Origin of the sequence: Streptomyces axinellae (assembly GCF_039532135.1) — a bacterium.
Classification (GTDB): domain Bacteria; phylum Actinomycetota; class Actinomycetes; order Streptomycetales; family Streptomycetaceae; genus Streptomyces; species Streptomyces axinellae.
Map to the genome: position 1 here is coordinate 1 of NZ_BAAARJ010000003.1, position 56992 is coordinate 56992.

48 protein-coding genes and 1 pseudogene are annotated in these 56992 nt (G+C 70.9%); 30 read left to right on the forward strand and 19 right to left on the reverse strand.

All coding sequences use genetic code 11. The features are described 5' to 3' along the window. Positions 1 to 169: 169 nt before the first annotated feature. The 3 genes from ABD339_RS04510 (at position 170) to ABD339_RS04520 (ending at position 2714) form a co-directional block, all read left to right on the forward strand. On the forward strand, positions 170 to 1072 hold the full coding sequence (locus ABD339_RS04510; protein ID WP_344562382.1) for a hypothetical protein: 903 nt from the start codon (positions 170 to 172) through the stop codon (positions 1070 to 1072). 284 nt (positions 1073 to 1356) lie between these two features. Further along, positions 1357 to 2028 carry a hypothetical protein gene (locus ABD339_RS04515; protein ID WP_344562385.1) on the forward strand — a complete coding sequence of 224 codons (672 nt, stop codon included), beginning with the start codon at positions 1357 to 1359 and terminating at the stop codon, positions 2026 to 2028. Between the two features lie 221 nt (positions 2029 to 2249). Then, entirely contained in the window at positions 2250 to 2714 is a 465-nt protein-coding gene (locus ABD339_RS04520; RefSeq protein ID WP_344562387.1) for a PPOX class F420-dependent oxidoreductase, read from the forward strand. A 64-nt stretch (positions 2715 to 2778) separates the two neighbouring features. On the opposite strand, the gene ABD339_RS04525 is transcribed toward ABD339_RS04520, so the two are convergent. Then, positions 2779 to 4140, reverse strand: a complete 1362-nt coding sequence (locus ABD339_RS04525) for an NAD(P)-binding domain-containing protein (protein WP_344562389.1) — start codon at positions 4138 to 4140, stop codon at positions 2779 to 2781. A 202-nt stretch (positions 4141 to 4342) separates the two neighbouring features. Between ABD339_RS04525 and ABD339_RS04530 the strand changes: the two genes are divergently transcribed. The 6 genes from ABD339_RS04530 to ABD339_RS04555 all read left to right on the forward strand — a co-directional run bounded on the left by ABD339_RS04530 (position 4343) and on the right by ABD339_RS04555 (position 10668). Continuing rightward, positions 4343 to 5656 (forward strand): nucleotide disphospho-sugar-binding domain-containing protein, encoded by a 1314-nt coding sequence (locus ABD339_RS04530; RefSeq protein ID WP_344562391.1) that lies wholly within the window; start codon positions 4343 to 4345, stop codon positions 5654 to 5656. Continuing rightward, positions 5644 to 7521, forward strand: coding sequence for an asparagine synthase (glutamine-hydrolyzing) (asnB, locus tag ABD339_RS04535; RefSeq protein ID WP_344562393.1), 1878 nt, complete (start codon positions 5644 to 5646; stop codon positions 7519 to 7521). Before ABD339_RS04530 ends, asnB begins: the two co-directional genes overlap by 13 nt. A 188-nt stretch (positions 7522 to 7709) precedes the next feature. Next, positions 7710 to 8381, forward strand: a complete 672-nt coding sequence (locus ABD339_RS04540; protein ID WP_344562395.1) for a TenA family protein — start codon at positions 7710 to 7712, stop codon at positions 8379 to 8381. Between the two features lie 37 nt (positions 8382 to 8418). Further along, positions 8419 to 9624, forward strand: coding sequence for a cytochrome P450 (locus tag ABD339_RS04545; protein WP_344562397.1), 1206 nt, complete (start codon positions 8419 to 8421; stop codon positions 9622 to 9624). After that, positions 9621 to 9842 carry a ferredoxin gene (locus ABD339_RS04550; RefSeq protein WP_425575883.1) on the forward strand — a complete coding sequence of 74 codons (222 nt, stop codon included), beginning with the start codon at positions 9621 to 9623 and terminating at the stop codon, positions 9840 to 9842. The genes ABD339_RS04545 and ABD339_RS04550 overlap by 4 nt, the downstream gene beginning before the upstream one ends. Before the next feature lie 484 nt (positions 9843 to 10326). Then, complete coding sequence (locus ABD339_RS04555) at positions 10327 to 10668, forward strand: DUF4333 domain-containing protein (protein ID WP_344562399.1); 342 nt, start codon at positions 10327 to 10329, stop codon at positions 10666 to 10668. Between the two features lie 79 nt (positions 10669 to 10747). On the opposite strand, the gene ABD339_RS04560 is transcribed toward ABD339_RS04555, so the two are convergent. Continuing rightward, positions 10748 to 13105: an MMPL family transporter gene (locus ABD339_RS04560; protein WP_344562401.1), complete on the reverse strand. Its 2358-nt coding sequence runs from the start codon at positions 13103 to 13105 to the stop codon at positions 10748 to 10750. A gap of 127 nt (positions 13106 to 13232) precedes the next feature. Then, on the reverse strand, positions 13233 to 13829 hold the full coding sequence (locus tag ABD339_RS04565) for a TetR/AcrR family transcriptional regulator (RefSeq protein ID WP_344562406.1): 597 nt from the start codon (positions 13827 to 13829) through the stop codon (positions 13233 to 13235). A gap of 319 nt (positions 13830 to 14148) precedes the next feature. On the opposite strand from ABD339_RS04565, the gene ABD339_RS04570 reads away from it, so the two are divergent. Beyond that, on the forward strand, positions 14149 to 15516 hold the full coding sequence (locus ABD339_RS04570) for a scabin-related ADP-ribosyltransferase (protein ID WP_344562408.1): 1368 nt from the start codon (positions 14149 to 14151) through the stop codon (positions 15514 to 15516). A 430-nt stretch (positions 15517 to 15946) separates the two neighbouring features. Then, entirely contained in the window at positions 15947 to 16498 is a 552-nt protein-coding gene (locus ABD339_RS04575) for a hypothetical protein (protein ID WP_344562410.1), read from the forward strand. Positions 16499 to 16710: 212 nt separating this feature from the next. On the opposite strand, the gene ABD339_RS04580 is transcribed toward ABD339_RS04575, so the two are convergent. Next, complete coding sequence (locus ABD339_RS04580) at positions 16711 to 17154, reverse strand: ATP-binding protein (RefSeq protein ID WP_344562412.1); 444 nt, start codon at positions 17152 to 17154, stop codon at positions 16711 to 16713. Between the two features lie 244 nt (positions 17155 to 17398). Here ABD339_RS04580 and ABD339_RS04585 point away from each other — a divergent pair, with 244 nt between their 5' ends. The 3 genes from ABD339_RS04585 (at position 17399) to ABD339_RS04595 (ending at position 19544) form a co-directional block, all read left to right on the forward strand. Continuing rightward, positions 17399 to 18262 (forward strand): helix-turn-helix domain-containing protein, encoded by an 864-nt coding sequence (locus tag ABD339_RS04585; RefSeq protein WP_344562414.1) that lies wholly within the window; start codon positions 17399 to 17401, stop codon positions 18260 to 18262. Next, positions 18259 to 18492: a DUF397 domain-containing protein gene (locus tag ABD339_RS04590; protein ID WP_425575884.1), complete on the forward strand. Its 234-nt coding sequence runs from the start codon at positions 18259 to 18261 to the stop codon at positions 18490 to 18492. Before ABD339_RS04585 ends, ABD339_RS04590 begins: the two co-directional genes overlap by 4 nt. Positions 18493 to 18689: 197 nt before the next feature. Then, a complete protein-coding gene (locus ABD339_RS04595) occupies positions 18690 to 19544 on the forward strand; it encodes a hypothetical protein (RefSeq protein ID WP_344562416.1) in 855 nt (284 codons plus the stop codon). Between the two features lie 1109 nt (positions 19545 to 20653). Here ABD339_RS04595 and ABD339_RS04600 read toward each other — a convergent pair. Further along, positions 20654 to 20829: pseudogene (locus tag ABD339_RS04600) on the reverse strand (IS1380 family transposase); the annotation flags it as partial. A gap of 332 nt (positions 20830 to 21161) precedes the next feature. Here ABD339_RS04600 and ABD339_RS04605 point away from each other — a divergent pair. Beyond that, positions 21162 to 22256 carry a protein kinase family protein gene (locus tag ABD339_RS04605; protein WP_344562418.1) on the forward strand — a complete coding sequence of 365 codons (1095 nt, stop codon included), beginning with the start codon at positions 21162 to 21164 and terminating at the stop codon, positions 22254 to 22256. Between the two features lie 209 nt (positions 22257 to 22465). Here the strand turns inward: ABD339_RS04605 and ABD339_RS04610 are convergent, their stop codons facing one another. Next, the gene (locus ABD339_RS04610; RefSeq protein ID WP_344562420.1) at positions 22466 to 24115 is read right to left on the reverse strand and encodes an FAD-dependent monooxygenase; all 1650 of its coding nucleotides are present in this window, start codon (positions 24113 to 24115) and stop codon (positions 22466 to 22468) included. A 227-nt stretch (positions 24116 to 24342) separates the two neighbouring features. Further along, a complete protein-coding gene (locus tag ABD339_RS04615) occupies positions 24343 to 25356 on the reverse strand; it encodes a methyltransferase (RefSeq protein WP_344562422.1) in 1014 nt (337 codons plus the stop codon). 243 nt (positions 25357 to 25599) lie between these two features. On the opposite strand from ABD339_RS04615, the gene ABD339_RS04620 reads away from it, so the two are divergent. Together ABD339_RS04620 and ABD339_RS04625 are read left to right on the forward strand one after the other, a co-directional pair. Then, positions 25600 to 27363 (forward strand): FAD-dependent monooxygenase, encoded by a 1764-nt coding sequence (locus ABD339_RS04620; RefSeq protein WP_344562424.1) that lies wholly within the window; start codon positions 25600 to 25602, stop codon positions 27361 to 27363. After that, positions 27360 to 28466: a methyltransferase gene (locus ABD339_RS04625; protein WP_344562426.1), complete on the forward strand. Its 1107-nt coding sequence runs from the start codon at positions 27360 to 27362 to the stop codon at positions 28464 to 28466. The genes ABD339_RS04620 and ABD339_RS04625 overlap by 4 nt, the downstream gene beginning before the upstream one ends. Before the next feature lie 91 nt (positions 28467 to 28557). Here the strand turns inward: ABD339_RS04625 and ABD339_RS04630 are convergent, their stop codons facing one another. Next, positions 28558 to 29481, reverse strand: a complete 924-nt coding sequence (locus tag ABD339_RS04630; RefSeq protein ID WP_344562428.1) for an NADP-dependent oxidoreductase — start codon at positions 29479 to 29481, stop codon at positions 28558 to 28560. Between the two features lie 542 nt (positions 29482 to 30023). Here ABD339_RS04630 and ABD339_RS04635 point away from each other — a divergent pair. Beyond that, complete coding sequence (locus ABD339_RS04635; RefSeq protein ID WP_344562430.1) at positions 30024 to 31343, forward strand: cation:proton antiporter; 1320 nt, start codon at positions 30024 to 30026, stop codon at positions 31341 to 31343. A 217-nt stretch (positions 31344 to 31560) separates the two neighbouring features. Then, the gene (locus ABD339_RS04640) at positions 31561 to 32742 is read left to right on the forward strand and encodes a hypothetical protein (protein ID WP_344562432.1); all 1182 of its coding nucleotides are present in this window, start codon (positions 31561 to 31563) and stop codon (positions 32740 to 32742) included. 37 nt (positions 32743 to 32779) lie between these two features. Here the strand turns inward: ABD339_RS04640 and ABD339_RS04645 are convergent, their stop codons facing one another. The 4 genes from ABD339_RS04645 to ABD339_RS04660 are packed head-to-tail and all read right to left on the reverse strand — an operon-like array spanning position 32780 to position 37782. Beyond that, positions 32780 to 33652 carry an LLM class flavin-dependent oxidoreductase gene (locus tag ABD339_RS04645; RefSeq protein ID WP_344562434.1) on the reverse strand — a complete coding sequence of 291 codons (873 nt, stop codon included), beginning with the start codon at positions 33650 to 33652 and terminating at the stop codon, positions 32780 to 32782. A gap of 34 nt (positions 33653 to 33686) precedes the next feature. After that, positions 33687 to 34760, reverse strand: a complete 1074-nt coding sequence (locus ABD339_RS04650) for a methyltransferase (protein WP_344562435.1) — start codon at positions 34758 to 34760, stop codon at positions 33687 to 33689. Continuing rightward, a complete protein-coding gene (locus tag ABD339_RS04655; RefSeq protein WP_344562436.1) occupies positions 34757 to 36367 on the reverse strand; it encodes a peptide MFS transporter in 1611 nt (536 codons plus the stop codon). The genes ABD339_RS04650 and ABD339_RS04655 overlap by 4 nt, the downstream gene beginning before the upstream one ends. Further along, entirely contained in the window at positions 36364 to 37782 is a 1419-nt protein-coding gene (locus ABD339_RS04660) for an NAD(P)/FAD-dependent oxidoreductase (RefSeq protein WP_344562438.1), read from the reverse strand. Before ABD339_RS04660 ends, ABD339_RS04655 begins: the two co-directional genes overlap by 4 nt. Positions 37783 to 38035: 253 nt before the next feature. Between ABD339_RS04660 and ABD339_RS04665 the strand changes: the two genes are divergently transcribed. Next, complete coding sequence (locus ABD339_RS04665; RefSeq protein WP_344562440.1) at positions 38036 to 38590, forward strand: VOC family protein; 555 nt, start codon at positions 38036 to 38038, stop codon at positions 38588 to 38590. 101 nt (positions 38591 to 38691) lie between these two features. Here ABD339_RS04665 and ABD339_RS04670 read toward each other — a convergent pair whose 3' ends face one another. Further along, positions 38692 to 39903 (reverse strand): FAD-dependent monooxygenase, encoded by a 1212-nt coding sequence (locus ABD339_RS04670; RefSeq protein ID WP_344562442.1) that lies wholly within the window; start codon positions 39901 to 39903, stop codon positions 38692 to 38694. Between the two features lie 272 nt (positions 39904 to 40175). Here ABD339_RS04670 and ABD339_RS04675 point away from each other — a divergent pair, with 272 nt between their 5' ends. Continuing rightward, positions 40176 to 41801: an MFS transporter gene (locus ABD339_RS04675; protein WP_344562444.1), complete on the forward strand. Its 1626-nt coding sequence runs from the start codon at positions 40176 to 40178 to the stop codon at positions 41799 to 41801. Positions 41802 to 41938: 137 nt separating this feature from the next. Next, positions 41939 to 43279: a hypothetical protein gene (locus ABD339_RS04680; RefSeq protein ID WP_344562446.1), complete on the forward strand. Its 1341-nt coding sequence runs from the start codon at positions 41939 to 41941 to the stop codon at positions 43277 to 43279. Positions 43280 to 43483: 204 nt separating this feature from the next. On the opposite strand, the gene ABD339_RS04685 is transcribed toward ABD339_RS04680, so the two are convergent. Beyond that, positions 43484 to 44671 carry a cytochrome P450 gene (locus ABD339_RS04685; protein ID WP_344562450.1) on the reverse strand — a complete coding sequence of 396 codons (1188 nt, stop codon included), beginning with the start codon at positions 44669 to 44671 and terminating at the stop codon, positions 43484 to 43486. A gap of 258 nt (positions 44672 to 44929) precedes the next feature. Here ABD339_RS04685 and ABD339_RS04690 point away from each other — a divergent pair, with 258 nt between their 5' ends. From ABD339_RS04690 to ABD339_RS04700, 3 genes are all read left to right on the forward strand, one after another. Beyond that, entirely contained in the window at positions 44930 to 46570 is a 1641-nt protein-coding gene (locus ABD339_RS04690; protein WP_344562451.1) for a multicopper oxidase family protein, read from the forward strand. A 94-nt stretch (positions 46571 to 46664) separates the two neighbouring features. Then, the gene (locus ABD339_RS04695) at positions 46665 to 47366 is read left to right on the forward strand and encodes an SDR family NAD(P)-dependent oxidoreductase (protein WP_344562453.1); all 702 of its coding nucleotides are present in this window, start codon (positions 46665 to 46667) and stop codon (positions 47364 to 47366) included. Between the two features lie 151 nt (positions 47367 to 47517). Then, positions 47518 to 48513: a hypothetical protein gene (locus ABD339_RS04700; RefSeq protein ID WP_344562455.1), complete on the forward strand. Its 996-nt coding sequence runs from the start codon at positions 47518 to 47520 to the stop codon at positions 48511 to 48513. Between the two features lie 33 nt (positions 48514 to 48546). Here ABD339_RS04700 and ABD339_RS04705 read toward each other — a convergent pair whose 3' ends face one another. From ABD339_RS04705 to ABD339_RS04715, 3 genes are read right to left on the reverse strand one after another with little or no spacing between them, the layout of a single operon-like run. Then, complete coding sequence (locus tag ABD339_RS04705; protein ID WP_344562457.1) at positions 48547 to 49245, reverse strand: DAK2 domain-containing protein; 699 nt, start codon at positions 49243 to 49245, stop codon at positions 48547 to 48549. Next, entirely contained in the window at positions 49242 to 50267 is a 1026-nt protein-coding gene (locus ABD339_RS04710; protein WP_344562459.1) for a dihydroxyacetone kinase subunit DhaK, read from the reverse strand. Before ABD339_RS04710 ends, ABD339_RS04705 begins: the two co-directional genes overlap by 4 nt. Then, positions 50264 to 51664: an MFS transporter gene (locus ABD339_RS04715; protein WP_344562461.1), complete on the reverse strand. Its 1401-nt coding sequence runs from the start codon at positions 51662 to 51664 to the stop codon at positions 50264 to 50266. Before ABD339_RS04715 ends, ABD339_RS04710 begins: the two co-directional genes overlap by 4 nt. A gap of 216 nt (positions 51665 to 51880) precedes the next feature. Here ABD339_RS04715 and ABD339_RS04720 point away from each other — a divergent pair, with 216 nt between their 5' ends. The 3 genes from ABD339_RS04720 (at position 51881) to ABD339_RS04730 (ending at position 55119) form a co-directional block, all read left to right on the forward strand. Continuing rightward, complete coding sequence (locus ABD339_RS04720; protein ID WP_344562463.1) at positions 51881 to 52774, forward strand: dihydrodipicolinate synthase family protein; 894 nt, start codon at positions 51881 to 51883, stop codon at positions 52772 to 52774. A 154-nt stretch (positions 52775 to 52928) separates the two neighbouring features. After that, positions 52929 to 53627, forward strand: coding sequence for a GntR family transcriptional regulator (locus ABD339_RS04725; protein ID WP_344562465.1), 699 nt, complete (start codon positions 52929 to 52931; stop codon positions 53625 to 53627). A gap of 52 nt (positions 53628 to 53679) precedes the next feature. After that, positions 53680 to 55119 (forward strand): aldehyde dehydrogenase (NADP(+)), encoded by a 1440-nt coding sequence (locus ABD339_RS04730; protein WP_344562467.1) that lies wholly within the window; start codon positions 53680 to 53682, stop codon positions 55117 to 55119. A 104-nt stretch (positions 55120 to 55223) separates the two neighbouring features. Here ABD339_RS04730 and ABD339_RS04735 read toward each other — a convergent pair whose 3' ends face one another. Further along, positions 55224 to 55412: a DUF397 domain-containing protein gene (locus ABD339_RS04735; RefSeq protein ID WP_344562468.1), complete on the reverse strand. Its 189-nt coding sequence runs from the start codon at positions 55410 to 55412 to the stop codon at positions 55224 to 55226. After that, positions 55412 to 56242, reverse strand: a complete 831-nt coding sequence (locus ABD339_RS04740) for a helix-turn-helix domain-containing protein (RefSeq protein ID WP_344562470.1) — start codon at positions 56240 to 56242, stop codon at positions 55412 to 55414. The genes ABD339_RS04735 and ABD339_RS04740 overlap by 1 nt, the downstream gene beginning before the upstream one ends. Before the next feature lie 105 nt (positions 56243 to 56347). On the opposite strand from ABD339_RS04740, the gene ABD339_RS04745 reads away from it, so the two are divergent. Both ABD339_RS04745 and ABD339_RS04750 read left to right on the forward strand, forming a co-directional pair. Next, positions 56348 to 56563, forward strand: a complete 216-nt coding sequence (locus ABD339_RS04745) for a hypothetical protein (RefSeq protein ID WP_344562472.1) — start codon at positions 56348 to 56350, stop codon at positions 56561 to 56563. Further along, the gene (locus ABD339_RS04750) at positions 56560 to 56850 is read left to right on the forward strand and encodes a hypothetical protein (protein WP_344562474.1); all 291 of its coding nucleotides are present in this window, start codon (positions 56560 to 56562) and stop codon (positions 56848 to 56850) included. The genes ABD339_RS04745 and ABD339_RS04750 overlap by 4 nt, the downstream gene beginning before the upstream one ends. Positions 56851 to 56992: the final 142 nt, after the last annotated feature.

Sequence of the window (56992 nt, forward strand, 5' to 3'; positions counted from 1 at the left end):
TCTCCCACGGCACCCCACGGGCCCGGTGACACCACCCCCCAGGTCATCGACTTCGACAGGGGGCAAAAGTCATGCCGGGCCCGGAGGCCAGCGGCCCCATTGCGGAACCGCGAAAAACATAACGGGGCGGGGTTATCGTGGCTATGACCGCGTGCGTGGGGGTGGGCGTATGGGCGGCTCCGAGTCGGATCCCGTGGAGCGGGGGTTTCCGCATCTGGCGACGGTGCGGGAGGCGATCACGGCGCTGTACCGCCGGATGTCGCCGGTCACTCTCCGTACCTTCGACACCAGCGTCGCGCCCGGCGATGTGGCGTTCGCCGACGCCGACGAGCTGCATCTGGGCGTGCAGCGCGTGGCCGGGGTGATGGTGCGGCACCTGCGGCTGCCCGAGGCGCGGGTGATCGTCTCCTTCCGGGAGATGACACACGCCGCCCATGTCGAACTGGCGGCGGGGCCCGAGTACTTCGTGGAGCTGAACTCCCGCTTCAAGACCCACCGCCGCGACATCGGTGCCGCGCTGGCGCACGAGGTGACGCACGTCTTTCTGCACCGCCACGGCCTGGCCTTCCCGGGGACGCGGGACAACGAGATCCTCACCGACACGGCCACCGCCTATCTGGGCGCCGGATGGCTGCTGCTGGACGCCTTCCGGCAGGACTCGCTCTCCTCGCAGAAGCTGGGCTATCTCACCCCGGAGGAGTTCGGGTACGTGCTGGCCAAACGGGCCCGCGTCTTCGGTGAGGACCCGGCGATCTGGTTCACGAGCCCGCAGGCGTACGAGGCGTATGTGCGGGGCAGCGAGCTGGCGGACCGGGACGAGGAGTGCCCGCCGCTGGCCCCCGCGCCCTGGACGGGCCGCCGCCGCTACGCCAAGGACCGGCGCTACGCCCGGGATCACCTCTCCCCCGGCTCCCCGGCGCTGGGCAACGATCTCTATACCTTCGAGCACCACTCCCCGCCGCGGGTCTGCTTCGCCTGCCCGACCTGCCGCCAGCGCATCCGCGTCCCGGTACGCGGCCGGGTCCGCGCACGCTGCGGGCTGTGCGGGACGGTGCTGGACTGCGATACGTGAGGGTTCCCCGTCGCTGTTCGCCCAGAGGCAGAACCGGCTGGACCGCGGTTCCGGGTCGCCTCGGTGAGTGCGGGGACGAGGGCGGACCGGACCTGGTGACGCGGCCAACTGCCCTGCCTCTGAGGCCGGTTGAGCCGCGCGCGTTGAACCGTTCACGGTTCGGGACCGTTGCTGCCGTTGGGTCATCTCGTTCCGCATAACCCTCTCCTCTACCGACAGCGGAGGGGCGGGACGGACAGAACTTCCGTATCGACGCCAGCACACCGTGGAATGGAGTGGCATCAATGCCGGACAACCAGGGAATGACGCCAGAATATTATGAGCGGCTATGGCAATGGGACGGTTCAGATACACCCAGCCGGCCTCCTCTTGACCTGCGAACACATCTCCTGCTCACCAACACCTCACGGGCTCAGCAAGCTGAGCTCGCACACCAGCAGCACCAAAGTAGTCAAAACTTTCTCAACCTCGTGCAAGGAAAGGAAAATGCAGCTCGCCAGGAAGCATCGACGGCGAGTGCCGCCTACGACCAGATGCTGGAGAGCGACAGCCCGGAAGACGGCGACAAGGAGCAGGAACAGCAGATCAGTGCCCTCGCCCGCTCGGAACGGGCAGAGGAGGTCGCTGACGCGTGGCAACACGTACGCCAGATGTATGTGGAAGCCAATTTGCGGACACCGGACGAGATTACGCATCACCCGCAGGTCCGCGACGCCTACACGGTGGCCTTTCGGGCGCAGCAGGTATACGACCAGGATTACGGGCCCGAGCAGCCTGTCGCGCAGGCCGCTCAGCAGTCGAACCGGTTCCTCTCCAGCCAATCGGGGAACCGCCACCAGAGGGTCGGTCCGCCCCCAGGGTTCAGCGGCAGCCCCTCACAGCCGCCTCGGACACCGAGGCAAGGAACGGGACACAGCCAAGGGCAAGGCGGCAATCGCGGAAGGACGAGCCGCTGAGCAGTTCTCACCCTGACTCGGGGCGGGTGAACTGCGGGGAAGTCCGCCCGGCGGTTCCGGCCCCGGCGGCGTGCCATAACGTCCAAGCCTCCGGCCACGACGCAGTTGATCTCGCTCGGCGCTCATCGACACCGCACACCGAAACCACGGACGGGCGACTCCCGTTCTCGCTCGCGGAACCACAGTGCTCCTTCCCGCGTGGGATGGCGTACGTTCGCTCTATGAGTCCTTCGATCGCCACCAACACGCGCGTCGGCCTCGACGAGCTGCTGGAATTCGTACGTCCCCGGCACCGCGCCATCCTGCTGACCCGGCGTGAGGACGGGGCCCCGCAGGCTTCGCCGCTGACCTGCGGTGTGGACGGCGCGGGCAACATCGTCGTCTCGACGTATCCCGAACGCGCCAAGACGCACAACGCCCGCCGCACCCCGCAGGTCAGCGTGCTCGTGCTGTCGGACGAGTGGAACGGGCCGTGGGTGCAGATCGACGGTGAGGCGGAGGTACTGGACGTGCCCGAGTCGGTGGAGCCGCTGGTGGAGTACTTCCGCTCGATCTCCGGCGAGCACCCCGACTGGGACGAGTACCGCCAGGCCATGGTCAAGCAGGGCAAGTCACTGATCCGGGTGACCCCGCGCCGGTGGGGCCCGATCGCCACCGGCGGTTTCCCGGCGCGGCTCGCGCCGTAGCCCGCACACCGCCGCCGGCGCCGTAGTCCGCGCCGCCGCTCCCGCCCGTGGTACGCGCCCGTGGTCAGGACGCGGCGGCGCTTCTCGCGGCCGGGTTTGTCGTGTGCTCGATGATGACCGAGGCGTCCTTGCCGCCGTCGCCCGCCTCGTTGACGCGCGCGAAGCGCTCGCGGACGGAGTCGAGGACGGGCAGTGGCACGCCCGCCGTCGCCGCGTCGCGCAGAGCGAGGCGCAGGTCCTTCTCCATGAGCGTGGAGCGGAAGAACGCGGGCTCGTAGGCGCCCTTGCGCATCAGCTCCGCGCGGAAGCGCATCACGATCGAGCTGAAGCCGCTCTCCGCGATGGAGGTCAGCAGCTTGTCGCGGTCGAGGCCGGCGGCGACACCGTAGGCCACGGCCTCCGCGAGGGAGGCGACCTGGGCGCCCAGCAGCAGGTTGAAGATGAGCTTGAGGGTGGCGGCCGTACCCGGCGCGCCGAGGTGGACGACCTGGGTGCCGAGGGTGTCGAGGACGCCGGCCACGCGGGCGATGTCGTCCTCCTCGCCGCTGGTGTAGACGCGGAGCTTGCCCTCCCGGGCCTGGAAGGGGTTGCCGACGACGCACGCCTCGACCCGCCGCAGGCCGGTGCGGGCGAGGCGCTCGGCGCACTCGCGGGCGTAGGCGGGCGAGACGGTGGAGGTGTCGATGACGACCGAGCCGGGTGCCAGGACGTCGGCCACCTGTCCGAACAGCACGTCTTCGACGGCCGCCTCGTCGGCGAGGCTCAGCAAGGCGACAGAGGCGCCCTTGGCGGCCTCCGCCGCGCTCGCCGCCACGGTCGCGCCCGCCTCGGCCAGGGGTTCCGCCTTGGCGGGGGTGCGGTTGTGGACGGTGAGGGTGTGGCCCGCGTCCAGGAGCCGGTGCGCCATGCCGCCGCCCATGTTGCCCAGGCCGACGAAGGCGAGGGGGGTGTCAGGGGCGGCGTACGCCTCATGCGCGTCGTGGTGGTCGTGGTCGTGGTCGTGGTCGTGGTCGTCGGCGGTGCGGGTGCCGTCCGGGTCCGGTACTGACGCCGGGCCGGGGTCCGTGGCGGAGGGCGGGGTGGGAGCTGAGGTGGGCGGCAGTTCGAAGACCGTCTGGGCGAGGATCATCTCCCCGCCTGTGCGGTAGGGGGCGAGCCTGCGCCGGTTGTCCCCGTGCGCCGCGCTCTGTTCGAAAGCGCGGAACGAGGGCTGATCGGCCCAGTCGGTGATGACGTAGTAGACGCCGTCCTCGGCGTCCTCGCCGTTCTCGTCGACCGAACGCACCAGTGTCTGGCCCCGGTTGGCGGGCTCGTGCGCGATGCCGGTGGCCACCTCGCGCCAGGTGCGCTCGAACTCCCGCCGCCTGTCGGGGTCGATCTCCATCCGCAGCATGACGCGGAAGGGGGGCCCGGAGGGAGCTTCCATGGTGTGCGCCTCCAATGTGTGGGACTGCGCTCCACGCTCGCCGCGCCCGCTCGACATCCGATCGAGCCCCGCTGTGGGGCGCGGGCTCCAGCGCTCTCCGACTCTTCCCCTAGCCCGCTGGGTCACCGTCTGGGCCGCAGGGATGCCCCGCCCGCTCCGGATCGCGGGCGGGGTCCGGGCTGACGAAGGGGCTGGGGCCGCGATGCGCGTACTGTTCACCACCTGGGCCTGGCCCTCTCATCTGTACGCGCTCGTGCCGCTGGCCTGGGCCTGCCGCAGCGCGGGGCACGAGGTGCTGGTCGTCAGCCAGCCGGAGCTGCTGCCGCTGATCGGGCGGACGGGGCTGCCGGGGGCCGCCGTCGGCGAGGACGTGGACGGCGTGGGCATGGTGCGCGGCTACGTGCTGCCGAGTGCCGACGATCCGACGGGCGCGCAGCGTGCGGCGCGCGGCGGCAAGGGGCCGCGTGCGCTGCGGATGTTCACGGCGCACGCCGATTCCATGGTGGAGGGCGTCACGGAGACGGCCCGTCGCTGGGGCGCGGATCTGGTGGTGTACGAGCCGACGGCGCTGGCGGGTCCGCTCGCGGCTGCCGCCGCCGGGGTGCCCGCCGTACGGCTGCTGTACGGCGCCGACTTGATGGCGCGGGCACGCGGTCTGCTGCCGGAGGCGCTGGCGCCGCTGGCCGAGCGGGTGGGGGTGGATCCGGGGGGCTACGACCCGTTCGGCGCGGTCACCGTCGATCCGTGTCCGGCCGGTTTCCAGGTGCCCCTTGAGCATCCGGTGCTGCCGATGCGCTACGTCCCGTTCAACGGGCCCGGCGGGCCGCCCGAGCCGCCGCTGCCGCCGCCCGGGGCCGGGCGCCGCCGGATCGTCGTCACCTGGGGGCACACGATGGCGCGGCTGGATCCGGCGCTGTTCCTGGCCGGGCACGCCGCGCGGGCGCTGGCCACGCTGCCGGGCACCGAGACGGTGCTGGCGGTCACCTCGGCGCAGCGTCCCCTGCTGGGGGCGCTGCCCGAGGGGGTGCGGGTGGTCGAGGACGCGCCGCTGCACTCGCTGCTGGAGGGTGCGGGGCTCGTGGTGGCGCACGGCGGCGCGGGCACCGTGTTGACCTCGCTGCGCGCGGGAGTGCCACTGCTGCTGGTGCCGCAACTCCCGGACCACGCGGGCCATTCGGCGCGCGTGGTGGCGACCGGCGCGGGTGACGTGCTGACGCGGGACGAGGTGCTGACGCCGGACGAGGTGCTGACGCCGGACGAGGTGCCGATGCCGGACGAGGTGCCGATGCCGGACGAGGTGCCGGTACCGGGCGGGGCGGGCCGGGCTCCGGGCGCGGCGCGTACCGGGGCGGGGGCGGCGCGGCTGCGGGAGGAGGCGGCCCGGCTGCTGGACGGGGCCGGGGGCGCGGACGCGCGCGAGGCGGCGCGCACGCTGCGGGACGGGATGCTGGAGCGGCCCGCCCCGGCCTCGGTCGTGGGAGAGCTGGAGGGGCGGGTGGTCGCATGTGCGGCATAGCGGGCTGGGTCGATTACGCCCGGGATCTGAGCGAGGACGCGGCGACCGTACGCACCATGCTGGGCACGATCGCCAACCGGGGGCCGGACGCCGAGGCGGTGTGGAGCGACGGCGACATCGCGCTGGGCCACCGCAGGCTGGCGGTCATCGACATCGCCGACAGCACCCAGCCGATGGCGGCCGTCGAGGAGGGCCGCACCCTGGCGGTGCTCGCCCACAGCGGCGAGATCTACAACTACCGCGAGCTGCGCGCCGAACTGGCCTCCCGGGGCCACCGGTTCCGCACCGCGGGGGACACCGAGGTGGTGCTGCGCGCCTATCTGGAGTGGGGCGAGCGGTGTGCCGAGCACCTGGACGGGATGTTCGCGTTCGCCGTGTGGGATCCGCGCCGCCGCGAACTGCTGCTGGCCAGGGACCGGCTGGGCATCAAGCCGATGTACTACGCGCGGACACCGCACGGTCTGCTCTTCGGCTCCGAGCCCAAGGCGCTGCTGGCGCACCCGTCGATGGAGTGCGTGGTGGACGCGGAGGGCCTGGCGGAGCTGCTGGCCTACATCGCCACTCCTGGGCACGCCGTCTACCGGGGCATGCGGGAGCTGCCCGCCGGGCATGTGGCCGTGCTGCGCCCGGCGCCGGGCGGCAGCGGGGGCGGTGGCGCCGCGCTGCGCGAGTCGCGGTACTGGACGCTGCCCCAGCACGAGCACCCCGACGATCTGGAGACCACCGTCGCGACGGTGCGCGGGCTGCTCCAGGAGTCGGTGGCCGGGCATCTGCTGGCCGATGTGCCGCTGTGCACGCTGCTGTCGGGCGGGGTGGACTCCAGCGCGATCGCCGCGCTGGCGGCGCGCTCGCTGGGTGACGGGCACAGGCCGCGCACGTTCGCCGTGGACTTCGAGGGGCACACCGAGCGCTTCCGCAAGGACTTCTGGCACGAGGACCCGGATGCGCCCTACGCCGTGGAGGTCGCCCGGCATGTGGGCACCGACCACGAACCGGTGGTGCTGCGTACATCCGACCTGGCCGACCCGGTGGTGGACGCGGCGGCGCTGCGCTCCCAGGATCTGCCCCGTCCGATCCCCGACATGGACCGCTCGCTGTATCTGCTGCTGCGGGCGGTGCGGCAGCGCTCGACGGTGGCGCTGATGGGCGAGGTCGCCGACGAACTCTTCGGCGGCTACCAGTCCTTCCGCGATCCGACGCTGGTGGACACCGCCAACTTCCCCTGGGTGACGATGGGTCTGCGCGTCGCGCCGCACGGAATGAGCACGGGTCTGCTGGACCCGGGACTGCTGCGGAAGATCGATGTGCCCGGATACTCGGCGCAGCGCTGGTCGGAGACCGTCGGCGAGGTCGCGGACGTGCCGGGCGAGGCGGGGACTGAGCGGGTCATGCGGCGGGTGGGGTACGCGCATCTGACGCGCTGGCTGCCGCTGCTGCTCTCGCGCGATGACCGCCTCAGCATGGCGGTGGGGCTGGAGCTGCGGGTGCCCTACTGCGATCACCGGCTGGTGGAGTACGTGCACAACATCCCGTGGGCGATGAAGACGGCGGACGGCCGGGAGAAGAGCGTGCTGCGCTCGGCCGTGGCCGACCTGCTGCCCGCCTCGGTCACCCAGCGCCGCAAGAGCCCGTTCCCCATCACGCAGGACCCGCGCTACGGGCAGGTGCTGCGCGAGCGGTTCGACGCCGTCGTCGGGGACCCGGCCGCCCCGGTGCGCGCGCTGCTGGACGGGCCGGCCTGCGCCGAACTGGCGGACGAGGACCGGCCGGTCGCGGTGGACGGATGGGGCGAGCGGCGCAACGTCGAGATGGTCCTCCAGCTCGACGCGTGGCTGCGGCACTACCGGGTGCGGCTGGATCTGTGAGGCGACGACGACCCGGCAGCGGCGGCCGGGCGACGACGGAACGGAAGCGGCGGCCGGGCGACGACGGAACGGAAGCGACGGCCCGGCAGCGGACCGGCGGGACGACCCGGCAGCGGAACGGCGGGACGACCCGGCAGCGGCGGCCCGGTGACGAATGCGGAACCCGGACGACGAGAGAGGCGTGAGGGATGCTGAGCGAGCAGCTGCGGGAGCTGGCCGAGCCGGTGCTGGAGAAGGTCAAGGCCCATCCGTTCTGGGCCGGGCTGCGGGACGGCACGCTGCCCGCCGAGTCGCTGGTCCACTTCGTGGAGCAGGACACCGGCCACCTGTTGCCGGCCTACGCGCGGGCGCTGGCCCGCACCGCGGCGGGCGCCTCCAGCGACCGGCACACGGCGCTGCTGGGGCGGTCCGTCACCGGCACCCTGGAGGCCCGCGACCGGCTGCGGGAGAAGTACGCGGAACTGGCCGACGACCTCGGCGTACCCCGACTGGCCACCGAATCACCGGAGTCGGGCCCGGACACCCATGCGCACTGCGCGTTCTTCAACGCCTCCAGCGCGGCGTCCTACGGCGCGGGCGTCGGCGCGCTGCTGCCGATGGTGTGGTTCAACTTCCAGGTCTCGGGCGACCTGCTGGAGCGGCACACCCCGGGCTCCCGGTACGCGTCGTGGATCGCCGCCTACCACCCGGGGGAGGGCTACGGCTACGCCGTCCGCGCCTTTCTCGGCCTGGCCGACGAGTTGGGCGAGACCGCCTCCCCGGCCGAGCGCGACGCCCTGGTCGCGCACTTCCGCACCGGCGTCCGCCACGAGTGGGCCTTCGCCGAGGCGGCCTGGGCCCGGCCCCAGTGGCCGGTATGACCCGTCCGCCTGTGACATCAGATCGCGACCCGAAGGGATGACCGTGAGCACTCAGACCCCGCCCAGGTACCCGTTCGCCTGGACCCCGCCCATGCAGGTGCCCGAAGCGCTGCGGCATGTGCACGGCAGCTCCGCGATGGAGGTGACACTGCCGAGCGGGGACACGGCGACACTGGTGACCCGTTACAAGGACGTGCGCGCCCTGTTCGCGGACAAGCGCCTGTCGCGCAACATCGCGCGGCCGGACTGCGCCCGCATCTCCAAGGACAACGACCTGTTCATGGACCCGGAGATCGACCCGGACCCGCCCAAGCACACGCAGGTGCGCTCGCTGGTCACCAAGGCGTTCACCGCCCGCCGTATCGAGGCACTGCGCCCCTACGTCCAGCAGGTCGCCGACGAGTTGCTGGACGAGATGGCGGCCGGACCGCGGCCGGTGGAGCTGAACGAGGCGCTGGCATTCCCGCTGCCCATCAAGGTCATCTGCAAGCTGCTGGGTGTGCCGGCCGAGGACCAGGACCAGTTCCGCGAGTACGTGGACGGCTTCTTGTCGGTCACCAAGATGCCGCCCGAGGAGGTGGGCAAGTGCCGGCAGAACCTGTGGAAGTACCTGGGCGACCTGATCGACGCCAAGCGGGAGAAGCCCGGCGATGACCTGGTGAGCGAGCTGATCCGGGTCACCGACGAAGAGGACAACCGGCTCAACGACCACGAGCTGCACTTCTGGTGCCAGGGCCTGCTGATCGCGGGGTATGTGACGACGGCCAGCCAGATCGGTACGGGCACGGCGGTGCTGCTGTACCACCCGGAGCTGGTCAAGCAGATCCAGGCCGACTGGACGCTGGTGCCCTCCACCGTCGAGGAGCTGCTGCGCACCCAGATCATGGGCTCCTCGGTGGGCACCATGCGCTACGCGGTGGAGGACATCCCTCTCTCGGACGGCACCGTCATCAAGACGGGCACGAGCGTGCTGCTGTCGGAGGAGGGCGCCAACATGGACCCGGAGGTCTTCGACAAGCCCTTCGAGCTGGACATCAGGCGGCAGGAGAACCACCACATGACGTTCGGCGCCGGCATCCACTACTGCGTGGGCGCGGCGCTGGCCCGGATGGAACTCCAGGTCGCCACCGAGTCCCTGCTGCGCCGCTTCCCCGACATCCGACTCGCCGCACCCGCCGAGGAACTGCCGCGCGCGCTGGGCGGGTTCATGGAGGGCTTCACGGGGATTCCGGTGGAGTGGTGAGCGCGTCCGCGAACGGGAGCGGGCTGCGGGTGACCGCGAACGCGGAGACCTGTGCGGTCAGCAGCCTGTGTGTGTACCGGCTGCCGGGGGTCTTCGACCAGGACGAGGACGGGCTGGTCGTCGTCCTGGACGAGACACCGGCCGCCGAGTTGCACGAGGAGGTGCGGCGCGCCGCGCGCGGCTGCCCCACGAAGTCCATCCGCGTGACCGAAAAGTGATCCGAGGCCCCCTCCGCGCGCCTCCCCGCGCCGGGTCGCAGAGCCAGAAAACCGTCACCCCCTGAAGGGGTTACGTTCTCAGCCACCCGCCCCGCGCCGGGTCGCAGTGCCCGGGCCGTGCCTTCGAAGCGGCGTCCTCCGTCCGGGGGCGGGACTTCGCAGGCACGGCCCGCGTACATGGGCGGAGCCCGTCGCGGACCCCCGCCGACGACGGCCCGCCGCCCGCCGCTTGCCGCCCGCCGCTTGCCCGCGCACGCGCACGCGCACGCGCACGCGGGCCAGGATCCTTCCGGTAACAGCCATGTGACAGCTCCTCTCCCCCACGAACTTCCTGCTCCTCCGCCACGTCCAACCGCCCGTCACCTTCTTCTCCCCGCGTTCCGCTTCCGCCGCGGCACGGTGTCGCACGAAGGGGGCCGGAGTGGGACACCGAGGCAACGGGAGCCGGGCAGCCGGCCCGAAAACGGAATTCGTGAGGAGCACCATGAAGCGCATCGTCATCGCCCTGTCCGTGGCCGCCGTCTTGGCAGCGGGCGCCGTAACGGCATGGATCGTGATGAGCGAGAGCCAGGTCGCGACCGCGAGCGGAGCCGGACACGTGGTATCGCGAGCCGATCTGGAGCAGCATGCGAGGGACGACTTCGGCGAGGACTCCGAGGACGCTCCCGACTCGGTGAGCTGCCCGGAGGAACTGCGCGCCAAGAAGGACGCGACCGTGCGGTGCACCGCCGTCTTCGACGGCCGCAGCAAGACCATGGACATCTCCGCCGACGCGGTCGAGGGCGACGAGGTGTCGCTGGGCTTCGCGGTGTTCGAGAAGCGCTGACCCCACCGCCTTCCCGGCGCACGGAGGGACCCCGGCATGTGTGCCGGGGTCCCTCCGGTGTGCTGTGGCGGTGGCCGGTTCACCTCCGGGTGCTGGTGTACTCCACCTCGGTTTCCGTTCCGCCGGACTGGCCGGGCAGTGCGCCCACCGGATCCGCGGGGCCGGCCGGGTCCGCCGCCCGCGCCGTCTCACGCTGGAGCTTCTCGCCCTCGATGTCCACGTTCGGCAGCACCTTGGCCAGCCGGCGCGGCAGCCACCAGGCGCGCTTGCCCAGCAGGCTGAGCACGGCGGGCACGAGGGCCATGCGCACCACGAAGGCGTCGAAGAAGACGGCGACGGCCAGACCGAAGCCGATCATCTTGACCATGGCCTCGCTGGAGCCGATGAAGCCGGAGAAGACCGCGATCATGATGACGGCCGCCGCCGTGACGACGCGTGCCCCGTGCCGGAATCCGGTGACGATGGCCTCGCCCGGCGACTCCCCGTGCACATACGCCTCGCGCATGCGGGTCACGAGGAAGACCTCGTAGTCCATGGCCAGGCCGAAGACGACGCCCACCATGAAGATCGGCATCATCGACATCACGGGCCCGGTCTGCTCGACGCCGAACAGGCCGCCGAACCAGCCCCATTGGAAGACCGCGACCACCGCGCCGAGCGCCGCCACGACCGAGAGCAGGAAGCCGAGCGCGGCCTTCAGCGGCACCAGCACCGAGCGGAAGACGACCATCAGCAGCAGGAACGCCAGCCCGACCACCAGTGCCAGGTAGGGCAGCAGTGCGTCGTTGAGCTTCTGGGAGACGTCGATGTTCATCGCCGTCGAGCCGGTGACCAGGACCTCGGCCCCGGTGTCGGCCCGCAGGTCGGCGCCGGTGTCCCGGATGGAGTGCACCAGCTTCTCCGTCTGCTCCGAGGAGGGCTTGGAGTCCGGGACGACGGTCACCATGGCGGTGTCGCCCGGCTTGTTGAACTTCGGCGGGGTGCTGGTGGCGATGCCGTCCAGCTTGGAGATCTGCCCCACGGTGCGGTTGACGGCGGCCTGCGGGTCGTCGCTGCCCTGCGCGTCGATGGCGACCATCAAGGGGCCGTTGAAGCCGGGCCCGAAGCCGTCCGACAGCAGGTCGTACGCCTTGCGCTGGGTGGTGCTCGTGGGCTGCGATCCGTCGTCGGGCAGGCCCAGTTCGAGGGAGGTGGCGGGTACGGCGATGACGCCGAGACCGATCACGCCCGCCAGCAGCACCGCGACCGGGCGGCGCTGGACGAAGCGCGCCCACCGGGCCCCGGCGTTCTCCTTGCCCCCACCGGTCTTGCCACCGCCGGTCTTACCACCGCCGGTCTTACCACCGCCGGTCTTACCGCCACCGGTCTTGCCTGCGCCTCCTGTGCCCTGCTTCTCCGGGTCGGCCCCGGCCGCCTTGCGGACCTTGCGGCCCAGCACCCGCCTGCCCGCGAAGCCCATCAGCGCGGGGACGAGGGTGAGCGCGACGAGCACGGCGATCGCGACGGTACCGGCCGCGGCGATGCCCATCTTGGTGAGCATCGGAATGTTGACGACGGCGAGTCCGACCAGCGCGATGACGACGGTCAGCCCGGCGAAGACCACGGCGGACCCCGCCGTGCCGACGGCCCGCCCCGCGGCGTCCTCCCGCTCTCTGCCCTCGGCGAGTTCGGCGCGGTAGCGGGAGAGGACGAACAGGGCGTAGTCGATGCCGACCGCGAGGCCGATCATCATCGCCAGGATGGAGGTGGTGCTGCCCAGGTCCATCACGCTGGCCAGCGCGGTGATGCTGGAGACGCCGATCCCCACCCCGATCAGCGCGGTGATCAGCGGCAGTCCGGCGGCGATGAGCGAGCCGAAGGTGATGACCAGCACGACGGCGGCGACGGCCACGCCGATGATCTCGCCGGAGCCGGTCTCGGGGACGGCCTGGAGCGCGTCCCCGCCGATCTCCACCTCCATCCCGCTGTCGCGGGCCTTCTCGCCGGTCTTCTCCAGTGCCGAGCGGTCCTCGTCGCTCAGCTCCATGGAGGTGACGTCGTAGGAGACCGAGACGTAGGCGGTCGAGCCGTCCTTGCTGATGGCCTTGGCGGCGAACGGGTCGGCGACGCTCGCGACCTTCCCCGATCCGGACTTCAGATCGGCGACGACACGGTGGATGTCGGCCTTGTTGTCGGGGTCGGTGATCTTCTCACCGCCGGGCGCCTTGAAGACGACCCGCGCGGTGGCGCCGTCGGCCTTGGCGCCGGGGAAGCGGTCCTCCAGCAGGTCGAAAGCCTTCTGCGCCTCCGTACCGGGGATCGAGAACGAGGTGGCAGTGGCGGCCGGCGCGCTGGCGGCACCGGCCCCGGCTGTGCCGAGCAGCACCACCCACAGCAGGGCGACGAGGCCGCGCCGCCGGAAGGCGAACCGGCCCAGCCTGTACAGATACGTGGCCACGAGGTCGGACTCCAGTCGTGGTGAGGGTCGGGGTCACGGGGCGTCGGCGCACGCCAGTGGGCACACGGGTCCCGTGAAAGGTGGTGGAAGCAGCGGCTGATAGCCGGCAGGTGGGAGCGCGCCGCTGTCAGGCGCGGAGCGCGGGCAGCATGACCGCGTCGAGGAAGGTCATCAGGAACTCCTGGGTGATCGGCCCCTGTTCGATCAGCTCGCCGCTGATCAGCGCACCGAGGAACATGTGCGGCACGAGGTCGAGGGCCGGGTTGTCCGCCCTGATCTCGCCCCGGTCCACGGCCCGGTCCAGCAGACCGCGCAGTTCCGCCATGCTCGGCTCGATCAGCACCTCGCGGAGTGCGGTGAGGAGGTCGGGGTTGTCGTGCGCCGCCCGGCCCACCCCGCGCATCAGCGCGGCGTCCTGCTCGATGCGGCAGTCGTCGAACCCTTTCACGACGACCTCCATCAGGTCCCCGCGCAGGGATCCGGTGTCCACGCTGAACGGCGCCGGACCGGGTTTGCCGTGCTTGAGAGCCCTTGCGACCAGCTCGGGCTTGCTGCCCCACTGCCGGTAGAGAGTGGCTTTGCTGGAGTGCGTACCGGCGGCGACGGCGTCCATGGTCAGCGCGTCGTACCCCACCTCGCGCAGCAGCCGCAGCACGGTCTCGTACAGCTCTGCTTCGCGCTCCGGGGTGATTCTGCTACGCCGCGTCGTTGCCACGCATCGCATTCTCGCACCTCCAGCGGTACGAAACGGTTTCGTACCGCTAATGAGCGTACCACTAGCGAAACGGTTTCGTTTCGCTAGTGGAGGGGGCGGGCCCGGCGGACCCTGCCGTGCGCGGCACCCCGCGGCCCAGGGTCGGCACGTGCGCGGCAGCCGCATGGACCCATCTCGCCCCGAAATCCGTTGCCTTGCCAACAGAACGCGCCAGTGAACCATTGGCGCACTCGCTACGTGGCAGGTATCAGGAGCACCGGGGGGACTTCGGCCGGAAGAGGCGGGACCCTGCTACGGCGTGCTCGACCGCGAGGGGGAAGAACAGCACATGGACAGGCAGCGAGACGAATTCTCCGACGTCGAGGGTTACGTTTCCGACAACTACAGCGACATCTCTTTCAAGAGAGCGGCCCCCCAAGAGGTCTTCGAGGAGGCGGTCAGCGAGTTTCCCAGGCAGGTCACGTACACCCCGCAGGAGACCCAGGGATTCGGCAATTCCCAGCGCGGGCCCAGGCCGGGACAACTCATCGTGGCCAACACCGGACCGGCCGCCGGCAGGCCCCCCGTCCACAGGGAGGACGTTGAACCGCTGTACCGCCGGGACGCGCGTCCGCCCGAGACCATCTTCATCCAGGGGTTCCAGCCCAAGAGCAATCTGGCCCCACCCAGTCTTCAGCGTCACCAAAAGCAGCTCGTCGATTCGGCACTGGTCAGCTTCAGCCGCGACCCCGAGGCGGCGACAGGCGAGGTCTACCGTGAACGGGGCACTGGCAACTCCTACCGGTACACAGCGCCGTACTCACCCGGCGGCGTGGACGTCACCATGTCCCTCGGCACGGCGAGCTACGCCTATCAGCAGGAAGTCGTCAAGTGGAAGGGGATGGTGCCCCAGGAGGTCACCAGAGCCGATGCGTTCGACGTGAACGACGAGCTGATCGCCGCGCTGGACAACCCCTATGCCTCGGCCGAGGCGACGGCAGCCCAGGCGCAGTTGGACCAGCAGACGGCGCAGGACCGCGTCGAGAACGCGACAGCCGGCGCCGAGGTCGGCCAAGCCTCCGAATACGACAAGTTCTGCCACCGGTACGCCGAGTGGTATCTGACGTCCGGCGCCCACTCCCAGCACGGTCACATCGACGGACACGTCCGGACGTACGCGGAGTGGTGGGCGAACAACTGCCACCAGCCGGAGGTACAGGAGCACGCGGCGAAGTGGAACGAAGTGCTCGATCCGCAGCGGTCCCCCATGGAGCACCCGACGCCCCCACCGGCGACGCAGGCGCTCTACGACCGACACGTCGCCATGATCAACGCACAGCAGGCAGCCTACGAACAGCAGCTGGCCTACGCCCAGCAACAGAGCTACCAGGTTGATCCGTCCGTCGCCTACGGTGCACAGACATACTCTCCCCACGCGGCCTACGGGATGCCGTCCTCATATCAGGGGCAGTCGGCCGTATATCAGGGGCAGTCGGCCGTGTGGGACCAGTCGGCCCTCGCCAATGCGGCTCGTACGTACTATCCGTCGCAGGAGTCCGCCGCGCGGCCGGGCGCGGGCCGCACGTTCGACAACGTTCAGTACTCCCAGTTGGGCCCGGTGCGGCAAAGCCAGTACGGGCAGCCATACGGCCAAGGCCAGTACGGGCAACAGCCGGGCCAGTCCGGGGCCCCGGGACGCAGGGCCGCGCGGAGGTGAGGCCGCGGCCTGCAGACCGCGGCTGCGTCTCGGAGCGGCATGACGGCGGCCATCCGATCGGCATCTCGTCTCGCGGATGGCCTCCACTCGCCGAAGGCAGCACACGGCGCCGCCGGCCCGCACCCCCACCTTGACCTCGGCCCACACCGCTTGCCCCACCGGGGCGTCCTCGATGCCCCAGCGGCCGGCGCACAGCGCACAGCGCATCGATGATGCGCCCCGACCCCGGTTGCGCTCAGCGAAATCGCGGCGACGACGCTCAGCGAAATCGCGGCGACAAAGCCGCGCCCCGCACCTCTACTGATCGCCCGGCTTCGCCGAACACGGCGCCGGCCCAGCGGCGCCCCGGCGGGCCCCGACGGGCCCCGGCGGCGAACTCGCCACGGCAGCACCGATATCCGGTGATGTTCGCCCTTGGGCACACAGCATCATGAACCCCGCAGATCTGAACGCGCTGTCGTTGAAGGGAGCGGAGTACAGCGAAAACCGGGATGAGCGGATCAAGCTACATCTCGACAAGATTCGCCACATGAGCTCAAAGTATTCACTGAAGGATTATGCAAAAGAAAAGGGCTTGAATCCCAGGAAAGTAGAAAGCTGGGCGAAGGACGATGCCTACGGAGAGTTGCGCGAGGCGGTGAGTGCCCACAGGAATGGGGATCGTCTCCGGAGGCACCCGCACAAGTCTGCGGCCGACCCATACGCCGAGTCCCGGCATGCGGCTGAGGTCCGTGCGGCTTCGGACACGACTGCCCGCGCGCTGGGGCGCCGGGGGCCCCAGTCGACGATCGACAGGTGGATGAACATGGCGAACGCGGCCAGGGCCGGAAATGCAGGGTACCCACTCGGGGGCGCACCCGGCGGAACGCTGCCCCCGAACCGCGAACGCTCCGCATCTCCCCAGCCCGTCAGCACAACGCCCAGCCCCTACCGGCAGCGGGTAGAGAAGGACAACCAGAGCAGGACCCCCAAGCGGAGCTGAGCGGGCTCCGTCCCCCCGGCGCCGGGGCACCTTCGACTACGCGCCCGGCTCGGGGCGGGGCCCAGTGGCCCCGGCGCACATCCGGCTTGACGCCGACGACCGCGCGGACACCGCCCACCGGCCCACCGGCCCACCGCTGACAGGGCAGGGCACGGCAAGGAACACAGGTACGCGCACGCGCAGGTAGCGGCACAGCCCGGCACGCCCCGCGCTCACCCCGCCTTGACCTCGGCCCAGACCGACTTGCCCAGCGGGGCGTCCTCGATGCCCCAGTGGCCCGCGCACAGCGCGTCGACGATGATCAGGCCGCGACCCCGGTCGCGCTCGGCGGACTCGGGCCGGCTCCGGGGCCGACGCCGTACCGGGTCCTGGACCTCGATGCGGGTCCTGGCGGCATCGGCGTCGATGACGACCCGTACGGAATCCCCCGGTTCGGTGCCGTAGCGGATCGCGTTGGTGACCAGCTCGCAGGTGACCAGCGCCACCGCGTCGAGGTGGTCCCCGCTCGCGTCCGGGACGTGGAACGTCACGTACTCGCGCGCGAACTCACGTGCTACGCGGGCCGCTTGCGGTGCGCCGAACAGCACCAGGATGGGTGGCGGTCCAGCGGGGGGTGAGCAGCAGACGGGCGGCAGGTTCCCTGGTCGTTCGATCATGCTTGTCCCCTTACGATCAAGTGCCATACCACACAGAGCAGTTCGCAACTTGAGTGACGGCGCAATCGCGTATAGTCACCACAGCGTGCTCCTGTTCAACGCTTGATCGCAACTGCCGTTACGGATGCATAGAAAATTGCGCGCCTCTACAAGAGAAATGGTCACTATGGGCAATTGCCGGGTGACAGGCGATGACAGGGCACGGCAGACTGTCGAGCAGTACGTCGAACAGGGAGGGGACCCAGTGAGCGCGCCCACTGTGCGCCGGAGGCGACTCGGAGCGAAGCTGCGCGGCTTGCGCGCCGAACTCACCCTTGAGGAGGTCGCGGAGCACTCGAAGGGCGCTTTCGTCCCCTCGAAGCTCTCCCGGATAGAGACGGCGAAGAGCGCGGCCAAGGAGAAGGACGTCGAGCAACTGCTCGACATCTACGCCGCGTTGGGCCGGACCGTGAGCGAAGAACTGCGCGCCGCGCTGGTCACGCTCACCAAGGAGGGCGGCCAACGCGGCTGGTGGCACTCCTACCGGGGCGTTCTCACGCCGGTGTACGCGGACCTGATCAGCCTGGAGTCGGAGGCCGAGTCCGTCTCGACGTGGGAGCTCGGAGCCATCCCCGGCCTGCTCCACACCGCCGAATACGCCCGCGAGATCATCCGGACGACGGCGATGTCCGAGGCGGTCGAGGCACGGGTGGACGCGCTGGTCGAAGTCCGGCTCGCGCGGCAGGCCGTACTGACACACGAGAACCCGCTCACGTTGTGGGCCATCGTCGCCGAACAGGCTCTCCGTTCGACGGCCGAGGACGAGAGCCTGATGCACGAGCAACTCGGCCGACTGCTCTCCATGGGCAAGCGGCCGAACGTCAATATCCAAGTGCTGCCGTCGGACGCGCACTTGCACGTCGGGCAACTGGGCTCGTTCACCGTACTCGGGTTCGGTCCGCACCCTGATCTCGACGTCGTTCACACGGAAACCCTGACCTCCGCGCTGTACGTCGAGGAACGCGACAAGGTGGCGGTTCACCGGGACGCGTGGCAGCGGCTCACCTCCGCCGCGCTCTCGGTCGAAGCGTCCGCGGAATTGATTTCGAAGATAAGGAAGAACGCATGAGCATGAGCACGAGCCACGTTGGCGACGCGTCCGCCCTGCCCGTGACCTGGTGGAAGTCCTCACGCTCCAATACGGGGGCACAGTGCGTCGAATGCGGCATCGTCTCGCCCGGGACCATCGCCGTACGCGACAGCAAGAACCCCCACGGCCCCGCACTCCTGCTCACCCGCCAGCAGATGAGCGCGCTCGTCACCGCCGCCGCCTCCGGCCGGTTCGGCGGTCTGGGGTAGCGGCTGCCGGCAGGCTCGGAGCAGAACGCGACGGCGGCCCGCCCCCGATGACACCGGGGGCGGGCCGCTGTTGCGCGTGCGAGCCATGGCGCACCTCCCCCACCGGAGCGCTCAGGATGAACCGTCCTCGTCCCGCATACGTGATGGGGTGAAACAGGCCAGTCTCCCAAGTTGGCACAAGGAGAGGGATATTCGACGTGCCCGAGCAGATGAAGTACACCGACGACGAGGTCGAGGGTCACCTCCGCCGCTTCTTGGCTACCCGCGACAGGAAGTCGACGACTATTGGATACGCGATAGAAAATGACATCAACCTCCGCACCCTCCGAGCATGGTTGACCGGGGATACCCACCCAAAGGTATACGAGAAGTTCTCGCCGGAGGAGCGTGAGAACTTTTCCGTGCGAGGGATCTGCACGGATCAGGAGGGCGCCGAACTACTGAGACAGTTCGCCGACGGCAATTACAGGACGATAGGCGAGTTCACGGATAAATGGGACCTCAGCGAGAGCACCTTCAAGGCTTGGGTATCCGGAAAGATGCGCCCACAACTGCGCGCGCTGTTGTCCAAGGAACATGTGGCGAAGCTGGACAGGCTGCGTCCCCTCTGGGCCACACCGCAGAGCGTCAGGTCAACTCTCGACCACGCACTGAACCCCAAAGGCAACAAATACTCGTGGATGAACCCCGGTTCGGCCGGCGTCGGCTCCAGTGCCTCCACCGTCCGCGCGCCGCAGAAGCAGGCCCCGGCATCACGTTCCGCTCAGCCTCCGGTACCGAGCGAACCCGAAGAGCAGGTCTCCGCCGTGCGCCAGGAGCCGGCTTCGAGTGACGCCCCGAAACAGCCTCAGCCTCAAGGACAGCTGCCGCAACTGACCCAGGAGGTCGCACGCGCCGCCAGGACCAAGCTCCCTGCGGGCCCCAGGTCCGGCGCGGCCACCTCCACCACCCACGCCGCCGCCTCCTCCAACACCACCTCCTACCAGGGCCGTAAGCGGGCCGGGAGCCCCAGCAGCAGCGGGCGGAAGGGCCAGCAGCCCAAGACGCCCTGACTCGCCGGGACCGCCGGAACCGCCGAGCGCCGCGAAGCAGCGGGAGGGCCCTTCCGGCGAAGCTCTCCCGCTGTTCCCGTCGCGGCGTGCCCCCGACCCAATTCGCCGTATACACAGTCCGAATGGCGGCACGCCACTTGGCAGAGGGAGCGATTGACCGAGAAGAGTTGGTGCGGCGCGACTTGGTGAGTCCCCTCGCGCGGAGCGCCGGGCTTGCTGCCACGCGGGCCCATATGGCGGCGCAGGCGCAGGGGCCCGGTCAGTATTCGGGGCAGGGGTCGGATCGGCAGCGGGCCACGCCGTATGGGCGGGTAGCAGGCTGGCTGGGGTGGAGCCTGCATGTCCGGAACCTCGGGCGAACGAGCAGGACGGGTCCGAGACCGGCCGCTGGATCGCGCACAAGTGGCCACGCGTCAAAGACGGCGGTGAACAGGCACGCCTGGATCGCGTTCCTCGACGACTCGGGGGTGCCGCCGCTCCCCCAGGGTCCGCCGCACCTACGCGTCCCGCGGACGTATCTCTTCTGCGTCACCTGCTGAACTGGTGACGCGCTTCGATGGCCGCGGCCCTGGGGCACCACACCACCGACCCTGATCGCGGCCCGCTTGTGTTCCCTCCCTCAAGCCCGGCAGCTACGAGACCACTGCGTTGATCCAAGTGCTGGAACAGATCAAGGGGTTATACGCCGGGACCAAGTGGTCCTCGCCCGGGGGGCTGACCGCTCACTGGAGCCGGGTGATGCGTGCCTGGGACGCCAACAGGACTGGCGGGTACTCGAACGAGTACCCGCTTACGCGCCCGAACTCAACACCGTGAAACTCCTGTAGTCGGCGATCAAGAAACGCGAACTCGCCAACCTCGCCGGCGACCATCTGACGGGGTGATGCGGGTTGTCGGGGTGGTCGAAGTGGCCGGTCAGCTGGGGATCGGGAAGCTGCGGAGCCTGCCGGTCGCGTGGGTGATGACGTCGCTCCAGGGCCAACGGGCGGTGAAACGGAACCGGTGGCGGCGGCCGTCGGCGGCGGCCGGTGGCGGCGCCCGGTGGTGGCGGCCGGTGGCGGCGCCCAGTGGTGGCGGCGCCCGGTGGTGGCGGCCGGTGTCGGGCCGCCTCGCATACGGCCCTCGCAGCGGGCTCGTCCGTGGTGGCGGAGTTCGGGGTCGGCAAGCCGGCCGCCCTTGGTGTTGGTGGCGCAGCAGGGCAGCCGCAGTCCGTCGAGGCCGTGAAGCGCGGTGGGGCGCCGGGGTGCGGGCGTTGCTTGCGAACGATCAGCCGCACCCCCTTGGGTCAGGACCTCCAGGACCTCGCCTTCCACTGTCCCGACCCGAAGGCGCGATACCGCCACATCGACCCGCTGTTCTCCACCGGCTCTCGCACGGCCATAGACTGCGATCCCATGGCTCGCGAAGGCTGGACCCCGCAGGTCAGTGACCTGGCGGTACCCAGCCCCTATCAGCGCGAGAACGTGCTCCGCTTTGCAGCTCGCAGGGGTGAGAAAAATTCCTCAATACATCGCTTACGATGTGGCGCCGAACAATTGGGGTCCCGTAGCAAATATTAGGAGATCGGCGGAGGGGGGAGCGGGAGTATTTTTCCTGGCCGATCACGCCGAAAATGTTGTGGCCGTCAAGGCGATGCAATTTTCGGCAGCCGAGGTCGCGTATGCGGACAAATTCATCAAGCATGTTGGCGGGATCAAGGTACCTGAAAGCAGGGTGTACGAAAGTAGCTCCGCCGAGGGGCGCGCCTTGTCTGAAATCCTGTCGACTGCCAAGGTCGATAGTGAACGCAGGGCTGGTGAGCTCAAGTCCCAAACAGAGAAGGCCGCGCACTATGTTGTCATGGAAGTAGTGCAGGCCATGCCGCTGAGCAAGTCGGTCCGAGATCTTGATTACCTGACTGCTCTTGCCCGGGATGAAACTTCCATGCAGGAAGTTGGTCGACTGATTGCCATGGATTCATTCCTCGGAAGCGCTGACCGCCTCGTCTTCCGTGATTATTCGGAACATCCTGCCGATCGCCTCGACCCGATCAATCTAGATAACATAATGCATTCCCCCGAGCGTGGGATAGTCGCAATCGACAATGAGTTCCTTCCTGTAGATGAGAGCGCATCAATTTCGGACTCGCCCAATGTGCAGTACCTGTCCGCCCTGGGGAACAAGGATGAGGTAGACCTCCTCGCCTATTCTTTCCTGTCCCGCCTGGAAAGGCAATACCGGCGAGCTAACGGAATATCCCCTGAACAGAGGATTGAAACCCTTGCCTCCTCTCTCGGCGAGGCGCATAACAATGTAGTCGATGGCATCTATGCGGGTTTGTCCAAGATAGCCGCAGACGCCGTTGGCGTGGAATCCAACTTGGCACAGGCGCAGCTGTCACAATTCCCGAGATCGGCAGCGGGCAACTGGTCCCTCGGCGATGTGGCCCGATATGCGAACTTGCGATTTTCTGGAATCGATGTCAGCCGAGAGCCTTCTCTTTCCCATGAAGCTGCCCTCGTGCGCCTTGCCGCGACACCCGGTCAGCAAGTGTCGGCCGCGAGAGTCCACGCCGACGACACGAATCAGCAGGTGGCCGCAGCCGCCGCGCACCTGATTCCTTCCGGCGCCCCGTACAGCATGCGGCAGGGGCCCCAAGCCGCGCCTTCCGCGAAACCATCCGGGCCGTACCGTACTCACGCCGCACCGAGAGGGCGCGGTCGTCACGCGTGAGGGGGCACGTACGGGAATCGTGAAGAGCCCTGCTGGGTCACCGGCCCCGTAGCGAGCTGTTTCCTCCTTCTTTCCGGCGAAATGCGCGTCTTGCGTCCGCCCCCCTGTGGGCCTCTTCGCGACCGTGGAACCAGCGGCGCAACCCGTACAGGGAGGGGCCGCATCGCAGCCCCTCCCCATACCTCCACCGTGTGCCGCGGCGCGGCGGCTCAACTCTCCGTATACACCGCCCGAATGGCGGCCGTAAGCGCCGCCTCCGGGTCGCTCGCCGCCCCCTCCGCACGCCAGGCCACAAAGCCGTCCGGGCGGACGAGGACGGCGCCGTCGGCGGTGATGCCGTGCTTCTTGGCGACGCCGTTGCCGGGTGCGGTCAGTTGCGCGTCCGGGCCGCCGACCCGGTGTGCGTCCAGCGTGATCCCCGTGGCGGCCGAGATCCGGGCCGCCGCGTCCACCCATGCCTGACCGCCTTCGGCCGTCAGGACGACCGGGGCGCCGCCGTAAAGGTCGAGCGAGGAGATCCGCTCCCCCGCCCGGTCCAGCTCCGCATGGGGCGCGCGGGTGCCCGGTTCGCCGCTGAGGTACTGGGGCGGGACGGGCGGGCCGTCGCCGTAGCGGTAGCCGAAGACGGTGGTGCTGTACGCCTCGGCCGGGTCGGGGGCGGCCCCGCCCTCGTCGGCCTCGCCGTCCCCGCCCTCCCCGTCGGGCCCTGTGCGCTCCTGCATCATGCCGAGGGCCTGCTGGAGGGTCATCCAGGCGACCGGGTGGCGCTCGGTCTGGTAGGTGTCCAGCAGGCCGGGCCCGGACTCGCCGTTGAGGACGGCGGCCAGCTTCCAGGCGAGGTTGTTCGCGTCCTGGATGCCGAGGCTGGCGCCGAACCCGCCGGTGGGCGGCACCAGATGGGCCGCGTCGCCGACCAGGAAGGCGCGGCCCCTGCGGTAGTCGCGGGCGACCTGTGCGCCGATGACGAAGCTCAGCCACTTCGCGCCGCCGGCCGGGAGCTGCGGGATGATCCGTACGTCCAGGTCCGGCTGGCCGATGGCGGCCCGGACGAGGGCGACGGCCCGCTCCTCGGTGATCGTCTCCAGGGTCTCGCCCTCGGGCATGGCGGTGGCGAAGATCCAGCGCTTCTTGCCGTCGTGCGCGAACAAGATGGTGGAGGGCGCGGGCTTGTCGAAGTAGCAGACGCCGACGTCCCGGCCTCTGGCCGCCTCGCTCAGGTCGGCCTCGAAGAGCACCGAGAGGGTGGTGGCGAACTCGCCCGGGCCGTCCGTCTCGATGCCGAGCTGAGTGCGGAGGGGGCTGCGGCTGCCGTCGGCGGCGACGAGATACGCGGCGCGTACGGTGCGCTCCTCGCCGGTGGCGGTGTCGCGGAGTACGGCGGTGACTCCCCCGCCGTCCCCGCCCTGGGGCTGGTCGGACTGCTCGAAGGAGACCAGTTCGGTGGCGAAGGCGAGTTCGGCGCCGAGTTCGGTGGCGCGCTCGCGCAGCAGGTGTTCGAGGCGGTCCTGATCGACCGGGGCCCACTCGCAGGGGCTGACGTCGCCGCTGGGGTCGGGCTGGTCGGTGGGGCCGGAGAACATCTCGGGGCCCGCGAGGGTCTCGGCGCGGATCATCAGCAGCTTGCTGAAGTCGGTGGCCAGGCTGGCCTCGGCCCAGATGCGGTCCTCCATGCCGACTTGCCGGTACAGCTCCACCGTGCGGGGGTTGACGCCGCGCGAGCGCGGGTGGCTGAGGGTGTCGGGGTGGCGTTCGACGACGAGCGAGCGGATGCCGTGCCGGCCGAGGAAGACGGCCGTGGACAGCCCCGCGACCGCGCCGCCGACGATGAGGACCTGCGGGTCGGTTGAGGTCTTGCTCATGGGTGGGGAACTCCTCTGGGTGGGCGGGTGGCGGCTCAGGGGGTGTCCGGCACATGAGCGTGGAAGAAGGAGCGGTGTCCGGTGCGTGCGCTCGCAAGGCGCCGGAGCGCCCTTGTGGCGGAGCCACTCGGGCGTTTCGGCAACACCGCTGGGGGCACCTCCCTGCTCGGAGAGCTTGGGGGAGCGTGCCGGACACCGCGACGCCGCGGGCATGTGTCGGACACCCCCTAAGGGGCCTTGCGGCAGATCACGAGCGTGTCGTAGTCGCTCAGCGGCAGCGTCTCGGTGCTGGCGAACCCGGCCCGCCCGGCGTGCGCGACGACCTCGGAGACGGGGTACTCGGAGCCGCCGTCGGTGACCAGCAGCATGTCCAGGCTGATGACGAGGTTCTCCACGTGCGCGGGCTCGTCCTCCAGCATCCGGTCGTAGATGAGCAGCGCGCCGCCGGGGTTGACGGCGTCGAACGCCTTGGCGACCAGCTCGCCGCGCTGCCGCTCGTCCCAGTCGTGCAGCACGTGGCCGAGGGTGACGACATCGGCGCTGGGCAGCGGGTCGGTGAAGAAGCTGCCGCCGTGGAAGGTGAGCTTGCCGGTCAGTCCGTAGGAGGCGACGTGCTCCTCGAACAGCGGCTCCATCGGCGGCAGGTCGAAAACATGGCCCGCCAGGTGCGGTTGGGCCTTGACGATGATGGAGCACAGGTTGCCGCGCGCGCCGCCGATGTCGAGGACGGAGCCGTAGCCGCTCCAGTCGAACTTCTCCACCAGCTCGGGGCCGACCACATGGGTCAGCGCGTCCATCATGCCGACGAACTGGCGCAGGATGTGCGGGTTCCTGGTGACCTCTTCGAAGTCGCTGCCGGACTGCTGCTGCCCGGTGCGCAGCGCCTCCGACAGCCTGCCCCAGGCCGGGTAGAGGTTGCGGTTGGAGCGCTCCAGGAAGCCGCCGACATAAGTCTTGCGTCCGCGCACCAGGTAGGTGCCGGCGCCCTCGGCGTTGCCGTACTTGCCCTCCTCGCGGGTGAGCAGGCCGAGCGCGGTCAGCAGGTTGAGCCAGTCGCTCAGGCCGCGGCCGTGCAGCCCCAGTTCGGTGCGGATCTCCTCCTGGGTGGCGGGGCCCTTCTCGCTCAAGGTGGTGAACAGGCCCAGTTCGACTGCGGTCAGCAGCGCCTTCGCGTCGCAGAACGCGTTGCTCAGCCGGATGATTCCGGCCGGGGTGCTGACATCCAGGCTGGTGTGCGTCATGCGCAGGACTCCATCCTTCCGAAACGGCCGTGGCCAGGCGCCAGTGCCGCTGGCGGGAGGGTCACACCGGCAAGTTGAGCGGTCCTCGAACGGTGCTGGGGAGCACGCCAGGGACCGGCGGCCGGACCGTTGTGACCAGCGCGTTCGACCGAGCCGCCGGACAGCCTCTAGTCGCGGTGGCTACTTCTCTGGGGTGCCGTGGAGGATCCCGGTCACAGCTCAGCCCGTTCAGAGGGGACATGCATGTATGACGTGAAGATCCCGGTCCTGATCGTCGGCGGTGGTCCCGTCGGACTGTCCACCGCGCTCTTCAGCGGCCGGCGGGGAGTCCGCACGATGCTGCTGGAGAAGCGGGACAGCACCTCCATGCTCCCCCGCGCCCCCGGCCTCCAGGCCCGCACGATGGAGCTGTTCCGCGCCGCCGGCCTGGGCAAGGAGATCCGCGCGCTGGAGAAGGGGAACTCGCACGCCTACTTCGAGGGCGGGATCATCAAGGTCGATACCTTCTCCGACATCGACAACGCCGAACTCCTGGAGTCCCCCTCGCTGGACGGCCCGACCGTCAGCCCCGAGCGGGTCATGGGCTGCGGCCAGGACCGCTACGAGAAGGTGCTGGTCGCCAAAGCCCAGGAGTACGGCGCCGAGGTGCGGTTCAACACCCGGCTGGTCTCCTTCGCCGCCGACGAGGAGGGCGTGACAGCCATCGCCGAGGAGGCCGCCACGGGCAAGCGCCTGACCATCCGCGCCGACTACCTCGTCGGCGCCGACGGCGCGGGCAGCCGCATCCGCCAGTCCCTCGGGGTCGAACGGGTGGGCCGGGGCACCGTCTTCAACGCGCTGAGCATCTACTTCCGGGCGCCCGAGCTGGAGACGCTGCTCAAGGACCGCAAGTTCATCCTGTGCTACGCCTCGGCCGGGGGGTCGCTGATGGGCCTGTCCCGGCTACACGGCTGCGACCCGTGGCTGGCGGCGCCCATCTACTACCCGGAGAAGGGCGAGAAGCCCGAGGACTTCACCGACGAGCGGTGCGTGGAGATCGTGCGCCGGGCGGCCGGCAAGGACATCGACGTCGAGATCATGGACAAGGTGCCGTGGCAGGGCGCGCAGCTGGTCTCCGAGACCTTCCGCGCGGGCCGGGTCTTCCTCGCGGGCGACGCCGCGCACGTCCACCCGCCGGCCGGCGGATTCGGCGCCAACACCGGCATCCACGACGCGCACAACCTGTCGTGGAAGCTGGCGGCCGTCCTGCACGGCTGGGGCAGCGACGCGCTGCTGGACACCTACGACGCGGAGCGCCGGCCGCTGGGCACCGCCATGTCCGAGCAGGCGCTGGTGCGCAACCGGATCCGGCACGGGTACGCCACCGCGCGGGACCGCGCGGACTTCGTCGATGACGTGATCATCACGCTCGGCTACCGCTACCGCTCCGCGTCCATCGTCGGCGCCGAGGCGGGGGGCCGGGTCCTCAGCCCCGACCTGGAGCTGACCGGCGAGCCGGGCACCCGCGCCCCGCACGTGTGGCTGAAGCGGGACGGCGGGGCCGCCGGCGCCGGTGGCTCCGGAGGCACCAGCGGCTCCGAGGAGACGATCTCGGCGATCGACCTGTTCTGGGACGACTTCGTCCTGCTGCACGGTCCCGAGGGCGGAGCCTGGGCGAAGGCGGCCGTCACGGCGGCGGAGAAGCTGGGCGTGCCACTGGTCACCCACGCGGTGGGCCCGCACGAGGAGTTGCGGCCCGCCGAGCGCGACTGGGCCGAGGTGTACGGGGTCGGCGCGGCGGGCGCGGTCCTGGTGCGGCCCGACGCGTTCGTCGCCTGGCGCTCGGCGGACGGCGCGGCCGATCCCGACGCGGTGCTGGCGGACGTACTCGCCCGCGCGGCGGCGCTCTCGCCTGCGGCGGGCTCTCCCCATGGTGTTGCCTCTCCCGGGGCTGCCGCATCCCCTGGGGTTGCCGCCGCTCCCGACGCTGCCGCCGCTCCGGTTGCCGCTCCTGGGGTCGTCTCGTGACCGTCGGCGAGGAGGTGACGGCCGAGGAGGTGACGGCCGAGGACGTGACGGTCAAGGACGTGACGGTCAAGGATGTGTCGGTCAAGGAGGTGACGGCCGAGGCCGGGCGGATACTGGGCCAGGCGATGGCCTTCCAGCCGGCGAAGCTGGTGCTGGCCGGGGTCGAGACCGGCCTGTTCGGCACGCTGGCCGAGGGGCCGCTGCCCGAGGAAGCGCTGAGGGAGCGGCTGGGTCTTCAGCCGCGCGGCTGCGACCACTTCCTCGCGGCGCTGGCCGAACTCGGCTTCCTGGAGCGCACTTCGGACGGCTCGTGGGCCAACACACGGATCTCCGCCCAGCTGCTGGTGCCCGGCGACCCGGCCTCGCTCAGCGGCTTCCTCGGGCTGGCCGGTCAGGTGATGTACCCGGCGTGGGACAAGTTGGCGGAGGGCCTGCGCACGGGCGCCCCGCAGGCCGCCACGTACACCGGCGAGGACATGTTCGGCGAGCTGTACGACAGTGACGAGAAGAAGGGCGGGCTGGTCGACATGGCCGAGGACGCCAGCCGGCCGCTCATCCCCGTACTGACCAGGGTCTTCGACTGGGCGTCGTACCGCTCCGTACTGGAACTCGGCGGCTGCCGGGGCAACGTACTGGCCGGAGTCGTGCGCGCCCATCCGCACCTGGCGGCACGGGTCTTCGACCTGCCGCAGCTCAGGGGCGACTTCGACGCGCACATGGCGTCCCTGGGCATGACCGGCGAACTCGGCTTCCACGGCGGCGACTTCTTCACCGGCCCGCTGCCGGAGGCCGATGTGCTGATGCTGGGGCACGCGCTTGTGGACTGGAACGACGACCAGCGCGCGCAACTCGTCGAAAACGCCTACGCCGCGGTGCGCCCCGGCGGGGCGTTCCTCGTCTGGGACCCGGTGATCGTCCCGGACGAGGAGAGCTACCTGCGCAACCTGCTGCGCAGCCTCAACCTTCAGCTGATGACGCCGCACGGGAAGGGCTACACGCTGGAGCAGTGCGCCGGGTGGATGCGCGGCGCGGGGTTCGCCCGGGTGGAGCACCGCTCGCTGGGTCACGATGTGACGCTGGTGATCGGGCACAAGGCCCCGTAGCGGGCCGCCGGCCTCGGCCAAAGGTGCCCCCGGGGAGGCCGGTCGTCAGCCTCTCCTGGGGCATCTCCACGGCTGCGGCCTCACAGCAGGGTCACTCCACGGTGAGGACCAGCTTGCCGTCCAGGCCGCCGGCCTCGCCTCTGCGGTGGGCCTCCGCCGCCTCCGTGAGCGGGTACGGCGCGTGCAGCGGGACGCTGAGGGTGCCGCGCCGGTAGAGCGTCAGGGCGAGGTCGAGCGCCGGGCCGGTGCGGTCGGCGCCGGGGCCGCCGCCGGAGAAGAGCGCGCCGTACTCCTGCGCGGCCCCGGGGTCGGCCAGGGTGAGGACCCGCCCGCCGTCCCCGGCCAGCTCCACCGACTCCCGCAGCACGTCGGCGCCCGAGGCGTCGAGGACGGCATCGACCCCGTGCGGCGCCACCTCCCGTACGCGCCCGGCCCAGCCCTCTCCGTAGGTGACGGGTTCCGCGCCCAGGCCGGTGAGCCGGTCGCGTGCGCCCTCGCCCGCCGTGCCGATGACCCGTGCGCCGCGCTCCAGCGCGAACTGGACGGCGAGGTTCCCGACGACGCCCCCGGCGCCGTGGACGAGCACGGTCTCCCCGGGTTCGACGCGCAGTTCCTCCAGGGCCCGGTAGGCGGCCTCGGCGGCCACCGGGAGGGCCGCGGCGCGGCGCGCGTCCAGGTCCTCGGGCCGGTGCGCCAGGGCCTCGGCGTCGGCGAGCACATGGGTGGCGTAGGCGTGCGGTGCGCGGCCGAAGACCTCGTCGCCCACCTGGAAGCCCGAGACGCCGTCGCCGGTCTCCTCGACGGTGCCGGCCACTTCCAGCCCGGGGATCCAGGGGAGTTCCACGGGCATGAACGCCGCCATGGCACCGCTGCGCAGCTTCCAGTCCAGCGGGTTGACCCCCGCTTGGCGAACGGCCACTCGTACCTGGGTGGGGTCGGGCTCGGGGATGTCGATACTGGTGGGCTTGAGTACGTCGGGGCCGCCGTACGCGGCGAAGGCGATCGCCTCGGGCATGGGGAACACCTGCTTTCGTTGCGAGGGTGCCGGTGCTTTCGTTGCGGGTGCCGGTGCTTTCGTTGCGAGGGTGCCGGTGGCCGGCCGGAGCCGTGTCCGCCGCGTTCCCCCGCACCTGCCCGCCCATGCACGGGGTGCGCGGGGGCCCGCGCTCGCGCGCCGGGGGCCGCCGGGCGGGCCAGGAACCGTCGGGCGGGCGGGCAGACGGGCGGACGGGCGGACGGGCCGGTGGGCCGGGAACCCTCGAACGGGTGGGTGGGCGGGCGGGCCGGTGGGCCGCACGCATCGTCGTCGTGCAAGCGCTCGGCGTGACGCCACCGGCTTCGCCGCCCCGGCGGACGAAGCCCGGGAGCAGCGGCTCCCGGAGGGAAAGAGGGCCGGGGGCGCCCCGGAAGGACGAGAGCCGGGGCGCCCGCCGGGACCGGGGTGCAGTCCCGTTCGCCCACGCTCTCGTCGAGGCTTCGAGTGCGCCCCCCTACCCTGCCGCCGACGCTGCCGGACTCCGCGCGGCGGCCCGTGACAGCCAGCGCAGGGGGCGCTTCATGACACCGGAACAGCTTCAGTCCCTCTTCATCGGCCTCGCCGCCATCCTCGCGCTCAGCCGACTGCTCGGCGCCGCGGCACGGAGGCTGGGGCAGCCACCGGTCGTGGGCGAGATCCTCGCGGGGATCCTCGTCGGCCCCACCCTCTTCCACGGCGCGCCGGCCCAGTACCTCTTCCCGGCCGACATCCGGCCGATGCTCTCGGCCCTGGCCAACCTCGGTCTCGTCCTGTTCATGTTCGTCATCGGCTACGAACTGGACCTGTCGCGGCTGCGCGGCAAGGAACGGGTGGCCGCCAGCGTCTCGCTGTGCTCCGTGCTCGCGCCCTTCGCACTGGGCGTGCTGCTCGCGCTGCACCTGGCCGACCGCCACGCCCCGGCGGGGCACACCGGTTTCGCCTTGTTCATCGGCGCCGCCATGTCGGTCACCGCCTTCCCCGTGCTGGCGCGCATCCTGGCCGACAGTGGGCTGGGCCGCACCAGGGTCGGCGGGATCGCGCTGGCGAGCGCCGCCATCGACGACATCGTGGCCTGGTCCCTGCTCGCCGTTGTCGTCACCGTTTCAGGGGGTGACGGTCAGTGGAGGATACTCTTCGCGCCGGTCTACCTGGCCGTGATGCTGCTGCTCGTACGGCCCGGACTGCGCAAGCTGTTCGCCGCGCGGCCCGGCAGGCGCGCCGGGTGGGACGGCTGGGCCCAGGAGCATGTGACGGCCGATCAGCTCATCGTCGTCCTCGGCGGACTGCTGCTGTCGTGCCTGGCGACCGAGTGGATGGGCGCGCACTTCGTGTTCGGCGCGTTCCTGTACGGCGCGATGATGCCGCGCGACACCACGCGCCGCCTCCAGCACCAGGTCACCGACCGGTTCGAGTACCTGACCAGGCTGTTGCTGCTGCCCGCCTTCTTCGTGGTCGCCGGCCTCCAGGTGGACCTGTCCCACACCGGCCTGCGCGACCTGGGGGAACTGGGCCTGATCCTGCTGACGGCCATCACCGGCAAGTTCGCCGGCGCCTACGCGGGCGCCCGGCTCAACAAGGTGCCCCGGGCACAGAGCGGAGTGCTGGCCGCCTTGATGAACACCCGGGGCCTGACCGAACTGGTCATCCTCACCGTCGGCCTCCAACTCGGCGTCATCGGCCCTGACTTGTACGCCCTGATGGTCGTCATGGCACTGGTCACCACGGCCATGGCGGGACCGCTGCTCCACCTTTTGGGCCGCCGCCGGGGCGGCCCGGAGGCGCTGGGCGACTTCACCTTCCTCCCGAAGCGCTCCGAGACCCCGGAGCCCGAGCCCCTCCGGACCCCCGCCCGCGAGGGGTAGCCGGTGAGCGGCCCGCCGGGGACGGTGAACCTTCGTTGTACGGGACACGTAGGGAAGGAAGAGATACGCGCCCGGCGAGGTTGTCAACGGACACGTAGCAAACGAGAGTTCAGCGCGACAGGAGGATGCCATGCCGCCCCATACCCATACTCAGTCGTCGGTGTTGCGGGATTACTACATAAATGGCGGCACGCCCGGATACCTGCCCCATTTTCACATGGATTACAAAGCGGGCGAAGAGGTGGGACGGAGTCTCTACGAGGCGGCGCGCAAGGGTGAGCCCATCGACCCTGAGGTGATGGGCGTATTGACTAACGAGGGAGGGCTCGGAAATTGCCTGGCCTTCACAGATTCCGGCTTCACCCTCAAGGAGAATACCCCGGGCCTGGCTCGCCTGGAGGACTATGTTTTCGCCCGGGAGCTGATACGGCATCACGAAAGAGAGGGCGCCTACGGCTATCGCCCCCCGAACAACAGCGAAGTCGGCCAGCTCCTCCACCAGGCGACGCGCGGCGGTTCCCTCGGACCGCAGACCGCGGCGGCAGCTACGAGAGGAGGACTCGGCGAGTACGTTCGGCGGTCAAACGGCCGGATCACCCTTGCCGCGAACACTCCCGGTCAGGAGGAATATGCGGATTACCTGCGCGCACAAGACTTCCGGGACTACTACGCCAGCGGCTATCCACGCGGCTACCTGCCCCACCCCCGGACCTCGATAGGGAAATATATAGCCGAAGGCGGGCCCCTCGGGGCGAAGATGGTCGAGGTACTCAAGGAGTACGAATTCGGCAAGTACCTTATACCCAGCATGCAAGGCCAGACGCACCTCAGCAAGGAGGCCCCAAAATATACCGATTACCGGGCCGCCGTGTTCGCAGATGAGGTGAAGGCTTTCTTCCGGTCCGAACGCCGCAACGCCGAACTCCGCCGCACCGAATACCGCGTCCGACTGCCCGGCGGGGATGCCGATCCCGGAAAGACCCTGCACGAGATGGCCGTTGCAGAAGCACCCCTCCTGAAACCGGTCGTAGAAGCCCTGAGAGAGAGCGGATTCGACGACCACCTGCACAGTGATGGTCACGGGATATACCTCAGCAAAAACGCTCCGGGCGTAGCGGAAGAGCAAAGACGGCGCGAGTTGGTCGTCCAGCACCGTCGGGAATCGCAGGGTCTCGTGGAGCAGTCGCAATCTCTCAGGGGCTCAGACGTCCGCACCATGCAGCCCCCGGCCTGGGGGCAGAGGGCCGTCGGCGCCGTGCAGCCCCCGCCGACATGGGGACAGGGGGCCGGCCCCTACGTCCCCACAAGCGCCACGCGGGCGCTCATGCAATATCAGAGCAATCAGGGCCGGGGGCAGGGACAGCCCCCGAATCAGAGGCAGCAGCGCGGTCGCCGGTAAGGCGCCACACCGTTCCCTGAGCCCCGGTCGGCGGTCGTCAGGCCCCGTCCAGGGCTGCCTCGGCGAGCAGGTCGAGTTGGCCCGGCTCGGCGGTGCAGGGGAAGACGAGGAGTTCGTCGCAGCCCGCCGCCGCGTACGCGGCGGCGGTCTCGCGCAGCGACTCGGCGTCGGTGATGACGGCCTTGGCGGCCATCTCCGCCTTGGGGCCGATGAAGGCGTAGTAGGCGCGCAGGTAATTCTCGGCCGTGCGCGCCGCGTCGGGGCCCAGGCAGGCGTAGACGAGGGCGACCAGGCGCGGGCGCTCGGTGCGGCCCTCCGCGCGCCACGCGGCACGGGCCCGGGTGGCGAGGTCGGCGTAGCCGGTGGCTGAACTGCCGCCCGCTATCCAGCCGTTGGCGTGCCGGGCGGCGCGCCGCATCGCCGCCGGGGTGTGGCCGCCGACGATCAGTTCGGGGCCTGCGCCGCCCGGCCGGGGGCCGATCCCGGAGATGCCGGAGCGGGTCTCCTTGCCGTCCCAGATGTCGCGCAGCTCGGTCAGGAGTGCGTCCAGGCGGCGGCCCCGGTCGGTGTAGGTGGCGCCCGTCGCCTGGAAGTCGTCCTCCCGGCCGCCCGCCGCCGCGCCGACCACCAGCCGGCCGCCGGAGATCTCGTGGAGCGTGGCGAGCTGTTTGGCCAGCAGCGGGGTGCCGGGGCGGTAGGCGGCCAGCAGGACGGTCGTCGCCAGCCTGATGCGTTCGGTGACGGCGGCGGCGGCGGCGAGCGCGGTGAGGGGTTCGTAGCTGTCGTAGACGAGGCGGTCGAGTACGCCCAGCGTCGAGAAACCGTGCTCCTCGGCGCGGGCCGCCCACTGGACGAGCCGGTGTCCGTCGATGTCGGGCACGGTGGTGGGCAGGCCCACTCCGATCTCCACGGTGATCTCCTTACGGCGTCGGGATGTCGGGACGTCAGGCCGCCCGCTTGCGGGCGATCAGCAGGGTGTTGCCCAGCGGCAGTGGGCGGCGGGCGATGTCGGTGAAGCCGGACCGCTCCATCCAGCCCGCGCAGTGGTCCGGGTGGTATCCGGCGCCGGCGGGCGTCATGACGAGCATGTGGAGGCTGGCGATCAGCGAGGCCAGTTCGGGCTTGTCGCCGTTCATCGGGTCGTAGACGAGCAGCGTGCCGCCCTCGTGGACGGCCGTGTACGCCTTCTCGATCAGTGCCCTGCGCTCGTCGCGGGAGAAGTCGGCAAGTACATGGCCGATGACCACCACGTCGGCCGGGGGCAGCGGATCGGTGAAGAAGTCGCCGCCGGTGAAGGTGATGCGCTCGGCGACGCCCAGCCCCGCGGTGTGCTCGGCGCAGGGTTCGGCGTTCTGCGGGCGGTCGAAGACGGTGCCGGTCAGCCCGGGGCGCGCCCGCACGAGGTGGCCCGCCAGGTTGCCCCGGGCGCCGCCCACATCGGTGAGGGTGGTGTACGCGGACCAGTCGAGCGCGTCCAGCAGGTGCGGGATGAGGGGCCCGCTGAGCGAGTCCTGCATGGTCAGGAACATGCGGCGCGCGTGCGGGTCGCCGAGCATCGCCTCGAAGTCGCCCTCGGCCTGCGGCGCCCCGGTGCGCAGCGCCTCGGTCAGCCGTCCCCAGGCCGGGTAGAGCACGAAGTTCGCGCCCTCCAGGAATCCGCCCTGGTAGCCGGGCCCGCGTACCAGGTGGCGCTGGGCCCTCTCGCTGTTGCGGTAGCGCCCGTAGTGCCGCTCCAGGAGTCCGGCGGCGGTGAGCGCGTCGAAGAAGTCGGCGGCGGCGCGCGGGTGGAGACCGAGGGCGGCGCGCAGTTCCTCGGCCTCGGCCGAGCCGTCGGCGGTCCCGTCCAGCGCGGTGAACACGCCCAGTTCGAGGGCGCTGAGCAGCAGCTTGGCCGAGGCGAAGCCCAGGCCGAACGCGGCGATACCGAAAGGGTCGTTGGGGTCAGTGGCGTCGCTGGGCCGGCTGGGGTCGTGGAGAGCCGCCGAGCCCTGCGGCGCGGGGGTGGTCGCCGATGTCATGTGTGTCCGCCCTCCTTGACGGTGGTGGGCGCCGAGCCGGACCCTGTGGCCGCCTGGGCCGCCGCTTCCGCCGCCGTCTCGGGTGCCAGTCCGCGCGCGACCGTGTGCCGCCGCAGGGCCAGCGTTCCGCCGACGGCCAGCGCCAGCACGGCGAGCAGCAGGTAGTAGAGGGCTTCGGGGATGACGTCGATCAGCCGGACCAGGCCGCTGCCCGCGCCGCCGCCCAGCGCGGCGAACAGCCACAGCAGGCCGAGCATGTGCGCGATGAAGCGGCGCGGCAGCACATCGGCGACGGCCGCGATGCCGACGGCGGCGACGATGAGTTCGCCGCAGGCGTGCATCAGGTAGACGACCAGCAGCCACAGCGGGGAGACCTTCTCCTCGCCGGAAGCCAGTCCGGCGGCGCCCGCCATGATCAGGAAGCTGACGCCGGTCAGCAGCAGTCCGGCGGAGAACTTCGCGGGCACCCCGGCCCGGCCGCCGCCGTGCTTGAGCAGGAACCAGGCGAAGGCCGGGGCCAGGACGAGGATGAACAGCGGGGTCGCCGACTGGAGCCAGCTGACCGGGACTTCGAAGCCGAGGACGTCGCGGTCGGTGGAGTGCTTGGCGAACAGCGTCAGCGAGGAGCCGTCCTGGGCGATCAGCGACCAGAACAGTGTCGAGCCCAGGAAGATCCACAGGAAGGAGCGGAGCCGTCGGCGGTCGCTCCCGGACAGTTCGCGGCTGCGGTAGAGCACGGTGTAGGCGATGACCGGGGCGATGATCGTGATCATGCCGACGAGGGCGATGCCGCTGCCCGCGGTCAGCCCGCCGCCTGCGGCCATGCCGGCCAGCAGGAGGACGAGGACCGCGAGTGCCGCGCCGCTGAGCCGCTTGGCGCGGCGCGCCTCCGGCCCGTCCAGCGGGCGGCCCGGTGTGGCGCCGATGCCCTGGAACTGGTGCTGGGACAGGGCGACTTGGACGGTGCCGATGAGCATCGCCGTGCCGGAGACGGCGAAGCCGAGCCGCCAGTCCACGCGCTCGCCGAGGAACCCGGCGATCAGCGGCGAGGTCAGTGCGCTGACCTGGATGCCGATGTAGATCAGCGAGATGCCGGCCTCCCGGCGCCCGCTGCCGGTGAACATCAAGTTCAGCATCGCCTGGTGGTTGGGCTTGTAGAGGCCCATGCCGACGGCCAGCAGGATCAGCGCGACGGGGGTGAGCCACAGCAGTGGCGTGGCCAGCGCGAAGTGTCCGGCGGTGGTGACGGCGGCGCCCAGGACCAGCGTGCGGCGGGGCCCGAGCACCCGGTCGGCCACCCAGCCGCCGGGCAGGCACAGCATGAAGGCGAGCCCGATCCAGGCGCCGAACAGCGCGGCGGCGTCCGCCTTGGCCAGCCCGAGTCCGCCCTCGTCACGCGGGGCGACGGCGAACAGGACGAGGATGGCCTGCATCCCGAAGAACCCGAAGCGCTCCCACAGGTCGCTCATGAACAGGGTGCGGAACCAGTTCGGCCACGGCCGCAGCGACCCGGAACCGGGTCCGGGGCCCGAGCCGGCACCGGGGCCGGTACCGGAATTGGACCCCGGCGAGGCGGGCGGCGGGGACGGGGAGTGGGCGGCGGTCATGCGGGGGAGCCCCCCTCGGCGGCTCCCCCGTCGGCGCGGGCCAGGTGCAGGCCAGGACGGAAGGCCAGGTAGAGGCCGCCGACGGCGTTCCGCTCGCTCATGGGGGCCTGCTTCTGCTCGTGGACCTTGTTGAGGTTGGCGAGCGGGTTGGGGTCGCCGCTCTCGGCGCCGTTGAGGTGCGCGTGCACGCTGGCGTACACGTCCTGCGCGTCCTCCATGTCGGCGAGGCCGGTGATGATGCGGTCGAAGGCGTCTTGCAGGTTGAGGCTGTCGCGCTGGGACTGGGTGAGCTTCTGCGCGTTGTAGAAGTGGTGTTCCTTGCCCCGGTAGCTCTCGTAGAAGACCGAGACCAGCACCAGCAGCCGCTCGTAGGCGTGCCGGTAGACGGTGTTGAAGAACTCCCACGCCTCCCTCTCCTCCACCTCGCCGCGGATGACGCTGGTGAGGGTGGCGCTGGCGAGCATGGCGCTGTAGGTGGCCAGGTGCACTCCGGTGGACAGCAGCGGGTCCAGGAAGCATGCCGCGTCGCCGCACATCAGGTAGCCGGGCCTGCCGAAGTTCTCGGCGGTGTAGGAGTAGTCCTGCTCCACCTTCACGCCGCCGGCCCGCTCGGCGCCGCCCAGCAGCTTCTGCACGGCGGGGCACTCCTCCAGCGCCTGGTCGTAGACCTCCTGGACGCCGCCGAGGCGGTTGCGCTTCTCGTTGAAGATGTCCCGTCCGGTCACCAGGCCGATGCTGGTGGTGCCGTCGTGCAGCGGGATGACCCAGAACCAGCCGTCGGGTGCCGAGCACACGGCGATGGCGCCCTCGGGCCCCCGGTCCAGCGGCTTGACGCCCTTCCAGTACGTCCAGGCGCCGACGTTGCGGAAGATCTCGTGGTACTGGCGGTTCTTGGCGTGCTTGACGGCCATGACGCCACCGCGTCCGGACGCGTCGATGAGGTAGTCGAAGCTGATGCGTCCGCTGTCCGAGGGGTCCTTGGTGCCGGCCCAGCGCGCGGCGACGGGGCGCTCGCCCTCGAACTCCAGCTCCTTGACGGTGACGTTCTCCACGACCTCGACGCCCAGTTCCGCCGCGTGCCGCAGCAGCAGTTCGTCGAACTCGGAGCGGATGACCTGCCAGGCGTTGGTGCCGTCGTCGCCGAGGCTGTCGAACTTCACCTCCCACTCCTCCGGCCCCCAGAAGAAGTAGGCGCCGCCCTTGGGCTGGAAGCCGTGGGCCTGCACCTTGTCCCAGACGCCGAGCAGTTCCAGGATCGGCCGGCACGAGGGGAGGATCGACTCACCGATGTGGTAGCGGGGGAACTGGTCGCGCTCCAGCAGCGTGACCTCGAAGCCCTCCTTGGCCAGCAGTCCCGCCGCCGTCGATCCGGCGGGCCCTCCCCCGATGACGAGGATCTGGGTGGAACCACGCATGAACTTCTCCAATCCTCCGGGGTCCTGGACAGGTCCCGGGACGGGTCGGCCTGGGGATCGGACCCACCCGGGCACGGTGCCTCCGGGTGCCGGAGGAGTGGTGGAGGGAACCTCGACGCCGCCGCCGGGCCGGTGGGCCCGCGCCGGGCCGGTGCCCCGCTTCGAGCGGTCCTCCAGCGCGGTGCCGTCCCCTGCCGCACACGGGCCCTGCCGCACACCAGGGCACAGTGCATCCGACGAAGGAGAGGTCCCCATGCGTTCACGAGCCGTCCGGATCTGGGCCGCCAGCACGGCGGGCGCGGCAGCGCTGAGCGTGGGCCTGGTGGCGGGGGTGCCCACCGGGGCGGGAGCGGCCCCGGCCGCTTCGGGCACGGCCGCGTCGTCGGGTACGGCGCGCCCCGCCGCCGAGGTGGTGCGGTACGGCCAGCCGAGCCTGTACGCCGAGAACATCGACACGATGCTGGACTTCTACCGCGACGCCTTCGGCTTCCGGGTGGACTTCCGCTACCCGGGCACGGGCGCCGCCGTCTTCGGCACCGTCAGCCTGGGCGACAGCTACTTCCTCACGTTCGCGACGTACGAGGTCATCAAGGACTCCACGCCGCTTCGGCACATCGGGCCCGCCAAGCGGAAGCAGGGCGAGATCGTGGTCATCGGCGCGGATGTGGACGCGCTCTACGCGAAGGCGCTCAAGGCGGGGGCCAAGTCCCTGATGGCGCCCAGGGACCAGGCGTGGGGCGAGCGGTCGGCGTATGTCGCCGACCCCGAGGGCAACCTCGTACAGCTCTCGACACACCACGGGGACTGACGGCGCGTCCGGACGTCGGCGAGGGGGGTGCGCCGGGGGGCGGGGGGCGGGGGCCCCCGGCCCCCGGCGCACTCTGACGTCCCATCAATTCGCTTATGCATTCAGTATGTTGGCGCGGGAATCGGAATGACCTTCTCGTCCCAGTCCACGCGGTAGGAGTAGACGGGCCCGGTCGCCCTGACGCCGAGCTTGAGGAAGAAGGGCAGCACCAGGTCGCGGACGGCGCGCTGGAGGCCGTTGGCCGCCGCCTTCTGGTTGCCGGTCTTGCGGCCCTCCTTGATGATCTTCTCGACCCGTTCCTTGCGCAGCCCCTGGAACGCGGCGAACGCCGTCTCCACGTCGGGCAGATCGCGCAGGCACTTGGCGAGCACGATCGAGTCCTCCATCGCCATCGAGGCACCCTGCCCCACGTGCGGGGAGGTGGCGTGCGCCGCGTCGCCCACCAGGCAGACCCGCCCCCGGTGCCAGGCGGGCAGGGACGGCATGTCGTAGATGGGGTAGCCGATGATGCCCGCCGCAGTGTCCTCGATGAGCTGGGGCACCGGATAGTGGTCCGCGCGGTGCCTGGCGAGCAGCCGGCCGCGCCACTCCTCGTGCCCGACGGCCTCGACCTCGCCGCGGGCCGGCTCGCGCTCCTGGTGGTAGTTCTCGAACCAGAAGACCTCCCCGCCGGGCGTGGTCTGGTGGCCGAAGAAGCCCTCCAGGCAGAACGACATCCGCATGGTGCCGTCCGCCGCGGCCCCGTGGGCGGAGCGCGTGTATCCGGCGGTGCCGATCACGCCCGTGTAGGCGGGCTTCGGTGCGTCGGGCAGCACGCTGTAGCGGGTCTTGGAGTGGATGCCGTCGCAGCCGACGAGGAAGTCGCCCTCGGCGGTACTGCCGTCGCGGAACCGCACGACGACGCCGCCGCCGGGCGGCTCGGTGACGCTCTCGAAGAACGTGCCGAACTCGACGGCGATACCGCGCTCCACCGCGGCCTCGCGCAGCGCCTTGTTGAGCAGGCCGCGCCGCAGGAGCACGGTCTCGGCGGGGTTGCTGCCCAGCTGCTTGCCCTTGTGGTTGAGGAAGGCGGTGTCGCGGGTCGGGGTGCCGCTCTTCTCCACCGCGTCGGCGACGCCGAGGGTCTTGAGGACGGCCAGCCCGTTGGGTGCCAGGTTCAAGAACGAGCCCACGCAGTCGCGCGGCTCGGCGCTGCCCTCGTGGATGACGGCCTCGATGCCGATCCGCTGGAGGAACATGGCCAGGACGGGCCCGGCGATGCCGCAGCCGATCAGCAGCGCTCTGCGCGGTCGGGCGGCCGGAGTGCTGCTCATGGATCAACCTCGTTCTCTGCGGAATGCGGTGTGCGGGACGCGGTGTGCGGGACGCGGTGTGCGGATCGGGGCTCGGCGGGGTGCCGGCGCGGGCGTGTGTGCGGGCGGGCGGGGCGTGCGGACGGACGGAACGGGCGGAGGCCCGCGTACCAGCCTGACCAGGGCCCCTGGAGAACGCCTTGAGCGAGTCTCCGGACCGGGTTGGCACGGTGCACGCCCGAGGCCGGGCGGCATCCGTGAACGCCGCGGGCCGTACCGGCGAAGGAGCCGCGATGGAACAGCACAGGACTCACCCGGGGCCCGGCACGGCGGAAGCGGCGACCGCCGGGGCGGCGGGATCGGCGGAAGCGGCGGGAACGGCGGGAACGGCGGGAACGGCGCACGAGGCGGCCCCGCACCCCCGCCGGTGGGCGGCACTCGGCGTCATGTTGACGGCGCTGTTCATGAACCTGCTCGACGTCACCGTCGTCACCGTCGCGCTCCCCGCGATGCGCTCGGGCCTCGGCGCCGGTTACGCGGCCTCGCAGTGGTTCCTGACGGCCTACACGCTGGCCTTCGGCGCCGGGGTCGTCACGGGCGGCCGGCTGGGCGACAGGTTCGGCCGCAGACGGCTCTTCCTGCTGGGCGTGGCGGCCTTCACGCTCGCCTCGGCCGCCTGTGCGCTCGCCCCCGACGCGGCGCTGATGATCGCCGCGCGCGCGGCGCAGGGCGGGGCGGCGGCGCTGATGGTGCCCCAGGTGATGGCCACTGTCTACGCCGTCTTCCCGCTGCGCGAACGCGGCGCGGCCAGCGGCGCGTTCGGCGCGGTCACCGGCTTCGCCGGGGTGGCGGGGCCCGTGCTGGGCGGGGTGTGCGTCACCTACGACCTGGCCGGGCTGGGCTGGCGGGCCATCTTCTGGGTCAACGTGCCGCTCGGCCTGGCCACGCTGGCCGCCGCCGCGCTGGTGGTGCCCGACACCCGTGCGAAGGACCCGCTGCGGATGGACGTGACAGGGGTCGTGCTGCTGACCGGCGGGCTGTTGTGCGCGCTCTACCCGCTGGTGCAGGGGCGGGATGCGGGCTGGCCCGGCTGGATGAAGGGCGCGCTGGTGGCCGCCCCCGTTGTGCTGGCGCTGTACGCGCTGCACGCACGCGCCAAGGACCGCCGGGACCGCTCGGCCCTGGTGCCGCTGCGGCTGTTCGCGCTGCCGGGCTTCGGCGCGGGTGCGGCCGTCCTGTTCACCGTGCACCTCGTGATGATCGGCTTCTTCGTCGCCGTCTCCCTCGCCCTCCAACTGGGCCTCGGCTACAGCGCGTTGCGCACCGGCCTGGTGTTCCTGCCGTGGGCCCTGGGCGGAGCGCTGGCCGCCCAGCTGATGCGGTACGCCGTGCCCCGGCTGGGCCGCCAGGTGGTGTCGCTGGGCGCGCTGGTGGCGGCGCTGGGACTGCTGTGGTTCGCCACGGCGCTGGGTGCGGGCGGCGGCTGGCCGGCGATGTCGCCCGGCCTGTTCCTGGGCGGGGTGGGGACGGTGTGCGTGATCGGCCCGTCCTTCATGTTCGCCGGTACGGGGGTGGCCCCGCGCGACGCGGGCGCGGCCTCGGGTTCGTGCAACGCCGCCGTCCAGCTGGGCGGCGCCCTGGGCACCGCGCTGCTGGCCGTCCTGCTGTTCGCGCCGCTGGCGAGCAGGGCGGAGAAGACGGCAGGTGCGGGCGGCACGGGCGCCGGGGCGGGCCCCGGCTCCGGCTCCCGGGGCGCGGCCCGGCTGGAGGAGCTGGTGGGCCGCGTCCCGCGCGGCACCCGCGTCGAGCTGTTCACCGACGCCTTCTGGTCCTACACGGTGGTGGCCGTCGCCGGGCTGCTGCTGGTGGCGGCGCTGGCCCAGGCACTGCCCAAGGACGCACGGCCGTACGCGCGTTGAGCACGCGCCGCGGTTCACACTCCTCGGTCATGCGACCACGCCCCACGCCTTCGGCTTGCCTCTGCGCGGAGCGTTGAACTGGTTGCGGTCCACCTCGCGTTGTGTCCGTTCGAGCCCTGCTTCGAGAGGAAATGCCAGTGCGGACCCACGAGGAAATGGACGCCATGCAGTGGCGCCTGGACGCCGACCGGGCTGCCCTTGCGCAATCCCGTGACTACATCGCGCAATGGCAGCGGAACTTCGGTTACAGCGAGGCCCAGATCACCACGTTCACCGACGCGGCCGACAGACTCATCGCGTTGAACGACTACCGGGGCAGGGGGATCGGCTGGACCGATCGGGACCCGGAGGGCAACGAGCGGTTCAAGCAACTGCGGCGGTCCGAGCAGGAGGACCGTGCGGCGGTGAGCTCGACGCTCTCGGGAGTCGCGGCGTACGCGGAGAACTCCGGACGCCCGGACGCGCAGGAGATCGCCCTCTACCTGCGCGGTGAGCACGAGCGCTTCGAGTCGGTTCCCGGCCAGCAGCAGGAGCTGTACGAGGCCCGCCGGGAACATGCCGAAGTGATCACTCGCAGCACCAAAGAGGCGATCCCCTACTCCGCCAACCAGATCATCGACTTCGCCGACAGCGGTGGCCAGAGCTTCGAGCTTTACCGGGACTACGTGATAGACGAAGACCTGATGGGCCCCGCCCCCGACACAGAGACGTGGATCGGCCAGACCGCCGTATTGGGCGGGCACTTCGGGACCGGCACGTCCCACGAGCACAGTGCCTATGCCTTCACGGAGGCGCACAAGCAATTGCCTGGCACCCAAGTGACCATGGCGATCGTCCCGCCGGAGCACGGAATGGTAGTCCTCGGGCCACCGAACTGCCCCGAGTCGGCGCACATCGACACTTGGCCGTTGGACCCTCGTGTCACGTCCCCGGAAACGTACGGAATCGACAACATCCAAGAGGGCTCCGTCGTCCATCAGGCCATGGCCGATGGACGAGACTTCCGTGAAGAGGCGCAGCCGTACCTCTATCCCCTCCCACTCCGCCCAAAGCCCGTGCCGCGCCTCACATTCGAGGAAGCCGTCGCTCGCGTGCGGGAACAAGGCGACATCGCCGAGGAGATGCACCACATCACCCGCACGACCAGCCAACGCGACAGCGATAGCGACCGCAGCAACAGTGACGAGGAGTACGGCCATACGCTGAGCCGACAGGCGTTCACGGTGACTGTCGCCAACAACTTCCAGATCCAGCCCCCGTCCCGCTCACAGTCACCGGACGCGGCTCAGGCGCGGCTCGCCTCGGCCGCCAACGAGTTGAGCCAGATCGCGGGGCAAGGGCGGGGCGCCCCTTACGGCCAGGGGCCAGCGGCCGGGCAGCAGCAATGGGTCACACAGCAAGGGCGCGGCCTGCCTCCCGGCACAGGAGGTGTCGGGACTCCCCGACCGAGGAGCCCTTCCCCTCGCGGGGGCCGCTGAGGCCGGTGAGTCCGGCCCTGGCGAGACGCGTTCCGCCCGCTCTCCGCCTCTCCGGTAGCGTCCCGGCTTTCTCTCCGTACCGGAGCGGACCGCGAGCGGCGCAGGCCGCCCGTGCACGGCCGCACAGGGCACGGGCGCCCCGGACACGGTTGGCCCTCAGGCGCGGTGCGCTCTCAGTGCCGGGCGGCCTAGCCCCGCCCCCCCTCAGACCCGCCGCGGCCTCACCCGCAGCCGCTGGGCGCCGGACAGGCCCCAGCCGTAGGGTTCGAACTCGCGCTGGAGGACGTCGATCCCGCTGAACTGGTCCATCAGCATGTTGAGCGCGATCCGGCCCTCCAGCCGGGCCAGCGGTGCGCCCAGGCAGAAGTGCACGCCCCGGCCGAGGCCGAGGTGCGGGTTGGGGTCGCGGCGGTGGTCGAAGCGTTCGGCGTGGGGGAACTCGCGCTCGTCGTGGTTGGCCGACAGCAGCCATGCCTCGATCATCTGGTCGGGCGGAATCGTGACGCCGCTGACCTCGGTGGGCCGTTTGGCGACGCGTTTGGTGTGCATGAACGGGGCGCGCAGCCGCAGCACTTCCTCGACGGCGCCGGGGAGGAGCGAGCGGTCGGCGCGCAGTTCCTCGTAGAGGCCGGGGCGCTCCTGGAAGCACAGCAGCGCGTTGGCCAGCAGGACGACGGTGGTCACGTGCCCGGTCATCAGCAGCAGTCCGGCGAAGGTGCCGGTCTCCTCGTCGTCCATGCGCACGCCCTCGACCTCGGCCTGCACCAGCTTGCTGATCAGGTCGTCGCGCGGCTCGGCGCGGCGGCTGCGGCAGTGCTGGGCCAGGTACTCGGTGGTGGCGGTGACGGCGCCCTCGACGGCGGCGATCAGTTCGGGGCTGTTGGGGTCGGCGCCGTCGCTGAAGCGGATGGTCTCCGACCACTCGCGGAAGAGCGGCTGGTCGGCGGCCGGTACGCCGAGGAGTTCGGCGATGACGGTGACCGGCAGCGGGTAGGCGAAGTCGCGGATCAGGTCGAACTCGTCCTTGTCCTGCACGCCCTTGAGCAGTTCGGCGCAGATCGCGGTGATGCGGGGGGCGAGTGTGTCGATGGCGCGGCGCGTGAAGACGGAGGAGACGAGCATGCGCATCTTGCGGTGGTCGGGCGGGTCCATCAGCGTGAGGTCGCCGCGGGATACCCGGCTCTGGTCGGGGACGGCCCTGGTCTGGTCGGCGGAGAACTCCTCGTACTCGGTGATGACCCGCTGGACGTCCGCGTAGCGGAAGACGTGCCATACCCCGTGGTCGTCCTGCCAGACGGGGTGATGGTCGCGCATGGTCTTCAGCCAGGAGAAGAGCCGCGGGCCGCCGTCCTCAAGCGTCGGCCGCGGCGGGGGGTTCTCATGTGCGGTCACGTTCACTCCTCTTCCACTCCTCCGGTCGGGCCTCGGTCACGCCCACGCTGCCGGGGGGTTCTCGCGGCATGCTGGAGCGCGGCCGGACGGCGAGGGAGTGCGGGGCCGGGAGGGGAAGCACGAGGGCCCGGCGAGTGGGTCCGGGCGCGGGGCCGGGGTGAAGCGTTCATGGTGGGCTCCAGTGGCGCTCCACCGTGGCTCAGGGGGCAGTCGAGCCGGCCGTCACACACTGGCGCCATGACCGGCCACCATGGTCCGATGACAAGCAGACCGGACAACGAACAAGTGCCGGGCGTGCCCCCGCACGGCACCGGCGAACCGACGGGCGGGCGCCCGTTACGTACCGGACGGTCCCGGACCAGACGGCGGGTACTGAAGACGGCCGGCGGGCTGCTCGGCGCCGGGGTGCTGGTGGGCGGCGCGTACGCCGTCAACTTCGCCGTGGTCTACAACGGGCGCAAGCAGAGCAACGTGGGCAAGCTGAAGTTCGCCAACGCGGTGCACATCCCGCGCCTGCTGGAGGGCAGGACGGACGGCGCCGGACGGCTCTTCGAGCTGAAGGCCCGCGCGGGCACCACCGAACTGCTGCCCGGCAAACAGACCCCCACCTGGGGCGTCAACGGCAGCTTCCTCGGGCCCACGCTGCGCGCCCGCCGGGGTGAGAAGGTGCGCATCGCCTACGACAACCGGCTGCCCGAGGCCACCACGCTGCACTGGCACGGCATGCACCTGCCCGCCACCATGGACGGCGGCCCGCACCAGATGGTGCAGCCGGGCGCGGTCTGGAAGCCGTACTGGACCATCGAACAGCCCGCCTCGACGCTCTGGTACCACCCGCACCCGCACGAGGAGACCGCCGATCACGTCACGCGCGGTATCGCGGGGATGTTCATCCTCGATGACGAGAAGGAGATCGAGGAGCGCACCGGGCTCCCCCGCGACTACGGCGTGGACGACATTCCGCTGATCGTCCAGGACCGCACGTTCAACGACGACGGCACCATGGAAATGCGCGGCGCCTCCACGCTGGAGAGCTTCGCCGGGGTCGGCGGGCTCGGGGTGCTGGGCGACACCATCTTGGTCAACGGCACCTACGACCCGCACCTGAAGGTCACCTCGACGCTGGTGCGGCTGCGGCTGATGAACGCCTCGAACGCCCGCGTCTACAACTTCGGCTTCACCGACGACCGCGAGTTCCACCTGGTCGCCCAGGAGAACGGGCTGCTGGAACGCCCCGTGCCGCTGCGCCGCCTCCAGTTGGCCGCCGCCGAGCGGGCCGAGATCGTGGTGCGCTTCGAGCCGGGCCACAAGACGGTGCTGCGCAGCTTCGAGCCGGACCTGGGCATCGGGTTCCCCACCGCGCGCATGGACGGCGGCCAGGACACCTTCGACATCATCGAACTGCGTGCCGCCCAGCGGCTGTCGAAGTCCGAGCCGCTGCCCGGCCGACTGCGCGACGCCCCGCCCGCGATCGAGGTGCCCGGCGACGCGAAGGTGCGCAAGTTCCGCATGAGCGGGACGCAGATCAACGGCAAGGACATGGAGATGACCCGGGTGGACGTGGTCGCCGCGGCCAGGGCCGTGGAGCTGTGGGACGTGACCGCCTCCGGCGACGGCATGCACACCCTGCACGTCCACGGGCTCGCCTTCAACGTCGTGCGGTACAAGGGCAAGCGCCCGCCCGCACACCTGCGCGGCGCCAAGGACACGGTGCACGTGCCGGCGGGCGAGACGGTGCGGCTGGCGGTGGCCATGCCCCGGTACGTCAACGCGGACTTCCCGTACATGTTCCACTGCCACGTCCTCAAGCACGAGGACAGGGGAATGATGGGCCAGTTCACGGTGGTCCGGCCGGGCACCGAGGCCGACGCCCCGCGCACGGTCTCCGCCCACCACTGAGCGCTCCGCGGGAAGAGCCGATCCACCCGGCACCCCGGCACCCCGGCACCCCGGCACCACCGATGGCACCCCGTCCCGCCGCCCGGAGGCACGTATGAGCAGCACCGTCCAGCCGCCCCGGCGGCGCACCGCGCTGGTGACCGGCGCCAACCGGGGCATCGGGCACGCGGTGACCGCCGCGCTGCACGCGGCGGGCCACCGGGTGGTGTGCGCGGCCCGCGACGAGGAGGCGGCGCGCAAGGCCGCCGCCGGGCTGGGCGAGGGGGCCGCGCATGCCGTGCTGGACGTCACCGACGCGGAGTCGGTGCGCCTGGCCGCCGAGCGGACCGGTCCCGTGGACATCCTCGTCAACAACGCGGGCGTCCAGCTCGACTGGGGCGAGCGGCCCTCCCGGGTGGATCTCGCCCTGGTGGAGCGCACGCTGGCGGTCAACCTGCTGGGCGCCTGGCGCGTCTCGCAGGCGTTCGTACCCGGCATGGTGGAGCGCGGCTGGGGCCGGGTGGTCAACCTCTCCAGCGGCACGGGCTCCTTCACCATCGGCATCGCCGACATGTGCCCCGCCTACTCGGTCTCCAAGTCGTCGCTGAACGCGCTGACGGTGATGCTCGCCAAGGAGACCGAGGGCACGGGGGTGCTGGTCAACGCGATCAATCCGGGCCTGGTGCGTACCCGGATGCGCCCGGCGGCCGAGCAGAGCCCGCAGGAGGCGGCCGAGGACATCGTGCGCGCCGCGACGCTGCCGGACGGCGGCCCGTCCGGGGTCTTCTTCCGGCGCGGAAGGGTCATCGGATGGTGAACGCCGCTGCGGCGCCGCGTACGTGGCGCGACGTGCCGACGGCGTGAGGTGGCGGGGCGCCGAGGCGGCTCGACGCGGCCTTGAGTGTGACACGGGTGACGGATGGTTCCCTGACGGCCCGAACGTCAACGCTCACTGGATGGTGTGACGTATGCAGAAGTGGAACAGGCGCCGGTTCCTCACAACCGGCGCCGCCACCGGCGCGGCCCTGCTGACCGGAGCGGCGGGCACCGCATCGGCCGCCACTCCCCCCACCGTACGGCCGGCCGGTGAGGGCGGGTCCCCCGAGGACGGGTCGTCGGAGGATGAACCCCTGGAGATCGTGACCGGCGAGGACGGCTTCACCCACCCGGCCGTCGCGCCCCCCGGGCCCGTCACCTTCGAGACCGTCTCGACCAGCATGACCACCGGTTTCGTCGGCCTGGCCCGGCTGCGCGACGGATACGACGAGGCCGCGTTCAAACAGCTGCTGCGTACGCTCTTCTCCTCGCAGGTCCCGGCCGAGACCATCGCCGCCACCCACGAACTGATGGCCGCCTCCCGGCTGTTCGGCGGCGCGGCCGTACACCCGGGCATCACCTCGCACTTCACCGCCGAGTTGGAGCCCGGCCGCTACCTGCTGCTGGAATACCGCGACTTCCAAAGCGACCTGGGCCGCAACCCGCCGCCCGGCCAGGAGTACGTCCGCACCCTGACCGTGCGGGAGGACGCGGCGCCGCTGGTCGCCACGGCGGACGCGGGCGCGGGTGCCGACGCGTCCGGCCGGCCGCACTGTACGGCGACGCTGCGGGCGCTGCACACCCGCCCCGGCCCGCGCTTCGTGCTGCGCGGCCGGGTACGCGCCGGGCGCCCGCTGCGGTACGTCAACTCCGTGCCGGACCAGCCGGACGAGGCCATCATCTACCGGGTGGCGGACGACGGGGTCACCCGCGAGGACATCCAGGCGTTCTTCGACGGCGCCACCCGCACCCCGCCCTTCGCCATCAAGGCCCCGCTGGGCACCCCGCCGCTCTCGCCCGGCGAGGGCGTCACCCTGACGATGCCGACCGAGCCGGGCCGCTATGTCGCCGTCTCCTGGGTGGGCAGCGTGGAGGACGCCAAACCCATGGCCCAGCACGGCCAGCACCTCTTGTTCCGGGTCCACTGACACCAGCCGGACAGGCGCGGGCCCCCGGGCCGGTCAGCCGGGGGCGGGCGGGTCCTGCGGGGGACGTGCGGCGGCCAGGTGGCCGGTCAGCTCGCCGGCGGGCAGGCCCGCCGCCTGCGCGCGGGACCAGAACAGCAGGGCGACGCCCAGGGCCCCCGGGTCGGGTGCGCCCACGGCGCGTTCTCCGACGTAGGAGGCGCGGCCCCGGCGGGCGCGCAACGCGGCGGTGGCCTGTGCGCCCGCCAGTGCGGCCAGGGCGACCTCCCGTGCGTCGGCGCCCGCCTCCAGTGCCTCCCGGGCCGGGGACAGAGCGTCCACCATGGTGCGGTCCCCGGGCTCCGCCTCGCCCACGCGCTGGATCGCGGCCAGGCCCTCGCGGATGCCGGACCGCCAGGCAGCGTCGTCGTCCGCGTCGCCGCCGCCTTCCGCCTCGCCGCCGCCTTCCGCGTGGTCGTCACCGTTCGCGAGGGCGCGGGCGAGTTCCTGGAACAGGAGTCCGAGGAGCGGGCCGCTGGTCCCGCCCACCTCGTCCAGGAAGACGCGCGCCGCGACTGCGAAGGGAGGCTCGCCGGGGCGCGCTTCCAGCTCCGCGACGACCCTGTCGAGTCCTTCGCACAGGTTGTCGCCGAAGTCGCCGTCCCCGGCGAGCTGGTCGAGGGTGGTGAGGGTGTCGTGGGCGGCGTGCGCCGTTCGCGCGTAGTCGATCAGGACGAGCCGCTGGTCGCTGGTCATCGGTCGGACTCCAGGAGGGGGAAGGCGGGCCGGGCGGGGAAGGCGGGGGTGCGGGAGGGTGCGTGCCAGTAGGGGGCCCACTCCTCGCGCAGCGCGGTGAGCGTGAGGGAGAAGCCGCTCATGTCCAGCGCCGGGACGAAGGTTCCGACGAGCCGGCCCGCCACCGCCACGCCGCGCTTGTCCAGCAGCTCCGATACGCGGGCGTGGATGGCGTGCAGCTCCAGCAGCGTGGTCGAGCCGAGCCCGCCGACCAGCAGGGCGACCTCGCGCGGCGTGGTGGTGAACGCGTCGAGCACCTGCTCGGCGAGCTGGTCGACGAGGGGTTCGAAGCCGGGGTGTTCCCGCGTCGCGGCGGCGCGCTCGCCGTGGATGCCGACGCCGTATTCGAGTCTCCCGTCCTGGAGTTCGAAGGCCGGGCCGCCCCGGGAGGGGGAGGTCTGGGCGCGCGCCGCGACCGCGATGCTGCGCGAGGAGTCCGCGAACTCGGCGCCGATATCGGCGAGTTGGTCGAGCCCGAGGCCGGTGTCGGCGGCCCCGCCGAGGAGTTTCTCCACGAGGACGGTGGCCCCGGTCCCGCGTCGTCCCGTGGCGGTCTCGGCGCTCTCGGTGGCGAGGTCGTCGTCGATCAGGACCCGGCGGACGGGGATGCCGTCGGCGCGCAGCCGCTCGGCCGCGATGCCGAAGTTGATGCGGTCGCCGGTGTAGTTCTTCACCACGTGCAGGACGCCCTCGGGCCCGGCGACGGCCCGCGACGCCTCGTGGATCTGCCGGTTGTGGGGGGAGGCGAAGACGCTGCCGGGGACGGCGGCGTCCAGCATTCCGGCGCCTACGAATCCGGTGTGCAGGGGCTCGTGGCCGGAGCCGCCGCCCGAGACGATGCCCACGCGCCGCCCGGGGTGCCGCTCCCGCGCGGTGACATACAGCGGGTCCTCGTGGAGCCGGAGCAGCTCGGGGTGGGCGAGGGCGAGGCCGCGCAGGGCCTGCCCCACGGGCTGGTGCTCGGGCAGGAACAGACGGTTCACGGGGTCTGGGTCCTTTCGGTCGCGGTCGCGGGCGTGGTCGCCGGCCTGGCCGCGGTCGCGTCGGGGGCCGTGGAGGTGGAGGGGGCCGTGGCGCCGGGGTGCGGGGCCGGGGCCTCGCCCGCGCGCAGCCGGGTGGTGGCCAGAGCGGAGAGGACGGCCACTCCGGCGCAGTAGACGACCAGCCAGGACCAGTGGCCTCCGCCCGCCGACAGCAGGGCCGTGCCGATCAGCGGAGAGAGGCCGCCGCCGAGCGTGGCGCCGATCTGCTGGGTGACGGACAGCCCGGTGTAGCGGACGTCCACGGGATAGAGGTTGGAGAACAGGGCGCCCTGCGCGCCGTACATGGCCGCGTGCCCGACGCCGAGCCCGAGGGTCATGCCCACCACGTAGGCCCAGAACTGCCCGGTCTGGAGCAGGAGGAAGAACGGGACGGCGAGCAGGAGCTGGAAGACGGCGCCGGCGATGTAGACCCGGCGCCGCCCGACGCGGTCGGACAGGGCGCCGAAGAGGGGGAGGGTGACGCATTCGACGGCGCAGGCGATGAGCACGGCGAGCAGCACCGGGCCCTTGGCCAGGTCGAGTTCGGTGGTCACGTAGGTGATGGCGACCACGTAGTAGATGTTGAACAGTCCGCTCTCGGCGACCTTGGCGAGGATGGAGGAGACGACCGTGCCGGGCTGCCGGGTGAGGACCTCCCGCACGGGCAGGCTCTGGACCTCGCGCTCCTCGCGCATCTTGACGAACTCGGGGCTCTCGGTGATGTTCAGCCGCATCCAGATGCCGACTCCGACCAGCAGGATGCTGGCCAGGAAGGGCAGCCGCCAGGCCCAGGAGTCGTAGGCGCCCGCGGGCAGGACCCCGTCCAGGGCGCTGACCAGGCCGACTGGTATCAGGACACCGGCGGGGGTGCCGATGTGCACCAGCGAGGTGAAGAAGCCCTGCCGGGAGGGCGGGCTGTATTCCAGGGCCATGAGCACCCCGCCGCCGTATTCGCCGCCCATGCCGATGCCCTGGACGAGGCGGATGAGGACGAGCAGGACGGGGGCGGCGATGCCGATGGTGTCGTAGGACGGCAGCAGGCCGATCGCGAAGGTGCCGAGCCCCATCATCAGCATCGTGATGACGAGGATGTTCTTGCGTCCGAGGCGGTCTCCGAAGTGCCCGAAGACGATGCCGCCCAGCGGCCGGGCCGCGTAGCCGACGAAGTAGGTGGCGAACGCGGCGAGGGTGCCGACCAGGGGTGAGGCGTCGGGGAAGAAGATCTTGTCGAAGACCAGCGCCGCGGTGGTCGCGTAGAGGGTGAAGTCGTAGTACTCGACGGTGGTGCCCAGGGCGCTGGCGGTGACGACCTTGCGCAGGGACGCCCGTGAGTCGGAAGGCGGGGCCGGTACGGACATGCTCGCTCCATTGCGATGGCGGCTCGGAAGGCGGTTGGGGACTGGCTGCGGTGCCGGGCCGCGGATGGCGGCCGGCACATCAGGGGCTGTCTGTTCTGCTGCCGCGCGGGGTCGAACCGTGTCCGGAAAGTGACGGTTCTCCTGGCGGGAACCCCGTGTTAGCATCTGATGCATCAGACATTACATCCGCACTGTGGTTGCGGCAATACCCGGGAGATGCGCGTGAAGGACATCCAGCTCGGCGGGATGATTTCCACCGTCGTCACGCCGTTCGACGCGAACGACGAGGTTGACCACGAGCTGCTGCGCGGCGAGGTCAAGTACCTTCTCGAACAGGGCGTGACGGCGATCTGCGCCTGCGGCAGCACCGGCGAGGGCCAGACCCTCTCCCTGGAGGAGAGCGCCGCGATCTGCGCGACCGTCGTCCAAGAGGTCGCCGGTCGCGTCCCGGTGATCGGGGGCGTCATCCAGAACTCCACGGCCCAGGCCAGGCGCTACTCGCTCGCGCTGAAGGACGCCGGAGTCGATGCCCTCCAAGTCACGCCCGTGCACTACGTCTTCGCGCCCTCGCCACAGGAGACCGTCGCGCACTACCGCGAGATAGGCGAGGCCACGGACCTGCCGATCGTGCTCTACAACGTGGTGCCGTGGGCGCTGGTCCCGGTGGAGACCATCGAGCTGCTGCGCGAGGTGCCGCAGGTCGTGGCCGTCAAGCAGTCCGGCGGCGACATCCACCTGCTCGCCGACCTGCTGCACCGCATGCGCGACCGGTTCACCATCCTCGCCGCCCTCGACGACCTGCACTACCCGGCGTTCGTCATGGGCGCCCACGGCGCGCTGGCCGCCATCCCGACCGTCACCCCGCGCCTCAGCGTCGAGCTGTGGGAGGCCGTCCAGGCCGGGGACCACGCCACCGCGCTCGCCCTGCACGAGCGGATCCTCACGGTCTGGCGCGCCATCGACGCACCCAACCTGCCCGCGACGCTGAAGGCCGCCCTCGAACTCCAGGGCCGCTCCCCCGGCCTGCCGCGCCGCCCCTTCCAACCCGCCGGGGAAGCGGAACGCACACGCATCAAGGCCGCCCTGCAGAAGGCCGGTCTGATCGATTAGACGCTCCGCTCCTCCCGGACGCGGCGCCGAACCCCGGCTCTGCCCGGCTCCGGCGCTGCTCCCCCGGCTGTCCCTCTCTGTCGCCGTCTGGCTACCGTGTCCGCCCGGGCGCCGACTCACGGCCCCTCAGCGACCGTTGGAGAATGAAGGTCTCATGGCCACCCCGCCCGCCCGCGGCCGTCGCGGCGCCACCACGCTGTCCGTCGAGCCCCTCTCCGAGCAGCTCTACGCGATCTTGTGCGAGCGGATCACCAGTGGTGACTACGCTCCCGGCTCCCGGCTCGACCCGCAGGCCATCGCCACGGAGTTCGGCGTCTCGCGCACCCCGGTGCGCGACACGCTGGTGCGCCTGGAACACGATCGGCTGGTGGAGACCCGCCCGCGCTCGGGCACGTTCGTCACCCGGCCCTCGCGTCAGGACGTCCACGAGGTGTGCCAGCTGCGCAAGGGTCTGGAGTGGCTGGCGACCGGGGTCGCGGCGGCGGAGATGCCCCTGGAGCAGATCGCCGACCTGCGCGAGGAGGCCGTCGCCGCGCTGCGCTCGGCCGAACAGGGCGACTACGAACCGTTCTTCGCGAGCGACACACGTATCCACAACGAGATCACCGCGAGCACCGGCAACAGCAGGCTGATCACCGCCCGCGAGTCGGTCGAGCCGTTCGTCTACTGGCTGCGCGTCCTGGGCGCCACCGGCCCGCACCGGCTCGCGGGATCCACCCAGCGGCACCTGGAGATCCTGGACGCCATGGCGGCCCGTGACACCGCCGCGGCCCAGGAGGCAGCCGCCGTCCACCTCGCCGAAGTCGAGGAGTGGACGCTGGCCGACATGGCCTCCCACGACATCGTGACCTGAGCGTTCCGCGTCACCGGTCCGTTCCGGGTCACCCGACCCTTCCGAGGTCCCCGTGAGCACCCCTTCCCCCCGCACCACCCCGGCCGAGCCCGGCACCGAACCCCTCGGCACCGAACCGCTCGACACCGTGCTGGCCAGGGCCACGACCGCCGCCGAGTCCGCCCGCCGGGCCCGGCCCGCCGACCGCGCCCGCTGGCTGGAGTCCGTGGCCGCCGCGCTCGACGCCGCCGCCGCGCGGCTGGTCCCCGTCGCCTGCCGCGAATCGCACCTGCCCGAGGGCCGGTTGTCCGGCGAGCTGGGCCGCACCACCTTCCAGGCACGGCTGTTCGCGGAACGGCTGGCCTCCGGCGCGCTGGACGACATACGCGTCGATCACGCCGACCCCCACTGGCCGATGGGCGCCCGCCCCGACATCCGCCGCACCACCGTCCCACTGGGGCCCGTGCTGGTCTTCGCCGCGAGCAACTTCCCCTTCGCCTTCAGCGTCATGGGCGGGGACACCGTCAGCGCGCTGGCCGCCGGCTGCCCCGTCGTCGTCAAGGCGCACCCCGGCCACCCCGAACTCTCCCGCCTCACCACGTCGATCGCCACCGAGGCACTCGCGGCGGCCGGCGCCCCGGCACACCTGCTGCAACTCATCGAGGGCGAGCGCACCGGCGCGGACGCCGTACAGGACCACCGCGTCAAGGCCGTCGGCTTCACCGGCTCCACACGCGGCGGCCGGTACCTCTTCGACCTGGCCGTGAGCCGCCCCGACCCCATCCCCTTCTACGGGGAGCTCGGCTCCACCAACCCCGTCGTGGTCACCCCCGCCGGGTGGGCCGAGCGCCCCGCGGACATCGCCGCCGGGTTCGCCGCGTCCTGCACCCTGGGCGCCGGCCAGTTCTGCACACAGCCGGGCGTGGTCTTCGTCCCCGACGCCGACGCCTTCTTCGGATCCCTGCCCCCGCTCACGGCCGGGCCGATGCTGGGCGAGCGCATCGCCGCCGGGTACGCCGCCGCGCTCGATGACCTCGCCGCCCGGGACAGGGTGTGTACGGCGCTGCGCAGTCCGGGCGAGGACGGGCACCCGGACATCGCCTTGCTGCGCACCACGACGGACGCCGTCCTCGCCGACCCCTCGCTCATCACCACAGAGGTCTTCGGCCCCGCCTCGCTCTTCGTCGAGTACGGAGACCTGTCCGAGGTCGAGGCGGTACTCGCCGGATTCGAGGGGGCGTTGACCGGCACCGTCCAGGGCGGGGACACTCCCGACGAGGACGGGCGGCGCCTGCTCGACCTGCTCGCCGGGCACGTCGGCCGCGTCATCTGGAACCAGTGGCCCACCGGGGTCACCGTCAGCGACGCCCAGCAGCACGGCGGCCCCTGGCCCTCCTCGACCGCCCCCCGCACCACCTCCGTGGGGACCGCGGCAATCGACCGGTGGCGGCGGCCGGTGGCCTACCAGAACGTCCCCGCGGACGCGCTGCCGCGCGAGTTGCGGGACCAGTAGCCCGCACGGCGGGCGCCCCCTCGGCAGTGGGCGGTCCCGGCGTGCGCACAGACCAAGGCCCCTGCACCGCGGGTATGCGGTACGCAGGGGCCGGAGGTTGCCGACTAGCGCTTCATACCGTCCACGAAGTTCGACCACGCAGCCGTTGAGAAGCGCAGCGCGGCGCGGCTGGTGTCCTTGCTGTCCCGGACGGGGACCTCCCCGCACGTGGGCGCGAGGTTGGCGGCAACCTCAACGCAGTTGCCGCCGTTGTTGCTGTAGGAGGACTTGGACCAGCGCGGGGATTCGGTCATCACAGGGTGCCCTTTCGTACTTCTTGGATCATGGCCACGGACTCGGCTTGGCAGAGCGCTTCGGCCTGTAGCTGATGGTAGGCCGTCAGCATCGGGAGTACCGACGTGGTGTCACGGTCCAGATGTCCCTGGGCTTGAGACTCGGCGTACGAGACGACTGAGCGGTCGGGCATCGTCAGTACGTTCACTGGCAGGTCGAACGTACGACGCTCCCCTATGGCGTACGGCGCCACTTGTAGAACCGTCCGGGGGTCACCGGCGCACTCCACCAACCGGTCAAGCTGCCTGCCCATGACCTTCGGCCCTCCGACTGGACGCCGGATGCAGCTCTCGTCCATGACCACGAACATCATGGGCCGACCTAAAATCGCTTGCCGCTCAGCCAGGAACGCGACTCTTTCAGATGCCTGTTCTGGTGTGATAGCCCCTCGGGTTACCGCACTCTCCGCCAAAACCTGCGCGTACTCCGGGGTCTGCAACAGGCCCGGGATGATGCCGATTTCATACAGCCTGACTTCGGCTGCACGACCCTCATGTGCGACGTACTCCGCGAACCCCTCCAGCAAAGACCCATGTCGGATCTCGCGCCATTCACGCTCGAACGAATCCGTGGTTCCGGCCAGCCCCAGAGCGGCGTCAACCCTGCGTGAAAACGGGAGCGTTGGCGATTTGCGAGCAGTTTCTACGGCCGAAACATGCTGACTGGAGCATTCCAGTGCGGTAGCTAGGTCACTCTGAGTCCACCCCCTACGTTCTCGCATCTCGCGCAGACGTGCCCCGTACGCCGCTTGCGGTGAGCTGTCCGGTTTCAGTTCCTTGCGGTTGACCATGTAAGAGCCCAACCCTTCCTTCGCTCCTGCTGAGTTGAAGGGTCTCCGACTCTAGGCCACTCTGAGCTCCCTTGGTAGTGGAACCACTACGGAGAGGAGCGGGCGATGGACCACACCGACCCGGACACAGAGCTGAGGCAGCGCATGCTGGAGCACTGCTCGACGTGCCGACAAGCACCGGGCGCGATCCGCGCCACACGGTGTGACGCACTGGCAGTAGGTCTCCGGGACACCTGGCGGGAGCACCTGCACAGCTCGCACGACTTCAGCAACATCGAGGCCATGGCCATCGTGCGCGGGCGCTGCCAGGTGGTGGAGTGACCGTGATCGAGATCGAGATCGGTACCACGGTCCGGGTACGCGGATCGGACCGGCTCATGCGACTCATGGCGGTAGAGCGGGTGTATGACTCCTCCCGCCGGCCGGGGCGTCTCGGGGGCCTGACGGAAACCGCGTTCACCCGGCCCTTGGAAGGGGGCCGGGAGCAGGGCTTCCCGATGGACGAGGTGGAGCCCGTGTGCGACCACCAGGGCCCGCTGGACGTCCGCAGCGACGGCAAGCACTGCTCGCACTGCGGCGCCTTGCTCTACGGGCGGGGGCCCGCATGACGGGCTCCGTGCCTCCGATACTCACGACGATCCAGCACTGCGGGGACTGCGCGCGATACCCGTCCGTGATCGTGCGCACCCCGGCCTGAAGGCCGGCCAGCTTCCGGAAGGCGGATCCCGTTGAGGCGGCGCGATCTTGAGA

What these genes read in the sequence shown, in the direction of transcription:
- ABD339_RS04510 (WP_344562382.1), top strand. Translation starts at nt 170, where the DNA reads ATGGGCGGCTCCGAGTCGGATCCCGTGGAGCGGGGGTTTCCGCATCTG.
- ABD339_RS04515 (WP_344562385.1), top strand. Translation starts at nt 1,357, where the DNA reads ATGCCGGACAACCAGGGAATGACGCCAGAATATTATGAGCGGCTATGG.
- ABD339_RS04520 (WP_344562387.1), top strand. Translation starts at nt 2,250, where the DNA reads ATGAGTCCTTCGATCGCCACCAACACGCGCGTCGGCCTCGACGAGCTG.
- ABD339_RS04525 (WP_344562389.1), bottom strand. Translation starts at nt 4,140, where the DNA reads ATGGAAGCTCCCTCCGGGCCCCCCTTCCGCGTCATGCTGCGGATGGAG.
- ABD339_RS04530 (WP_344562391.1), top strand. Translation starts at nt 4,343, where the DNA reads ATGCGCGTACTGTTCACCACCTGGGCCTGGCCCTCTCATCTGTACGCG.
- asnB (WP_344562393.1), top strand. Translation starts at nt 5,644, where the DNA reads ATGTGCGGCATAGCGGGCTGGGTCGATTACGCCCGGGATCTGAGCGAG.
- ABD339_RS04540 (WP_344562395.1), top strand. Translation starts at nt 7,710, where the DNA reads ATGCTGAGCGAGCAGCTGCGGGAGCTGGCCGAGCCGGTGCTGGAGAAG.
- ABD339_RS04545 (WP_344562397.1), top strand. Translation starts at nt 8,419, where the DNA reads ATGACCGTGAGCACTCAGACCCCGCCCAGGTACCCGTTCGCCTGGACC.
- ABD339_RS04555 (WP_344562399.1), top strand. Translation starts at nt 10,327, where the DNA reads ATGAAGCGCATCGTCATCGCCCTGTCCGTGGCCGCCGTCTTGGCAGCG.
- ABD339_RS04565 (WP_344562406.1), bottom strand. Translation starts at nt 13,829, where the DNA reads ATGCGATGCGTGGCAACGACGCGGCGTAGCAGAATCACCCCGGAGCGC.
- ABD339_RS04570 (WP_344562408.1), top strand. Translation starts at nt 14,149, where the DNA reads ATGGACAGGCAGCGAGACGAATTCTCCGACGTCGAGGGTTACGTTTCC.
- ABD339_RS04575 (WP_344562410.1), top strand. Translation starts at nt 15,947, where the DNA reads ATGAACCCCGCAGATCTGAACGCGCTGTCGTTGAAGGGAGCGGAGTAC.
- ABD339_RS04580 (WP_344562412.1), bottom strand. Translation starts at nt 17,154, where the DNA reads ATGATCGAACGACCAGGGAACCTGCCGCCCGTCTGCTGCTCACCCCCC.
- ABD339_RS04590 (WP_425575884.1), top strand. Translation starts at nt 18,259, where the DNA reads ATGAGCATGAGCACGAGCCACGTTGGCGACGCGTCCGCCCTGCCCGTG.
- ABD339_RS04610 (WP_344562420.1), bottom strand. Translation starts at nt 24,115, where the DNA reads ATGAGCAAGACCTCAACCGACCCGCAGGTCCTCATCGTCGGCGGCGCG.
- ABD339_RS04615 (WP_344562422.1), bottom strand. Translation starts at nt 25,356, where the DNA reads ATGACGCACACCAGCCTGGATGTCAGCACCCCGGCCGGAATCATCCGG.
- ABD339_RS04620 (WP_344562424.1), top strand. Translation starts at nt 25,600, where the DNA reads ATGTATGACGTGAAGATCCCGGTCCTGATCGTCGGCGGTGGTCCCGTC.
- ABD339_RS04630 (WP_344562428.1), bottom strand. Translation starts at nt 29,481, where the DNA reads ATGCCCGAGGCGATCGCCTTCGCCGCGTACGGCGGCCCCGACGTACTC.
- ABD339_RS04635 (WP_344562430.1), top strand. Translation starts at nt 30,024, where the DNA reads ATGACACCGGAACAGCTTCAGTCCCTCTTCATCGGCCTCGCCGCCATC.
- ABD339_RS04640 (WP_344562432.1), top strand. Translation starts at nt 31,561, where the DNA reads ATGGATTACAAAGCGGGCGAAGAGGTGGGACGGAGTCTCTACGAGGCG.
- ABD339_RS04650 (WP_344562435.1), bottom strand. Translation starts at nt 34,760, where the DNA reads ATGACATCGGCGACCACCCCCGCGCCGCAGGGCTCGGCGGCTCTCCAC.
- ABD339_RS04655 (WP_344562436.1), bottom strand. Translation starts at nt 36,367, where the DNA reads ATGACCGCCGCCCACTCCCCGTCCCCGCCGCCCGCCTCGCCGGGGTCC.
- ABD339_RS04660 (WP_344562438.1), bottom strand. Translation starts at nt 37,782, where the DNA reads ATGCGTGGTTCCACCCAGATCCTCGTCATCGGGGGAGGGCCCGCCGGA.
- ABD339_RS04665 (WP_344562440.1), top strand. Translation starts at nt 38,036, where the DNA reads ATGCGTTCACGAGCCGTCCGGATCTGGGCCGCCAGCACGGCGGGCGCG.
- ABD339_RS04670 (WP_344562442.1), bottom strand. Translation starts at nt 39,903, where the DNA reads ATGAGCAGCACTCCGGCCGCCCGACCGCGCAGAGCGCTGCTGATCGGC.
- ABD339_RS04675 (WP_344562444.1), top strand. Translation starts at nt 40,176, where the DNA reads ATGGAACAGCACAGGACTCACCCGGGGCCCGGCACGGCGGAAGCGGCG.
- ABD339_RS04690 (WP_344562451.1), top strand. Translation starts at nt 44,930, where the DNA reads ATGACAAGCAGACCGGACAACGAACAAGTGCCGGGCGTGCCCCCGCAC.
- ABD339_RS04695 (WP_344562453.1), top strand. Translation starts at nt 46,665, where the DNA reads ATGAGCAGCACCGTCCAGCCGCCCCGGCGGCGCACCGCGCTGGTGACC.
- ABD339_RS04700 (WP_344562455.1), top strand. Translation starts at nt 47,518, where the DNA reads ATGCAGAAGTGGAACAGGCGCCGGTTCCTCACAACCGGCGCCGCCACC.
- ABD339_RS04705 (WP_344562457.1), bottom strand. Translation starts at nt 49,245, where the DNA reads ATGACCAGCGACCAGCGGCTCGTCCTGATCGACTACGCGCGAACGGCG.
- ABD339_RS04715 (WP_344562461.1), bottom strand. Translation starts at nt 51,664, where the DNA reads ATGTCCGTACCGGCCCCGCCTTCCGACTCACGGGCGTCCCTGCGCAAG.
- ABD339_RS04720 (WP_344562463.1), top strand. Translation starts at nt 51,881, where the DNA reads ATGCGCGTGAAGGACATCCAGCTCGGCGGGATGATTTCCACCGTCGTC.
- ABD339_RS04725 (WP_344562465.1), top strand. Translation starts at nt 52,929, where the DNA reads ATGGCCACCCCGCCCGCCCGCGGCCGTCGCGGCGCCACCACGCTGTCC.
- ABD339_RS04735 (WP_344562468.1), bottom strand. Translation starts at nt 55,412, where the DNA reads ATGACCGAATCCCCGCGCTGGTCCAAGTCCTCCTACAGCAACAACGGC.
- ABD339_RS04740 (WP_344562470.1), bottom strand. Translation starts at nt 56,242, where the DNA reads ATGGTCAACCGCAAGGAACTGAAACCGGACAGCTCACCGCAAGCGGCG.
- ABD339_RS04745 (WP_344562472.1), top strand. Translation starts at nt 56,348, where the DNA reads ATGGACCACACCGACCCGGACACAGAGCTGAGGCAGCGCATGCTGGAG.